This is a genomic window from Phenylobacterium sp., assembly GCF_035309685.1.
Classification (GTDB): Bacteria; Pseudomonadota; Alphaproteobacteria; order Caulobacterales; family Caulobacteraceae; genus Phenylobacterium.
On sequence record NZ_DATGEX010000031.1, the window covers coordinates 53,004 to 106,993 of the forward strand.

At 69.7% G+C, this 53,990-nt stretch carries 59 protein-coding genes and 1 tRNA gene (2 of these 60 cut by a window edge); 39 read left to right on the top strand and 21 right to left on the bottom strand.

Annotation, left to right across the window (positions count from 1 at the left end; all coding sequences use genetic code 11):
• Positions 1-208, top strand: partial view of a lytic murein transglycosylase gene (locus VKQ35_RS09755; RefSeq protein WP_324360984.1) — the 3' end only. It extends 1,181 nt beyond the left edge of the window; 208 of the gene's 1,389 nt are visible here — the last part of the coding sequence; its start codon lies beyond the left edge, outside the window; its stop codon occupies positions 206-208.
• 19 nt (positions 209-227) lie between these two features.
• On the opposite strand, the gene VKQ35_RS09760 is transcribed toward VKQ35_RS09755, so the two are convergent.
• Together VKQ35_RS09760 and VKQ35_RS09765 are read right to left on the bottom strand one after the other, a co-directional pair.
• Positions 228-1,409 (bottom strand): DUF3089 domain-containing protein, encoded by a 1,182-nt coding sequence (locus VKQ35_RS09760; RefSeq protein WP_324360986.1) that lies wholly within the window; start codon positions 1,407-1,409, stop codon positions 228-230.
• Between the two features lie 67 nt (positions 1,410-1,476).
• Entirely contained in the window at positions 1,477-2,796 is a 1,320-nt protein-coding gene (locus VKQ35_RS09765; RefSeq protein WP_324360988.1) for an MFS transporter, read from the bottom strand.
• 107 nt (positions 2,797-2,903) lie between these two features.
• Between VKQ35_RS09765 and motA the strand changes: the two genes are divergently transcribed.
• From motA to VKQ35_RS09785, 4 genes are all read left to right on the top strand, one after another.
• Complete coding sequence (gene motA, locus VKQ35_RS09770; RefSeq protein WP_324360990.1) at positions 2,904-3,779, top strand: flagellar motor stator protein MotA; 876 nt, start codon at positions 2,904-2,906, stop codon at positions 3,777-3,779.
• Positions 3,780-3,793: 14 nt separating this feature from the next.
• Positions 3,794-4,084 (top strand): hypothetical protein, encoded by a 291-nt coding sequence (locus tag VKQ35_RS09775; protein ID WP_324360991.1) that lies wholly within the window; start codon positions 3,794-3,796, stop codon positions 4,082-4,084.
• Between the two features lie 48 nt (positions 4,085-4,132).
• Positions 4,133-5,944: a tRNA (5-methylaminomethyl-2-thiouridine)(34)-methyltransferase MnmD gene (mnmD, locus tag VKQ35_RS09780; RefSeq protein ID WP_324360993.1), complete on the top strand. Its 1,812-nt coding sequence runs from the start codon at positions 4,133-4,135 to the stop codon at positions 5,942-5,944.
• Positions 5,945-6,006: 62 nt separating this feature from the next.
• Positions 6,007-6,402, top strand: a complete 396-nt coding sequence (locus tag VKQ35_RS09785; RefSeq protein ID WP_324360995.1) for a DUF6491 family protein — start codon at positions 6,007-6,009, stop codon at positions 6,400-6,402.
• A gap of 265 nt (positions 6,403-6,667) precedes the next feature.
• Here the strand turns inward: VKQ35_RS09785 and VKQ35_RS09790 are convergent.
• Positions 6,668-6,742 (bottom strand) — tRNA-Val (locus VKQ35_RS09790).
• Positions 6,743-6,803: 61 nt separating this feature from the next.
• Complete coding sequence (gene cpdR / locus VKQ35_RS09795; protein ID WP_324360997.1) at positions 6,804-7,160, bottom strand: cell cycle two-component system response regulator CpdR; 357 nt, start codon at positions 7,158-7,160, stop codon at positions 6,804-6,806.
• A gap of 153 nt (positions 7,161-7,313) precedes the next feature.
• On the opposite strand from cpdR, the gene VKQ35_RS09800 reads away from it, so the two are divergent.
• The 3 genes from VKQ35_RS09800 to typA all read left to right on the top strand — a co-directional run bounded on the left by VKQ35_RS09800 (position 7,314) and on the right by typA (position 12,419).
• A complete protein-coding gene (locus tag VKQ35_RS09800) occupies positions 7,314-8,234 on the top strand; it encodes an N-formylglutamate amidohydrolase (protein ID WP_324360999.1) in 921 nt (306 codons plus the stop codon).
• Between the two features lie 25 nt (positions 8,235-8,259).
• Entirely contained in the window at positions 8,260-10,236 is a 1,977-nt protein-coding gene (locus VKQ35_RS09805; RefSeq protein ID WP_324361001.1) for a tetratricopeptide repeat protein, read from the top strand.
• 350 nt (positions 10,237-10,586) lie between these two features.
• Positions 10,587-12,419 (top strand): translational GTPase TypA, encoded by a 1,833-nt coding sequence (gene typA / locus VKQ35_RS09810; protein ID WP_324361003.1) that lies wholly within the window; start codon positions 10,587-10,589, stop codon positions 12,417-12,419.
• 3 nt (positions 12,420-12,422) lie between these two features.
• Here the strand turns inward: typA and VKQ35_RS09815 are convergent, their stop codons facing one another.
• The gene (locus tag VKQ35_RS09815; RefSeq protein ID WP_324361005.1) at positions 12,423-12,950 is read right to left on the bottom strand and encodes a CHRD domain-containing protein; all 528 of its coding nucleotides are present in this window, start codon (positions 12,948-12,950) and stop codon (positions 12,423-12,425) included.
• 132 nt (positions 12,951-13,082) lie between these two features.
• Between VKQ35_RS09815 and trhA the strand changes: the two genes are divergently transcribed.
• Entirely contained in the window at positions 13,083-13,775 is a 693-nt protein-coding gene (trhA, locus tag VKQ35_RS09820) for a PAQR family membrane homeostasis protein TrhA (RefSeq protein ID WP_324361007.1), read from the top strand.
• Here trhA and VKQ35_RS09825 read toward each other — a convergent pair.
• A complete protein-coding gene (locus VKQ35_RS09825) occupies positions 13,772-14,227 on the bottom strand; it encodes a GNAT family N-acetyltransferase (RefSeq protein WP_324361009.1) in 456 nt (151 codons plus the stop codon). The two genes, trhA and VKQ35_RS09825, sit on opposite strands and share 4 nt — an antisense overlap.
• A gap of 60 nt (positions 14,228-14,287) precedes the next feature.
• Here VKQ35_RS09825 and VKQ35_RS09830 point away from each other — a divergent pair, with 60 nt between their 5' ends.
• Positions 14,288-15,463, top strand: coding sequence for an aminotransferase (locus tag VKQ35_RS09830; RefSeq protein ID WP_324361010.1), 1,176 nt, complete (start codon positions 14,288-14,290; stop codon positions 15,461-15,463).
• Here the strand turns inward: VKQ35_RS09830 and VKQ35_RS09835 are convergent.
• Both VKQ35_RS09835 and VKQ35_RS09840 read right to left on the bottom strand, forming a co-directional pair.
• Positions 15,438-16,109, bottom strand: a complete 672-nt coding sequence (locus VKQ35_RS09835; RefSeq protein WP_324361011.1) for a spermidine synthase — start codon at positions 16,107-16,109, stop codon at positions 15,438-15,440. The genes VKQ35_RS09830 and VKQ35_RS09835 overlap by 26 nt on opposite strands.
• Positions 16,110-16,147: 38 nt before the next feature.
• Positions 16,148-16,906, bottom strand: a complete 759-nt coding sequence (locus tag VKQ35_RS09840) for a helix-turn-helix transcriptional regulator (RefSeq protein ID WP_324361012.1) — start codon at positions 16,904-16,906, stop codon at positions 16,148-16,150.
• Between the two features lie 78 nt (positions 16,907-16,984).
• On the opposite strand from VKQ35_RS09840, the gene VKQ35_RS09845 reads away from it, so the two are divergent.
• Positions 16,985-17,374, top strand: coding sequence for a VOC family protein (locus VKQ35_RS09845; protein WP_324361013.1), 390 nt, complete (start codon positions 16,985-16,987; stop codon positions 17,372-17,374).
• Between the two features lie 67 nt (positions 17,375-17,441).
• A complete protein-coding gene (locus VKQ35_RS09850; RefSeq protein WP_324361015.1) occupies positions 17,442-17,939 on the top strand; it encodes a cupin domain-containing protein in 498 nt (165 codons plus the stop codon).
• Positions 17,940-17,952: 13 nt separating this feature from the next.
• Here VKQ35_RS09850 and VKQ35_RS09855 read toward each other — a convergent pair whose 3' ends face one another.
• Positions 17,953-18,750, bottom strand: a complete 798-nt coding sequence (locus VKQ35_RS09855) for an SDR family oxidoreductase (RefSeq protein WP_324361017.1) — start codon at positions 18,748-18,750, stop codon at positions 17,953-17,955.
• A gap of 100 nt (positions 18,751-18,850) precedes the next feature.
• Here VKQ35_RS09855 and VKQ35_RS09860 point away from each other — a divergent pair, with 100 nt between their 5' ends.
• Positions 18,851-20,326 (top strand): M20 family peptidase, encoded by a 1,476-nt coding sequence (locus VKQ35_RS09860; protein WP_324361018.1) that lies wholly within the window; start codon positions 18,851-18,853, stop codon positions 20,324-20,326.
• Here the strand turns inward: VKQ35_RS09860 and VKQ35_RS09865 are convergent.
• Complete coding sequence (locus VKQ35_RS09865; RefSeq protein WP_324361021.1) at positions 20,323-20,847, bottom strand: DUF1993 domain-containing protein; 525 nt, start codon at positions 20,845-20,847, stop codon at positions 20,323-20,325. The genes VKQ35_RS09860 and VKQ35_RS09865 overlap by 4 nt on opposite strands.
• Positions 20,848-21,016: 169 nt before the next feature.
• Here VKQ35_RS09865 and VKQ35_RS09870 point away from each other — a divergent pair, with 169 nt between their 5' ends.
• Positions 21,017-21,640, top strand: a complete 624-nt coding sequence (locus VKQ35_RS09870; RefSeq protein WP_324361023.1) for an ATP-dependent Clp protease proteolytic subunit — start codon at positions 21,017-21,019, stop codon at positions 21,638-21,640.
• A 5-nt stretch (positions 21,641-21,645) separates the two neighbouring features.
• Complete coding sequence (locus tag VKQ35_RS09875; protein ID WP_324361025.1) at positions 21,646-23,250, top strand: alpha-amylase family glycosyl hydrolase; 1,605 nt, start codon at positions 21,646-21,648, stop codon at positions 23,248-23,250.
• On the opposite strand, the gene VKQ35_RS09880 is transcribed toward VKQ35_RS09875, so the two are convergent.
• Entirely contained in the window at positions 23,247-23,633 is a 387-nt protein-coding gene (locus VKQ35_RS09880; protein WP_324361027.1) for a hypothetical protein, read from the bottom strand. The genes VKQ35_RS09875 and VKQ35_RS09880 overlap by 4 nt on opposite strands.
• 146 nt (positions 23,634-23,779) lie before the next feature.
• Here VKQ35_RS09880 and VKQ35_RS09885 point away from each other — a divergent pair, with 146 nt between their 5' ends.
• Complete coding sequence (locus tag VKQ35_RS09885; RefSeq protein ID WP_324361029.1) at positions 23,780-24,877, top strand: aromatic ring-hydroxylating dioxygenase subunit alpha; 1,098 nt, start codon at positions 23,780-23,782, stop codon at positions 24,875-24,877.
• 1 nt (position 24,878) lies between these two features.
• On the opposite strand, the gene VKQ35_RS09890 is transcribed toward VKQ35_RS09885, so the two are convergent.
• Positions 24,879-26,066 (bottom strand): L,D-transpeptidase, encoded by a 1,188-nt coding sequence (locus tag VKQ35_RS09890; RefSeq protein ID WP_324361031.1) that lies wholly within the window; start codon positions 26,064-26,066, stop codon positions 24,879-24,881.
• A 208-nt stretch (positions 26,067-26,274) separates the two neighbouring features.
• Between VKQ35_RS09890 and VKQ35_RS09895 the strand changes: the two genes are divergently transcribed.
• The 4 genes from VKQ35_RS09895 to VKQ35_RS09910 all read left to right on the top strand — a co-directional run bounded on the left by VKQ35_RS09895 (position 26,275) and on the right by VKQ35_RS09910 (position 30,098).
• Entirely contained in the window at positions 26,275-27,102 is an 828-nt protein-coding gene (locus VKQ35_RS09895) for a M15 family metallopeptidase (RefSeq protein WP_324361033.1), read from the top strand.
• Between the two features lie 33 nt (positions 27,103-27,135).
• On the top strand, positions 27,136-27,930 hold the full coding sequence (locus VKQ35_RS09900; protein ID WP_324361035.1) for an alpha/beta hydrolase: 795 nt from the start codon (positions 27,136-27,138) through the stop codon (positions 27,928-27,930).
• Positions 27,931-27,933: 3 nt separating this feature from the next.
• The gene (locus VKQ35_RS09905; RefSeq protein ID WP_324361037.1) at positions 27,934-28,371 is read left to right on the top strand and encodes a hypothetical protein; all 438 of its coding nucleotides are present in this window, start codon (positions 27,934-27,936) and stop codon (positions 28,369-28,371) included.
• A gap of 101 nt (positions 28,372-28,472) precedes the next feature.
• Positions 28,473-30,098, top strand: coding sequence for an MHYT domain-containing protein (locus VKQ35_RS09910; protein ID WP_324361039.1), 1,626 nt, complete (start codon positions 28,473-28,475; stop codon positions 30,096-30,098).
• A 39-nt stretch (positions 30,099-30,137) separates the two neighbouring features.
• Here VKQ35_RS09910 and VKQ35_RS09915 read toward each other — a convergent pair whose 3' ends face one another.
• On the bottom strand, positions 30,138-30,767 hold the full coding sequence (locus tag VKQ35_RS09915; protein WP_324361041.1) for a glutathione S-transferase: 630 nt from the start codon (positions 30,765-30,767) through the stop codon (positions 30,138-30,140).
• Positions 30,768-30,849: 82 nt separating this feature from the next.
• On the opposite strand from VKQ35_RS09915, the gene VKQ35_RS09920 reads away from it, so the two are divergent.
• Positions 30,850-32,508, top strand: a complete 1,659-nt coding sequence (locus tag VKQ35_RS09920; RefSeq protein ID WP_324361043.1) for an acyl-CoA dehydrogenase family protein — start codon at positions 30,850-30,852, stop codon at positions 32,506-32,508.
• A 79-nt stretch (positions 32,509-32,587) separates the two neighbouring features.
• On the top strand, positions 32,588-33,829 hold the full coding sequence (locus VKQ35_RS09925; RefSeq protein ID WP_324361045.1) for a PQQ-dependent sugar dehydrogenase: 1,242 nt from the start codon (positions 32,588-32,590) through the stop codon (positions 33,827-33,829).
• Positions 33,830-33,981: 152 nt separating this feature from the next.
• Here the strand turns inward: VKQ35_RS09925 and VKQ35_RS09930 are convergent, their stop codons facing one another.
• Together VKQ35_RS09930 and VKQ35_RS09935 are read right to left on the bottom strand one after the other, a co-directional pair.
• Positions 33,982-34,674 carry a TetR/AcrR family transcriptional regulator gene (locus VKQ35_RS09930; RefSeq protein WP_324361047.1) on the bottom strand — a complete coding sequence of 231 codons (693 nt, stop codon included), beginning with the start codon at positions 34,672-34,674 and terminating at the stop codon, positions 33,982-33,984.
• Between the two features lie 49 nt (positions 34,675-34,723).
• Positions 34,724-35,374 carry a TetR/AcrR family transcriptional regulator gene (locus VKQ35_RS09935; protein WP_324361049.1) on the bottom strand — a complete coding sequence of 217 codons (651 nt, stop codon included), beginning with the start codon at positions 35,372-35,374 and terminating at the stop codon, positions 34,724-34,726.
• A 314-nt stretch (positions 35,375-35,688) separates the two neighbouring features.
• Between VKQ35_RS09935 and VKQ35_RS09940 the strand changes: the two genes are divergently transcribed.
• The gene (locus VKQ35_RS09940) at positions 35,689-35,886 is read left to right on the top strand and encodes a twin transmembrane helix small protein (protein ID WP_324361051.1); all 198 of its coding nucleotides are present in this window, start codon (positions 35,689-35,691) and stop codon (positions 35,884-35,886) included.
• Positions 35,887-35,889: 3 nt separating this feature from the next.
• Positions 35,890-36,459, top strand: a complete 570-nt coding sequence (locus VKQ35_RS09945) for a cob(I)yrinic acid a,c-diamide adenosyltransferase (RefSeq protein ID WP_324361053.1) — start codon at positions 35,890-35,892, stop codon at positions 36,457-36,459.
• On the opposite strand, the gene VKQ35_RS09950 is transcribed toward VKQ35_RS09945, so the two are convergent.
• On the bottom strand, positions 36,456-36,755 hold the full coding sequence (locus VKQ35_RS09950; protein WP_324361055.1) for a hypothetical protein: 300 nt from the start codon (positions 36,753-36,755) through the stop codon (positions 36,456-36,458). The two genes, VKQ35_RS09945 and VKQ35_RS09950, sit on opposite strands and share 4 nt — an antisense overlap.
• Before the next feature lie 120 nt (positions 36,756-36,875).
• Between VKQ35_RS09950 and VKQ35_RS09955 the strand changes: the two genes are divergently transcribed.
• Both VKQ35_RS09955 and VKQ35_RS09960 read left to right on the top strand, forming a co-directional pair.
• Positions 36,876-37,625, top strand: coding sequence for an electron transfer flavoprotein subunit beta/FixA family protein (locus tag VKQ35_RS09955; RefSeq protein ID WP_324361057.1), 750 nt, complete (start codon positions 36,876-36,878; stop codon positions 37,623-37,625).
• Complete coding sequence (locus VKQ35_RS09960) at positions 37,625-38,569, top strand: electron transfer flavoprotein subunit alpha/FixB family protein (RefSeq protein WP_324361058.1); 945 nt, start codon at positions 37,625-37,627, stop codon at positions 38,567-38,569. Before VKQ35_RS09955 ends, VKQ35_RS09960 begins: the two co-directional genes overlap by 1 nt.
• Before the next feature lie 95 nt (positions 38,570-38,664).
• Here the strand turns inward: VKQ35_RS09960 and VKQ35_RS09965 are convergent, their stop codons facing one another.
• The gene (locus VKQ35_RS09965) at positions 38,665-39,039 is read right to left on the bottom strand and encodes a TonB family protein (RefSeq protein ID WP_324361060.1); all 375 of its coding nucleotides are present in this window, start codon (positions 39,037-39,039) and stop codon (positions 38,665-38,667) included.
• A 146-nt stretch (positions 39,040-39,185) separates the two neighbouring features.
• Here VKQ35_RS09965 and VKQ35_RS09970 point away from each other — a divergent pair, with 146 nt between their 5' ends.
• From VKQ35_RS09970 to VKQ35_RS09990, 5 genes are all read left to right on the top strand, one after another.
• Positions 39,186-40,193, top strand: a complete 1,008-nt coding sequence (locus tag VKQ35_RS09970) for a LysR substrate-binding domain-containing protein (RefSeq protein WP_324361062.1) — start codon at positions 39,186-39,188, stop codon at positions 40,191-40,193.
• A 76-nt stretch (positions 40,194-40,269) separates the two neighbouring features.
• Positions 40,270-41,148 carry a 3-hydroxybutyryl-CoA dehydrogenase gene (locus tag VKQ35_RS09975; RefSeq protein ID WP_324361064.1) on the top strand — a complete coding sequence of 293 codons (879 nt, stop codon included), beginning with the start codon at positions 40,270-40,272 and terminating at the stop codon, positions 41,146-41,148.
• Positions 41,149-41,169: 21 nt separating this feature from the next.
• Positions 41,170-41,502 carry a hypothetical protein gene (locus VKQ35_RS09980; protein WP_324361066.1) on the top strand — a complete coding sequence of 111 codons (333 nt, stop codon included), beginning with the start codon at positions 41,170-41,172 and terminating at the stop codon, positions 41,500-41,502.
• 413 nt (positions 41,503-41,915) lie between these two features.
• On the top strand, positions 41,916-42,638 hold the full coding sequence (locus VKQ35_RS09985) for a glyoxalase superfamily protein (RefSeq protein WP_324361068.1): 723 nt from the start codon (positions 41,916-41,918) through the stop codon (positions 42,636-42,638).
• A gap of 115 nt (positions 42,639-42,753) precedes the next feature.
• The gene (locus VKQ35_RS09990) at positions 42,754-43,323 is read left to right on the top strand and encodes a nitroreductase family protein (RefSeq protein WP_324361070.1); all 570 of its coding nucleotides are present in this window, start codon (positions 42,754-42,756) and stop codon (positions 43,321-43,323) included.
• On the opposite strand, the gene VKQ35_RS09995 is transcribed toward VKQ35_RS09990, so the two are convergent.
• On the bottom strand, positions 43,320-44,180 hold the full coding sequence (locus VKQ35_RS09995) for a GDSL-type esterase/lipase family protein (RefSeq protein WP_324361072.1): 861 nt from the start codon (positions 44,178-44,180) through the stop codon (positions 43,320-43,322). The two genes, VKQ35_RS09990 and VKQ35_RS09995, sit on opposite strands and share 4 nt — an antisense overlap.
• 122 nt (positions 44,181-44,302) lie before the next feature.
• Between VKQ35_RS09995 and VKQ35_RS10000 the strand changes: the two genes are divergently transcribed.
• The 3 genes from VKQ35_RS10000 (at position 44,303) to VKQ35_RS10010 (ending at position 47,086) form a co-directional block, all read left to right on the top strand.
• Positions 44,303-45,193, top strand: coding sequence for an AraC family transcriptional regulator (locus tag VKQ35_RS10000; protein WP_324361074.1), 891 nt, complete (start codon positions 44,303-44,305; stop codon positions 45,191-45,193).
• 96 nt (positions 45,194-45,289) lie between these two features.
• Positions 45,290-45,715, top strand: a complete 426-nt coding sequence (locus tag VKQ35_RS10005) for a YciI family protein (protein ID WP_324361076.1) — start codon at positions 45,290-45,292, stop codon at positions 45,713-45,715.
• A 66-nt stretch (positions 45,716-45,781) separates the two neighbouring features.
• A complete protein-coding gene (locus VKQ35_RS10010; protein ID WP_324361078.1) occupies positions 45,782-47,086 on the top strand; it encodes an RNA polymerase sigma factor in 1,305 nt (434 codons plus the stop codon).
• On the opposite strand, the gene rpiB is transcribed toward VKQ35_RS10010, so the two are convergent.
• Positions 47,083-47,532, bottom strand: coding sequence for a ribose 5-phosphate isomerase B (rpiB, locus tag VKQ35_RS10015; protein WP_324361080.1), 450 nt, complete (start codon positions 47,530-47,532; stop codon positions 47,083-47,085). The genes VKQ35_RS10010 and rpiB overlap by 4 nt on opposite strands.
• Positions 47,533-47,579: 47 nt before the next feature.
• Complete coding sequence (locus VKQ35_RS10020; protein WP_324361082.1) at positions 47,580-49,085, bottom strand: NAD(P)/FAD-dependent oxidoreductase; 1,506 nt, start codon at positions 49,083-49,085, stop codon at positions 47,580-47,582.
• A gap of 415 nt (positions 49,086-49,500) precedes the next feature.
• On the opposite strand from VKQ35_RS10020, the gene VKQ35_RS10025 reads away from it, so the two are divergent.
• A complete protein-coding gene (locus tag VKQ35_RS10025; RefSeq protein ID WP_324361084.1) occupies positions 49,501-50,766 on the top strand; it encodes an EAL domain-containing protein in 1,266 nt (421 codons plus the stop codon).
• On the opposite strand, the gene VKQ35_RS10030 is transcribed toward VKQ35_RS10025, so the two are convergent.
• Positions 50,763-50,903 carry a hypothetical protein gene (locus VKQ35_RS10030; protein ID WP_324361086.1) on the bottom strand — a complete coding sequence of 47 codons (141 nt, stop codon included), beginning with the start codon at positions 50,901-50,903 and terminating at the stop codon, positions 50,763-50,765. The two genes, VKQ35_RS10025 and VKQ35_RS10030, sit on opposite strands and share 4 nt — an antisense overlap.
• A 391-nt stretch (positions 50,904-51,294) precedes the next feature.
• On the opposite strand from VKQ35_RS10030, the gene VKQ35_RS10035 reads away from it, so the two are divergent.
• The 4 genes from VKQ35_RS10035 to VKQ35_RS10050 all read left to right on the top strand — a co-directional run.
• Positions 51,295-52,161, top strand: a complete 867-nt coding sequence (locus tag VKQ35_RS10035; protein WP_324361089.1) for a TIGR01459 family HAD-type hydrolase — start codon at positions 51,295-51,297, stop codon at positions 52,159-52,161.
• Between the two features lie 50 nt (positions 52,162-52,211).
• Positions 52,212-52,634: a MaoC family dehydratase gene (locus tag VKQ35_RS10040; RefSeq protein WP_324361091.1), complete on the top strand. Its 423-nt coding sequence runs from the start codon at positions 52,212-52,214 to the stop codon at positions 52,632-52,634.
• Entirely contained in the window at positions 52,631-53,581 is a 951-nt protein-coding gene (locus VKQ35_RS10045) for a bifunctional riboflavin kinase/FAD synthetase (RefSeq protein ID WP_324361093.1), read from the top strand. The genes VKQ35_RS10040 and VKQ35_RS10045 overlap by 4 nt, the downstream gene beginning before the upstream one ends.
• A 105-nt stretch (positions 53,582-53,686) precedes the next feature.
• On the top strand, positions 53,687-53,990 hold the 5' end (the start) of the coding sequence (locus VKQ35_RS10050) for an amidohydrolase family protein (RefSeq protein WP_324361095.1). The gene runs 818 nt beyond the window's last position; the window shows 304 of its 1,122 coding nt (coding positions 1-304); its start codon is at positions 53,687-53,689; its stop codon lies off the right edge, out of view.

The window sequence follows — 53,990 nt, forward strand, 5'->3', positions numbered from 1 at the left end:
CTTCAGCCCCGGCACGCCGGACGGAATCGTCGGCGCCGGCACGCGCACGCAGCTGCGCGCCTGGCAGAAGGCCCGCGGCCTCACCGCCGACGGCTATCTGTCGCCGGACATGGTGGCGCGGCTGAAGGCCGAGGCCGGCGGCGCGACCGCGGCGCCCCCGATCGCCCCGGCGACCGCCCAGTCCGCAGCCGATACGCCGCCGACCTGACAGGCTTCAGTGGGCCGCCTCAGTGTTTTTGGGCGTAGGCGGCCGCCTGCTTGCCGACGATCCGCACCAGGTCCCCCATCGAATGGTCAACGTCGATCAGGTGCAGGCCCCACGACCAGTCCGGCCCGGTCGGGCGGATGATCTCGCCGCCCAGCTCATGGGTGCGCGCGCCCTTGATGTCGCCGTTCACATGCATGGCCAGATAGGTGAAGTCGCCGTTCGAGACGCACTCGGTGGTGATCAGGCCGGGGACCTTGACGAAGGGCGTCTTGATCTCCGCCGCGGGAGTCGTCCAGGGCGGCTGGGTCGCGCCGCCTGAGCCGTTCAGGAAACCCTGGGTGAGGAAATAGCCGTCCGGCTGGCCCTTGCCGCCCTTCAGGTCCGCCGGGTTGGTGCAGGCCGCGCGCATCCCGTCGCGGCCGCGCCCGAACCGCGAATTGGCCGGCGGCGGATTGGTGTCGCGGAAGGTCGAGTAGTTGATTGCGCAGCCGATCTGGCTCTCGTCATGGCAGAGCGGGATGGTCTTGAACGAGCCGCCGACGTCCTTGCCCGGCGGCACCATCACCGGCGCGCCCAGGATGAGCGCCGAAATTAACTGCTTCTGGGCCGGCTTGCCCTCGATCTCGGCGGCGATGAGGCGGGCGATGACCCCGGCGCCCTGGCTGTGGCCGATCAGCACGACGCCCCGGCCATGGTTGTCGTGGGCGAGGTAGTAGTTCCAGGCGTCGACCACGTCGTTGTAGCCGCCGAAGCCCGGCGCGGGGCGCGGGCCCACGGGAGGCGCACCGCCGCTGGCCACCCGAAGTCCGGTGAGCGTGCCCTGGCGGTAGAGCGGCGCGAAGGTGCGGCAGACCGACCCGAAGCGTGCGAACTGCAGCTTGATGTCATCGAACTCCATGTGGTCGGGCGAGAAATCCGACTGCCAGCCCGGATCCATCGAGACCGTCGGATAGACGAAGAAGCAGTCGATCTTTGGGTCCTTGGCCGGGACGAACTTCTCCACCGTCAGCTTGCCGCTCGCCGCGATCGAGGTCGCGTCCAGGTCGACCTTGCATTTGTTGTCCTTGAGGTCCGGCCGGCAGAGCCAGAGCGCCGGGTTGGCGTAGTCGGCATGCGCCACGGTCGGGTCCGGCGCCTGAGCCGCCGCCGAAGTCGCCACCAAAAGGCTCAGCGCGGCGCCTGCCAGCACATTGCGGATCATACGGCCCTCCCAGCCTTGCTTTTGCGACAGCTAGGGCCTTGTCGCGCCTTGCGGCAAGGGCTGGCAGCTAGGCGCCCTCGTCGCTGCGCTCGATGGTGGCCATGGTGGCCTCCTCGCGGGTCACCGCGGCGGGATCGGCGTTGGCCAGCGGCTTCGAAACGAAGGCGTAGACCAAGAGGCACAGCATCAGGGCGGCGTTCAGGTAGAACGGGGCCGAGTGGCTGGCGTGATAGAGCGCCATGAAGGCCGGCGCGAAGACCGCGTTGATGCCGTTGACCGCGGCGATGGCGCCGGCCACCCGCGCCTGGTCCTTCCACCCCACCGCCAGCGACGCGCCCGCCGTGAACCCCGGCCGGGCGAAACCGAACCCCATGCTGGCCAGGGCATAGCCCGCCACCACCATGTTGAAGTCCGGCGCGATGGCCACCAGCAGGTTGCCGGCCACGCCGCAGACCACGCCCCAGCGCAGGAGCTGCTTGGGCGTCATCTGGAACATGCGGATGATGCCCCACTGGGCGAACAGGCCGGCCAGCGCCCCCATCATCATGGCGATGGCGATCTGTCCCTTGGCCTCCAGCGGGGTGACGCCCAGCTTGTCGATCACCAGGAAGCCGAGCGTCTGCTGCTGCGCCGTCTGGCACGTGGCGACGACGAAGCCGTAGAGGGCGAAGGGGACCACCCGGGGATCGCGCCACATCGGCCGCTGCTTTTCGGTGACGGCCTCTTCCGCCTCCTCTTCCGCCGCCTCCGGCCGCCGGCGGCTTTCCGGCAGCAGGCGCCAAACGACGACGAACATCGCCGCCACGATGCCCGCGAAGGTGAACAGCGGCCCGGCCACGCCCACCACCGGATAGATGAAGTAGGGCGCGATGAACGGCCCCACCAGCGTGCCGATGCCAAAGGCGCCGGCCAGCATGGCCATCGACTGGGTGCGCTCCTCGCGCGGCGTGTGGTCGGCGATATAGGCCTGGTAGGCGGGGTTCGAGGCGGCGCCGAACAGGCCGAACAGCGCGCGCCCCAGGAGCAGGGCGCCGAAGATCACCATGGGAGCCGCCAGCCCCTTCAGTCCGGCGCTGACCACCGCCCCGCAGACGGTCATCGAGACCATGAAGCCGGTGAGGCCCACCAGCATCAGGGGCTTGCGGCCATAGCGGTCCGACGCGCGCGCCCAGAAGGGCGAGGACGAGGCCCACAGGATCGCCGACAGCGAGAAGATGGCCACCACCATCTCGTCGGGGATTTTCAGCGAGCGGCCGATCAGCGGCAGGACCGAGATCAGGCCGTTGTTGCCGATCGCCGTCGCCACTGAGGAGAAGAAGATGATCGCGAACGCCCGCTTCGGCAGCGTGCTCTGAAGTGCAGACGAAGGAACGGCGTCGACGGGCATGACTGCGGGATTAGGCCGCAAGGCGCTGCGGTGCAAACTGAGGCCCGCTAATCATCGCCTATTAAGCAATAACGGCGATGTTCTCCGCTGCGTCGCGGGAGAATCCCTTGTTCCAGATTATCGGCATCGTTGTGCTGTTCGCCCTGGTGTTCGGCAGCTTCATCATGACCGGTGGCAACATCGCCGTGATCCTGGGCGCGTTGCCGTCCGAGATGATGACCATCGGCGGCGCCGGCATCGCCAGCGTCCTGATCGCCAATTCGCTGGGCGTGCTGAAGGGCCTGGGCGGCGGCATGGGCAAGGTCTTCAAGGGCCCGTCCTGGAAGGCGTCGGACTACCGCGACCTCCTGAGCCTACTGTTCCTGCTGACCAAGACCATGAAATCCAAGGGCGTGATCGCGCTGGAAAGCCACATCGAGACACCCAAGGAGAGCTCGATCTTCTCGCGCTACCCGAGGATCATGAAGGACCACTTCGCCGTCGACTTCATCTGCGACACGCTGCGGATGATGACCATGAACCTGGAAGACCCGCACCAAGTCGAAGATGCGATGGAGAAGCAGCTCGAAAAGCACCACCACGAGGCGCTGGCCCCGCCGCACGCGCTCACCACGCTGGCCGACGGCCTGCCGGCGCTCGGCATCGTCGCCGCCGTGCTGGGCGTCATCAAGACCATGGGCGCGATCACCGAACCGCCGGCGGTGCTGGGCGAGATGATCGGCTCGGCTCTGGTCGGCACGTTCCTGGGCGTGTTCCTGGCCTATGGCCTGGTCGGCCCGATGGCCACCCGCATGGCGGCGGTGATCGAGGAGGACTCCTCCTTCTATAAGATCATCCAGTGCGTGCTGGTCGCCCACCTGCATGGCAACGCCGCCCAGATCTCCGTCGAGATTGGCCGCGGCAGCGTGCCGACGCCGAACCAGCCAAGCTTCCTGGAGCTGGAAGAGGCGCTGAACACCATTCCGGCCGAGGGCGCGGCCTAGACGGAGTCGGAGCGATGAGCCTCGATCTTCCCCGCAAGCTGCTGATCGCCGCCGTCGCCGCCCTTGCGCTTGCGGCCTGCTCGAAGGCCGCCGACAAGGCCGACGCCGCCAGCACGGCGGGCTCGCCCTCCAACAGCGCCGAGGCCGACACCGCCAAGGCCCAGGCGGCCCTCACCGCCGCCGCCGACGCCGCCACTGACGACAGCCGGGCCGAGGAGGCCGCCACGCCCTCCGCCGGTCCCGCGCCGGCCACGACGCCGCCACCAGCCGCCGCCGCGCCTGGCGCCACGCCGCCGAAGAAATAGGCCGCCGCAAGCCCGCAAAGCCCCGCGACGCGCTATACCGGCGCCCCGATGAGCGCCGACAACCCGCCAAGCCCTCCGACCGGAAGTCCCCTGACCTGGACGGACGACGGCCAGCCGCGCTCGCGGCTCTATGACGACGTCTATTTCTCCGCCGAGGACGGCCTGGCCGAAGCTCGCGCCGTCTTCCTGCAGGGCTGCGGCCTGCCAGACGCCTGGGCGGCGCGCGACCGCTTCACAGTGGCTGAACTGGGGTTCGGGACCAGCCTCAACGTGCTGGCGCTCATCGAGCTTTGGTCGAGGACCCGCCCGCCGGGCGGCCGGCTGCACATCTTCTCCGTCGAGGCCCATCCCATCACCGCCGACGAGGCCCGCCGCGCGCTGACCGGCTGGCCCGAGCTTTCGGTCCTGGCCGCGCGGCTGACCGCCCAATGGCCCGGCCAGGCGAAGGGACCGCACCGCATCGAGTTCCCGGACCTTGGCGTCATCCTCGACGTGGCGGTGGGCGAGGTCGAAGACGCGCTCGCCGGCTGGTCCGGCCGCGCCGACGCCTGGTTCCTCGACGGCTTCGCGCCGGCCCGCAACCCGGCCATGTGGCGCGACGAGGTGCTCAGCCTGGTCGCCGCCCGCTCGCACGCCGGCGCGGTGGCCGCCACCTTCACCGTCGCGGGCCAGGTGCGCCGGGGCCTAGCCGCCGCCGGTTTCGAGGTCGCCAGGGCCCCAGGCTTCGGCCGCAAGCGGGAGCGGCTGACCGCGCGGCTTCCCGGTGAAGCCGCCCAACCGGCCGGCCGCAAGCGGATCGCGATCGTCGGCGCGGGCATCGGGGGCGCCTCAGCCGCCCGCGCCGTGCGCGCCCTGGGCGCCGAGGCCATGGTCTTCGACGCGCAGGGGCGCGGCTCCGGCGCGTCGGGCAATCCCGCCGCCCTGGTGACGCCGCGGCTCGACGCTGGCCTCGCCGAACCCGCCCAGGTCTTCGCCCAAAGCTTCCGCCGGGCCGTGGCTCTGTATGGCGCCGAACCCGGCCTGATCGTCAGCCGCGGCGCCCTGCAGCTGGCCGTGGACGCGCGCGACCTCGCCCGCTTCGACAAGGTCGCCGGCTCCGACCTCTTCGAACCCGGCTCGGTGCAGCGCCTGGCGGCGGACGCGACCAGCGCGCGGCTCGGCGAAGACGCCCCTGAAGGCCTGATCCTGCACGACGGGCTGGTGATCGAGCCCGGCGTTCTGCTGGCCGCCTGGGCGCCGCAGGTCCGCGAGGCGGCGGTCGCCAGGCTGGAGCTGGCCGACGACGGCTGGCGGCTGCTGGACGCCGAGGGCGAGGTTCTGGACACCGCCGACGCGGTGATCGTGGCCGCGGGCCTGGCGACCGGCGACCTGGCGCCCGGCCTGCCGCTCAGCGCTGTGCGCGGCCAGGCAAGCTTCACGCCGCTCGACGATCCGCCGCCGGCCGCGGCCTTCGGCGGCTATGCCATCCCGACGCGCGACGGCGTCCTCTTCGGCGCCACCAACGACCGCGACGACACCGCGCGCGACCTGCGGCCGCAGGACCACGCGCGCAACCTGGGCTTCCTGGCGCAGGGCCTGCCGATGCTCGCCGCGCGGCTGGGCGGGCGGCCTCTGGAGGGCCGCGCCTCGATCCGCGTCACCACGCCGGACTATCTGCCCGTCGCCGGCCCCGCACACGCAAGCCCGCCGGGCCTCTTCGTCCTCACCGGCTTCGGCGCCCGAGGCTTTTGCCTCGCGCCGCTGCTGGCCGAGCATGTGGCGGCGCTGGCGCTCGGCGCGCCCTCGCCCCTACCGCAGCCGCTGGCCGCCTTCGTCGACCCGGCCCGCTTCGCCCGCCGCGCCGCCAGACGCGGTTCCTAGGCAACCTTGGCCGCGGGATGTAGGTTGACGCTGGGGGACGGAGTTTCACGAGGATCCGATCGATGAAGACCCCATTCGTCATCGCCGCCACCGCCCTGCTGCTGGCGCTGGGCGCGGCCTCCGCGGCCAGCGCCGCCGACAAGGCCTCCAACGACCAGTGCTTCTGGGCGCGTAATGTCACCAGCTTCGCCGCGCCCGACGACCACACGGTCTATGTGAAGGTGAACATGCACGACGTTTACCGCCTGGACCTGATGATCGCCTGCCCGGACGTCGACTGGAACCAGCGCGTCGCCCTGCAGTCGAGTCACGGCGCCGGCGGAAGCATCTGCAGCCCGCTCGACGCCGAGATCATCAGCCACGCCCAGGGGATCGGCCGCCAGCGCTGCCCGGTGAAGGCGATGCACAAGCTGAGCGCCGACGAGATCGCCGCCCTGCCGAAGAGGGCGAAGCCCTGAGGTTGGAGGCTTAGTGGTGCAGGCTGACCACGAACAGCAGGGCCGGCATGACGATCGCGCCGAGCGCGACCGCAACGCAAAGGCCCCAGCGCTCGTAGAGTTCGTTGTCGTGCTTACTGTACTGCACCCGATCGTCTCCATGATCATGTGAGGCCCGGAGCGATACGCCGCCGGGACCTCAAGCCCTCGAGGGCAGGCAACGGATTTGGCAGGTGGCGGTTCCCGCGCCCCGGCCGCCGCACAAGGCGCAGTCGGCGGGAAGGGATGGTGGACGTGACAGGGATCGAACCTGTGACCCCCTCGATGTCAACGAGGTGCTCTCCCGCTGAGCTACACGTCCAAACCGTCGTCTCGGGAAGGCGGGGATATACCGATGCGCCCCTCAAGGCGCAAGCGTCAGCCTAGGCGGCGATCATCCGCTCTACCTCGGAGACGATCTCGCGCAGGTGGATAGGCTTGCTGAGCACCTTGGCGCCGGCCGGGGCCTGGCTGCCGGCGGCGAGCGCCACGGCGGCGAAGCCGGTGATGAACATGATCCGCAGGTCCGGATGCAGGGCGGCGGCCTGGCGCGCCACCTCGATGCCGTCCATGCCCGGCATGACGATGTCGGTGAGCAGCAGGTCCCACTCCTGGTCCAGCACGGCCACGGCCTCCTCGCCGTCGGCGCAGGCGGTGACCTCATAGCCGGCCCGTTCCAGCGCGCGCGCCAGGAAGCCGCGGAGGCTGTCGTCGTCTTCGGCCAGGAGAATTCGGGGCATGGGAACTCGAGGAATACGGGGCGGACGCGGGATCGACAGGAAACACCCTAGATAGCTTCGGATCGGTAAAGGCGCGATGAACCTTTGCCCTCAATGAACCTTTGCCCAACGAACCTTTGACCGAACCTGAGGCGCAGCGTTCTATGTCGGGTGATGAACGCCTGGGAGCCCATCGCCGCCAAGGAGACGCTGGCCAAGGATAGCTTGGCGCGCGGCGCCTTTGGCCTGTGGCGCGCCGCCGCAGACGGCCAAGCTCCGCCGACGCCCCTGGTGTTCGCCTCGCCCCATTCCGGCCGCGACTATCCCGACGACATGATGGCCGCCGCGGCCCTCGACGCCCAGACCATCCGCCGCTCCGAGGACGCCTTCGTCGACGACCTGATCTGCGAAGCCCCAAAGCTGGGCGCCAGCGTGATCGCCGCCCGCTACGCGCGGGCCTATATCGACCTCAACCGCGAGGCCTTCGAACTCGACGCTGGCATGTTCGAGGACGAGCTGCCCGAGTTTGCGCGGTCGCGCACCGCCCGCGTCGCCGCGGGGCTGGGGGCCATCGCCCGCGTGGTCTCCGAGGGCCAGGAGATCTACGCGCGCAAGCTCACCTTCTCCGAAGCGCGCGGCCGGATCGACGGCGCGCACCGGCCCTATCACGCAGCTCTTGAGCGGCTGCTCGCCGAAACGCAGCGGGCGCACGGCGTCGCGATCCTGATCGACTGGCACTCGATGCCCGCCGCCGCGGCGCGGGCCGGCGGGCGCGACCGGCCCTGCGACTTCGTGCTGGGCGACCGGTTCGGCGCGGCCTGCGCCGGTGTGCTGACGCAGCGGGTGGAGCGCGAGCTGGAGGCCATGGGCTACCGCGTGGCGCGCAACAACCCCTACGCGGGCGGTTACACCACCGAGCACTATGGCCGGCCGGCCCGGCGCACCCACGCCCTGCAGATCGAGATCAACCGCGGCCTCTACCTGGACGAGGCGACGCTCACGCCCACCGCGGGCTTCGAGGCGCTGAAGGCCAACCTGGAGCGGTTGACCCGGGCGCTGGCGGGCGCCGACTGGGCTGGGCTAAAGGCATCCTGACGCCGCCGAACAGGACCGCCGGGACTTGACCGAAACCCCACCGCAGACGGCCGGCGAGTGGCGGCGCGCCGGCGCCCTCCACTACCGCGCCGGCAGGTTGGCGCAGGCGGAGGCGGCGACGCGGGAGTCGGTGCGCCTGGAGCCCCGCGACAGCGCGACGCTCGCCAACCTGGGCGCCATTCTTCGTGCGCAGCGCCGCACGGCCGAAGCCCTGGAGGTGCTGGACCAAGCCCTGGCCATCGCCCCCGCCGACGCCTCGGTCTTGCTGAACCGGGCTAACGTGCTCAACGAGTTGCAGCGGTTCCAAGGCGCTTTGGAGAGCGCCGACCGCGCCTTGGCGCTCGCGCCCGGCAACGCTTTCGCCCACACCGCGCGCGGCAATGCGCTGGCGGGCCTTGGCCGCCGCGGCGAGGCCATCGAACGCTTCCGCGCCGCCCTCGAGCTGACGCCGGACAACGCCACCGCCCGCTTCAATCTGGCCACCGCGCTCGCCGCCGACGGCCAGGGCGAGGCGGCGCTGGTGGTCTATGACGCGGCCCTCGCCTCGGGCGCGGCGACGGCTGGCGTCCACGCCGAACGCGGCCATCTGCTGGCCCGGCTGAACCGCTGGGGGGAGGCCGCGGCGGCCTATGACGCGGCCCACGCCATCGACCCCGGCCTGCGCTACCTGGCCGGCCAGCGGCTGCATGCGCGGATGCGGACCTGCGACTGGCGGGATTTCGACGGCCTGGTCGGCGAACTGCGGGCGCGGATCGACGCCGGCGAACTCGCCGCCATTCCGTTTCCGACCGTGGCCATGCCGCTCTCGCCGGCCGAGCAGCTGCGCTGCGCCACCGCCTACTGCGCCGCGACCCTGCCCCCGGCCCCGCGCCGCGCGCCGCCGCCGCCTGGCCAGTGCCTGCGCATCGGCTACTTCTCGGCCGACTTCCACGAGCACGCCACCGCGCACCTGCTGGTCGAGGCCCTGGAGCTGCACGACCGGGCCGCCTTCGAGATCAGCGCCTTTTCGTTCGGGCGGGCGGACGAGAGTCCGGTCCGCCGCCGCCTGCGAGCGGCCTGCGAGCACTTCGACGACGTGGCGGCCCTCGAGCCCGCCGCCATCGCCGACCTTGCGGTCCGGCGCGGGCTCGACATCGCCGTCGACCTGAAGGGTTTCACCGCCGAGTCGCGGCCCGGTATCTTTGTCGCCGGCGCCGCGCCGATCCAGGTGAGCTTCCTGGGTTATCCGATGACCACCGGCGCGCCCTCCATCGACTATCTGATCGCCGACGCCACGCTGATCGGGCCTGACGAGACGGCCGGCTACTCCGAGAAGATCGCCTGGCTGCCGGGCTGCTACCAGCCGAACGACCGCCGGCGGCCGGTGGATGCGCGGACCACGACGCGGGCCGACCACGGCCTGCCGGAGCAGGCTTTCGTTTTCGCGAGCTTCAACGGTTCCTACAAGATCACGCCCCAGGTGTTCGCCGTCTGGATGGACCTCCTGCGGGCGGTCCCGGGCGCCGTGCTCTGGCTGCTGCAGGACGCGGCGGCCGACAACCTGACGCGCGCGGCGGCGCAGGCGGGCGTCGATCCGGCCCGGCTGGTGTTCGCCCCAAAGCTCCCCGCGCCCCAGCACCGGGGCCGAATCGGCCACGCCGACCTCTTCGTCGACAGCCTGCCCTGCTGCGCCCACACCACCGCCAGCGACGCGCTCTGGGCCGGCCTGCCGCTGATCACCTGCCGGGGCGAGACCTTTGCGGGCCGCGTGGCCGCGAGCCTGCTCACCGCCGCCGGCCTGCCGGACCTGATCGCCGAGAACCTGGAGGACTATCGGGCGCTCGCCCTGGCCCTTTCGCGCGATCCCCAACGTCTGGCTGAGGTGCGGGCGCGGGTGGCCGATGTCAGGACCTCGGCGCTCTTCGACACGCCGGCCTATGTCCGCAACCTGGAGGCGCTCTACCGGCGCATGCACGAACAGCGTCTCGCCGGCCTGGCGCCGGATCACCTGCCGCCAGCCTGAGGCCCAAAAAAAAGCCGCGGCCGAAGCCGCGGCAGTTCATAGGGAGGAAACGCCCAGGAAGGGCAGAGGCGACAAGGCCGCCTCACAAATCCAATGTATGGTGCAAAGCACAACGACGCAAGCGCCTGCGACAAAAAACCTGCAATTTCATGACGGTGACATGGGAAAGCCTAGGTTTTTCCGGGTCTTGCGCGCAGCCCCGGGCTCCCCATTTAGGTTGCACCGCACAACAGCTTGGCCGTGCGGGGCCTGCCGCAGGGTCACAGGCGCCAACTCGAAGCTGGCGGTTGTGGCTTCTCTCCCCTACAAGCGCGCCTTCCTCGCTCCCGAGACACGCCTTTAAGAATCCCATGTCGCTCCGCAACATCGCCATCATCGCCCACGTCGACCACGGCAAGACCACGCTGGTGGACCAGCTGCTCGCCCAGTCCGGGGTCTTCCGCGCCAACGAGGCGCACGCCGAACGCGCCATGGACTCCAACGATCAGGAGCGCGAGCGCGGGATCACCATCCTAGCCAAGTGCACCTCCGTCCTCTGGCACGGCGAGGCGGGCGACACCCGCATCAACATCATCGACACCCCCGGCCACGCCGACTTCGGCGGCGAGGTCGAGCGGATCCTGGGCATGGTGGACGGCTGCGTCATCCTGGTGGACGCCGAAGAAGGCGTCATGCCGCAGACCAAGTTCGTGCTCGGCAAGGCGCTGAAGATGGGCCTGCGCCCGATCCTCTGCCTCAACAAGGTCGACCGGCCGCACGCCGATCCCGACCGCGTCCTGAACGACGTCTTCGACCTGTTCGCCGCCATGGGCGCCACCGACGAGCAGCTGGACTTCCCGCACATCTATGCGTCGGGCAAGAACGGCTGGGCGACGCTGGACATGGCCAAGCCCAATGACAACCTGGCGCCGCTGTTCGACCTGATCGTGCGCCACGTACCTGAACCGGCCGTGGTCGCCAACAAGGACAAGCCCTTCCAGATCCTCGCGGTGCTGATCGAGAACGATCCGTTCCTGGGCCGCCTGCTGACCGGCCGCATCCAGTCGGGCAAGGCGACGCCCGGCATGGCCATTCACGCGCTCCACCTGGACGGCAAGGAGATCGAGCGTGGCCGGATCACCAAGGTGCTGGCCTTCCGCGGGCTGAAGCGCCAGCCGATCGAGGACGCCGAGGCCGGCGACATCGTCGCCATCGCGGGCCTCTCCAAGGCGACCGTCGCCGACACGCTCTGCGCCATGGACGTCACCGAGGCGCTGCCCGCGCAACCCATCGACCCGCCGACCATCTCCATGACCGTCAGCGTCAACGACAGCCCGCTCGCCGGCCGCGAAGGCGACAAGGTGCAGAGCCGGGTGATCGCCGCGCGCCTCCTGAAGGAAGCCGAGTCCAACGTCGCTATCCGGGTGAGCGAGACTTCGGAAAAGGACGCCTACGAGGTGGCCGGCCGCGGCGAACTGCAGCTGGGCGTCTTGATCGAAAGCATGCGCCGCGAAGGCTTCGAGCTTTCCATCAGCCGCCCGCGCGTGGTGTTCCAGGCCGATCCCGAGACCGGCGAGCGCCTGGAGCCCTTCGAGGACGTGATGATCGACGTGGACGACGAGTTCACCGGCATCGTCATCGAGAAGCTCTCGGCCCGCAAAGCCGAGCTGAAGGACATGGGCCCGTCGGGCGCCGGCAAGACCCGCCTCAGCCTGATGAGCCCCTCGCGCTCGCTGATCGGCTACCAGGGCGAGTTCCTGACCGACACCCGCGGCTCCGGCGTGCTGAACCGGGTGTTCAGCCACTACGAGCCCTACAAGGGCGCCATCGACGCGGGCCGCAAGGGCGTGCTGGTCTCCAATTCCGACGGGGAGACCACCGACTTCGCCCTGTGGAACCTGGAAGACCGCGGCACGATGTTCGTCGGCGGCGGCGAAAAGACCTACCAGGGCATGATCATCGGCGAGAACTCGCGGGCGGACGACCTGGACGTCAACCCGATGAAGTCCAAGCAGCTGACCAACATCCGCTCGGCCGGCAAGGACGAAGCCGTGCGCCTGATTCCGCCGCGCCGCCCGACCCTCGAACAGGCCATCGCCTATATCGAGGAAGACGAGCTGGTGGAGGTGACGCCCAAGTCCATCCGTCTGCGCAAGAAGGTCCTGAACCCCTCCTTCCGCAAGAAGCGCGTCAAGGAAGACTAGAGCTTAGGCGGGGCTAACATCCCCGCTGATCTCACCGTCGGTCTTGGCGTTGGTGTGGATGTTGACGACGATCCGGCCATTGGCGAGCGCGGCGACGAACTCGTCGAAGCTGGCCTTGGAGTTCACCAGCTTGGCGCCCTCGGCATAGGGCTCGGCCTTCATCTCGACCTTGAAGCCCTTGGGCGTCGACACATAGTTGGGCCCATAGGGCAGCGGGAACATCAGGGCCGAATCCGCCCCGCCGCCGTGATCCTTCGAGCCGTAGACGTGCAGGTGGATCGCGCCCATCGGCGAATGCAGCAGGTTGGTCCAGAGATCCTCTATTCCCAGACCCTCGACGTTCAGCGCCACATCGACCGTCTGGGTGTCGGTGTTGACCTTGATCTTCGCCTCGCCCGTGGCCTTCGAGCCGGTCGTGGTCGACGGCGTCGCGCCGCTGAGGTTCGCCTTGAACGCCAGCTCCTTGGCCGCCGCGGGGCCGGCAAGCGCCAGGGTTATGGCCGCTGAGATGGCCGCGATCGGTCCGAACATGCGGGTTTCCCTGAAGGTCAAGCTGCCTGCGATTCATGGCGGCGCGCGCGAAGATTGCAAAGCGATAACTGGACGAACCCCCGCCAAGATGAGACCGCTGATAGAGACCTCCGCGGGAGCCCGGATATCCCCATGACCCTGATCGCGCCCACGCCGGCTCCGGCGCCAGCCGCCAAGCCGCCCCGCCACTATCCGACTTCGGCCGCCAAATGCGCCGACCTAGTGGTGCACATCGTCGGCCTGACGCTGGCCCTGATCGGCGGGATCGTGCTCCTGGCGTTCGCGGTCCGCGCCGGCTCGATCAGCGCGGTCGTCGGGGTGTCGATCTACGGCGCGGGGCTGCTGGCCATGCTGGCCTTCTCCACCGCCTATAATTTCGCCAAGGCGCACTACCGGCCCAGGCTGCGCAACCTCGACCACGCCGGCATCTTCCTGATGATCGCCGGCTCTTACACCCCTTTCACCATCCACAATCTCGAGGGCGGCTGGGCCTGGGGCATGACCATCGCGGTCTGGAGCATCGCGGGCCTGGGCGTGGCGATGAAGCTGACCCTGCCGAAGATGGACCGGCGGCTGTCGCTGGCGCTGTACCTGGCGCTCGGCTGGCTGGTGGTGGTGGCGCTCAAGCCGATGATCGACCACGTCTATTGGGTGGCCCTGCTGCTGCTGCTGGCCGGCGGCGTGCTCTATTCCACCGGCGTCATCTTCTATGTGAACAAGCGCCTGAAGTTCGCCCGCGCCATCTGGCACGGCCACGTGGTCGCCGCCGCGGCGGCCCACTGGACGGCCGTCCTGCTGGGCGTGGTGCTGGTCAGCCGGAGCTAGTAGCGCCGCTCCATCCAGGTGTCGCCACGCGCGTAGTCGTTGCGCGCGGGCCGCGCGGTGTCGACAAAGCCCATGGTCCGGTAGAGGCCAAGCGCTGGCGCCAGGCTCGAATTGGTCTCCAGGTAGAGCCGTGGCGCGCCGGCCTCCGCGCCCGCGTCGATGCAGCGCTGCATCAGGAGCTTGCCCAGACCGGAGCCGCGCAGGGTTTCGGCGACCGTCATCTTGGCCACCTCATAGCCGCCGTCATCCATGCGGATCAGCGCCACGCAGCCCACGGGTTCCGCATCCTTGAAGGCCATGAAGATACGACCGCCGGCGTCGACGATCTTGCCCTTCGGATCGTCCAGCACCTCGCGGTCCTTGGCCTCGATGGCGAAGTATTTGGTGATCCACGCCTCGTTCAGCGCCTTGAAGGCGCCCGCGTGCTCCGGCGTGAACTCGACGATCTCCATGGACGGGCAGGCTCCGCTCAGGCGAAGCTCCGCCGCCCCGCAATCGACTCGAATGATTTAATGCCCAACCCGATCTTCTCAAGCCTGCCGATGACCGTCTTCGAGGAGATGTCGGGGCTCGCCCGCACGCTGGGCGCCATCAACCTGGGCCAGGGGTTTCCGGACGACCCGGGCCCCGAGGCGGTCCGCGCGAAGGCGGCCGACGCTGTCCTGAACGGCTACAACCAGTATCCGCCGATGGCCGGCCTGCCGGAGCTGCGCGCCGCGGTCGCCGGGCACTATGCGCGCACCCAGGGCCTGGACCTCGATCCCACGTCCGAGATCACCATCACGTCCGGCGCCACCGAGGCGCTCGCCGCCGCCTTCCTGGGCCTGATCCAGCCCGGCGACGAGGTGATCGTCTTTCAGCCGCTCTACGACAGCTACCTGCCGGTGATCCGCCTGGCCGGCGGGGTCCCAAAGCTCATCAGCCTGCAGCCGCCGCGCTGGCGCTTCGACCGGGCGATGCTGGAGGCCGCCTTCAGCGACGCGACGAAGTTCGTGGTGCTGAACAACCCCAACAATCCCGCCGGCACGGTGCTGCCCGACGAGGACCTGGCCCTGCTGGCCGAGCTCTGCGTGAAGCACGACGTCATCGCCATCTGTGACGAGGTCTGGGAGCAGGTGGTGTTCGGCGCCGCCAAGCACCGGCCGCTGATCAACCTGCCCGGCATGCGCGAGCGCTGCGTGAAGATCGGCTCGGCGGGCAAGATGTTCGGCCTGACCGGCTGGAAAGTCGGCTTCCTCTGCGCCGCGCCGGCGCTCTCCTACAGCCTGGCCCGCGCCCACCAGTTCCTGACCTTCACCACCGCGCCCAACCTGCAGGCCGCCGTCGCCTGGGGCCTGGAGAATTCCGAGGACTGGTTCGCGACCATGCCGCGCGACCTCGAACGTTCCCGCGACCGGCTGAGCGAGGGCCTGAGGCGCGAAGGGTTTGCGGTCCTGCCCGCCCAGGGGACCTATTTCGTCAACATCGACCTCACCGCCTCCGGCGTCGCCGAGGACGACCGCGCGTTCTGCCTGCGCGCGGTGCATGAGGCGGGCGTCGCCGCCATCCCCGTCTCCGCACTCTATGAGGCGGACCACGTCCGCAACATCGTGCGCCTCTGCTTCTCCAAGCGCGACGCGACGCTGGACGCCGGCGTCGAGCGCCTGGCCAAGGCCCGCGAGCTCAGCGTGGCGTCGCCAGCCAGATGACGTGCCGCGCGCCGCGCTTGCCGCCGGTGGCCCTGACCGGGATTTCCTGCGCCAGATAGCCGGCGCTCTCCAGCCGCCGCGTGAACCCGTCGTCGCGGCCGCCCGACCAGACCGCCAGCACGCCGCCCGGCCGCAGCGCCCGCTTCGCCGCGTTCAGCCCGCCGATCGAATAGAGCCGGTCGTTGGCGTCGCGGTTCAGGCCGCCCGGGCCGTTGTCCACATCCAGCAGGATGGCGTCGAAGGCCGCCCTCGCGCTCCCGATCAGATCGGCGACATCGGCCTCGCGGACCGTGACCCGCGGGTCGTCCAGGCAGCCGGCGAACAGCTCCGCCATCGGCCCGCGCGCCCAGGCCACCACCGCCGGGATCAACTCGGCGACCACCACGCCCGCGTCCTTCGAAAGCTCGGCCAGCGCCGCGCGCAGGGTGAACCCCATGCCCAGGCCGCCGATCAGCACCTGCGGCCGCGCCCGGCCCGCCAGCCGTTCGATGGCCAGCGTCGCCAACGCCTGCTCCGAGCCGCTGAGCCGGCTGTTCATAAGCTCGGTCGACCCCGACATGATCGACAGCTCCGCGCCCCGCCGCATCAAGCGCAGGTCGCCGCCGCCGGGGATCTTCGCGCTGTCGAGGTGCTCCCAGGGGATCATCGCCCTCCTTCGCACCGCACGGGCGCCGGCGCCATGCCTCAGGCCGGGCGGTAGCGGCCGGGCGTCACCCCGAAGGCGCGCTTGAAGGCGGCGATGAAGGCGCTGGGGCTCTGATAGCCGCTTTCCAGCGCGGCGGCCGTCACCGAGGCGCCGGCGCTCAAGGCGACCACGCCCTGCTGCATCCGCGCCCGGCAGCGCCAGGGCTCCAGCGGCAGGCCGGTCTCGGCGAGGAACAGCCGCTGCAGGGTGCGCAGGCTCGCGCCCGAGCCCCGCGCCAGGTCGGCGAGCGTCGCCTCGTCGCCGGGACTCGCCAGGATCCGTTCGGCGAGGCCCCGCGCGCGGCGATCCCTGGGCAGCGGCAGCTCAAGCGGCAATGTCCGGTCCCGCACCAGCAGGTCGATCAGCAGCCCACCCAGCCGCTCGTGCTCGGCGTCGCCCTCGCGCAGCATCCCCAACCGCACGATGTGCAGGATCAGCTCGCGCAGCAGCGGCGCCACCTCCAGCGCCCGGCAGTGGGCCAGGCGTCCCTCCGGATCGACCGGCGTCAGATAGAGCGTCCGCATCGCCACGACGCCGCGCATCTCGATGGCGTGCGGCATGTTCGGCGGCAGCCAGATCGCCCGTGTCGGCGGCGCCAGCCAGGCGGCGTGCGGCGTCTCCACCTGCATCACCCCGCTCACCGCATAGACCAGCTGCGCCCAGGGGTGCGTGTGCAGGTCCAGCCGATGGCCGGTTCGATAGGTGGTGGCCAGGCCCCGCACCGGATAGCCGTCAGGATCGGGCTCGATTTGGCGCATCGGCGACATTGTTCGGCAGACTAGCGCAAGCACGCCGCCCCGCGAAAGGTCTAGCTTGGCCGCGAAGGAGCCTCCGCCATGCCCGCCGCCCAGCCCGCCATCTTGCGCCACTTCGCGATCAACGCCGATGACGTGCCCCGCGCCAAGGCCTTCTACGAACAGGTCTTCGGCTGGACCTTCACCCCCTGGGGCCCGCCCGGCTTCTACCAGACCCGCGACTCCGGCGGCGGCCACGTGGCCGCCCTGCAAGGCCGGCGCGACCTCGGCGGGGTGAAGATGCCCGGCATGGAGATCACCTTCGGCGTCGAAGACATCGAAGCCGCCATGGCGGCCATCGAGGCGGCGGGCGGCAAGGTGCTGATGCCGCCCTTCCACATCGAGACCGTCGGCCACCTGATCTTCTTCCAGGACACCGAGGGCAACATCGCCGGCGCCATGCAGTACGAGAGCGCGCAGTGGCCGGAATGAGCGAGCCGGTCGCGAAATCCGCCGCGGGCGCCTAAGTTCAGGGCCTCCGAGGATCGAGGCGACACCCATGGAACGGCCGGACTTCATCGCCCACTGGCGCGACCTCGAGGGTCCTGACGACAGCCACTATCCCGGCGACACCGAGCTGCAGTCGATCGGCGCGCCGCTTGGCCGCAAGCTCGGCCTGACGAAGATGGGCATCCACCACGAGCGGCTGCTCCCCGGCCGCCGCACGTCGTACCCGCACGCCGAAAGCGCCGAGGAGGAGTTCGCCTTCGTGCTGGAAGGCCGCCCCGATGTCTGGATCGACGGGGTGCTGCATCCCCTGGAGCCGGGCGACTTCATCGCCTTCCCGGCGGGGACGGGGATTTGCCACACCTTCCTCAACAACACGTCGGAAGAGGTCCGCCTGCTGGTCGGCGGCGAGAAGTCCAAGCCCGAGAACCGCATCCACTACCCGCTGAACGAGGTCTACGAAGCCACCCGCGAAGACCGCTGGGCCGACGTCCCGCCGCGGACGCTGGGCGGCCACGACGGCATGGCGCGGGCGGGGTCGAAGACCTAGTCGCAGCGCGGGCTCAGCAGGTCGAGCCGCCATCCACCACAAACGTCTGCCCCGTCGTCCAGGCGCCCGCCCGGCTCGCCAGATAGACCGCGGCGCCGGCCAGGTCGTCGGGCTCGCCCAAGCGCCGCAGCGGGGTGCCGGAACTGGCGCGTTCCTCGCCGGCCGGGGTGTCCCAGAGCGCCTTGGCGAAGTCGGTCTTCACCAGGCCCGGCGCCACGCAATTGACCCGGATGTTGTGCGGCCCAAGCTCCTTGGCGAGGTTGCGGGCCAGCTGCATGTCGGCGGCCTTGGAGATGCAGTAGGCGCCGATCACCTCGCTGCCGCGCAGGCCGCCGATCGAGGAGACGATGATGATGGAGCCGTCGCGGCGTTCCTTCATCTCCGGCGCGACCATGCCGATCATCCAGTTGTTGGCCACGATGTTGTTGGTCAAGATCTTGCCGAAGGCGTCGTCGCTGATGTCGAGCTGGCTGCCGTAGAACGGGTTCGAGGCGGCGTTGCAGACCAGGATGTCGATCTTGCCGAACGCCTTGCGGGTCTCGTCCATCAGCCGCTGCAGGTCGTCCTTCGAGGAGATGTTGGCCGGGACCGCGATGGCGTGGCCGGCGGAGCGGGCGTTGATCGCCGCGGCCACCTCCTCACAAGGGCCCGCCTTGCGCGACGAGATCACCACCTTGGCGCCATGCGCCGCCATCTGCTCGGCGATCGCCTTGCCGATGCCGCGCGAGGAGCCGGTGATCACCGCGACCTTGCCGGTCAGGTCGAACAGGGTGCCCGCGAGGCTGCCGGCCTTTGTCATCGTGTCGCTCATCCCTGGGCTCCCTCAAAACGCCTGTTTGATTTGCCGGCCATTTGCGATGCCGTCCCGACAGGCGTCAAGGTAAGCTCGCGTCGAATTGGGGAGCCTGCGCATGCGGACGATCGGACGGCTGTTGCTGGGCCTAGTGCTGATCCTGGGCGTTCTGGTGGCGGTGGTGCTGGTCAGAACCTTCAGCTTCAAGCCGCCGGCCGCCGCCGACCTGGCGTCGGTGAAGGTCGCCCCGGCGGTGGCGGTCGACGTCGACGCCGCCGCCCAGCACCTGTCACAGGCGGTGCAGATTCAGACCGTCAGCCACCAGAGCCTGGCCGACGACCAGCCGGCCGAATGGGCCCGGCTGCACGATTTCCTCAGCACGACCTATCCCGCCGCGCACGCCGCCATGAGCCGCGAGATCGTGGGTAAGAACACACTGGTCTACACCTGGAAAGGCTCAGACCCGTCGCTCAGCCCCATCATACTGATGGCCCACCAGGACGTGGTGCCGGTGACCGCGGGCTCGGAGGGCGACTGGAAGCATCCGCCGTTCTCCGGCGCCATCGCCGAGGGCGCGGTCTGGGGCCGCGGGTCCATCGACGACAAGGGCAGCCTGATCACCCTGTTCGAAGGCCTGGAGACCCTGGCCAAGGGCGGCTTCAAGCCCAGGCGCACCGTCATCGTGGTCTCCGGCGAGGACGAGGAGACCCACGGGACCGGCGCGCGGGCCGCCGCGGCGCTGCTGAAATCGCGCGGGGTGAAGGCGCAGTTCGTGGTCGACGAGGGCCTGGCGGTGATCACCGAGAATCCGATCACCGGCGGCCGCCTGGCCCTGATCGGCACGGCGGAGAAGGGCTACGCGACGCTCAAGGTCACCGCCAAGGCCGAAGGTGGCCACTCCTCGGCCCCGCCCGCCGACGGCGGCGGCGTGGTGACGCTGGCCCACGCGGTCAGCGCCATCGCCGCCCACGGCTTTCCGATGGCCTTCCGGGGCCCGGGCGCGGCGATGCTGCAGACGCTGGCGCCCACCGCGCCGTTCCCGGTCAGGATGGCCGTCGCCAACGCCTGGCTCTTCAAGCCGCTGCTGATCAAGCAGATCGGCGCGGCCCCGGCTGGCGCCGCGCTCCTGCACACCACCATCGCGCCCACCATGCTGCAGGGCAGCCCCAAGGAGAATGTCCTGCCGCAGGACGCCGCCGCCTGGATCAACTACCGCATCGCGCCCGGCGACAGCTCGGCGGGCGTCATGGCCAAGGCGAAGGCGGCCGTCGCCAGCCTGCCGGTCACGCTGGGTTGGGTCGATCCGCCCTTCGAGCCCTCGCCGGTTTCATCGACCAGCTCCGAGGGCTGGAAGGTGTTGGCCGCCGTGGCGCATCGGGTGACCGACGCGCCGGTCGCGCCCAGCCTGGTCACCGCCGCCACCGACAGCCGTCACCTGCAGTCGGTGGCAGTCGATGTCTACCGTTTCCAGCCCATGGACTTCGGCGCGAGCGAGATCGAGGCGATCCATGGGACCAACGAACACCTGACGCTCGCCAACCTGAAGCAGTGCGTCGAGTTCTACGCCCGCCTGATCGCGACGGCGGCGGGCTAGGCGGCCCTCACCCGCAGCTGGCCCTCGTAGTCCCGTTTGCCGAGCGGTACGCCGTTGCTGCGCAGGATCGCGTAGGCCGTGGTGGCGTGGAAATGGAAGTTGGGGACCGAGAAAGAAAGGATCAGGGTCTCCGAGGTGAAGGCCAGGCGCCTGGGGCCGATCTGCAGGTCCAAATCCCGGCCCGCCCAGCCGTTGACCTCGTCGGGGACATAGGCCCGCAGCGCCGCCTCCGCCTGCGCGACCATCGCCTGCAGACCGGCGAAGGGCTGCGCGCCGATCAGGCCCGGCGGATCGAACACCCCGGTCCGCGCCGCCTCGATCCCATAGACAGCGTGGTGCGACAGGGCCTCGACCTGGAAATGGAAGGGCGCCATGTCCTCGTAGAGGCGCGCGCCCACGAAGTCGTCGGGGTTGCGGCCCGCCTGAGCGCAGTACTGGACCGTCCGATTGAGGAAGCCGCCGACAGCGGTCACCGTCTGCAGGAAGCTCGCCACGCTGATGTCGTAGAACGACGACGCCATCGAAAAATCTCCGCCGAAGATGCCTTGGGCTTCAGACCCTGTTACTGCCATTTGGCCTAAGGCTTGTCAGGCCGCTCGCGCCAATAAGCCGAGGGGAATCGGCGGGCGCCCCCTTGCGGTGGCGGCTCCGGCGACGCACGTTCCGGGCACACCTTTCCACGAGGACTACATGCGCGAGATCTACACCAGCTGGCTCGACGACGAAGACGGCGACGACGAGGACAAGGGCCGCCAGCCCGACATGCCGATGACCGCCGGGCCGGTGCAGAACGCGCTCTTCAAGTCGCGCACGGTGCTGATCTTCGGTGAGATCGACATGCGGCTGGCCGAGCGGGTCACCGCCCAGATCACTGCTTTTTCGGCGGACAACGACAAGCCGATCCGGGTGATCATCAACTCGCCGGGCGGCCATGTCGAAAGCGGCGACACCATCCACGACATGATCCGCTTCTGCGGCGTCGAAGTGAAGGTGATCGGCACCGGCTGGGTGGCCAGCGCCGGCGCGCACATCTTCCTGGGCGCCAAGAAGGAAAACCGCCTCTGCCTGCCCAACACCCGCTTCCTGCTGCACCAGCCGGCGGGCGGCATGCGCGGCCAGGCCAGCGACATCCAGATCGAGGCCGAGCAGATCATCAAGATGCGCGACCGTGTGAACCGGATGATCGCCAAGGAGACCGGCCAGACCGTCGAACGGATCGTCAAGGACACCCAGCGGAACTTCTGGATGAGCGCGGAGGAGGCCGTCGACTACGGCCTGGTCTCGCGGATCATCAACGACACATCCGAGGTCTGACCTAGGTGGCGAAGCCGTGGTGGCAGGGCGCGGTCCTCTACCACGTCTACGTCCGCAGCTTCTTCGACAGCAATGGCGACGGGCAGGGCGACCTGCCGGGCGTGGAGGCCAAGCTGGACTACATCCAGAGCCTCGGCGTCGACGGGATCTGGCTCTCGCCCATCCACCCCTCGCCCAACCGCGACTGGGGCTACGACATCGCCGACTATGACGGCGTGCAGGCCGACTATGGCGCGGCCGACGACTTCCAACGGCTGCTCGACGCCGCCCACGCCCGCGGCCTGAAGGTGCTGCTGGACGAGGTGCTGAGCCACACCTCCGACGTCCATCCCTGGTACGTCGAAAGCCTGACCGGCGGCGCCGACGGGCCCAAGGCCGACTGGTATGTCTGGGCCGACCCGCAGGCCGACGGCACGGCGCCCAACAACTGGCTATCGGTATTCGGCGGCCCGGCCTGGGCCTACCAGCCGGCGCGCCGGCAGCACTACCACCACAAGTTCCTGCGCCAGCAGCCGAAACTCAATTGGCTGAGCGACGGCGCGCGCGAGGCGGCGCTGACCGTCCTCGACACGTGGCTCGCCAGGGGCGTCGACGGCTTCCGCCTCGACGTGGCGGGCACCTTCCTGCACGACGCGGCGCTGACGCCCAATCCGCCGGTGCCGATGGCCGAGCGCACCCGGTACGACTGGTCCCACGCCGGCAACCTGCAAAAGCACCTGTTCGACTCCAACCTTCCTGAGAACAAGCCGCTGCTCGACGTGGTCCGGCGACGGGTGGAGGCGCACGGCGACAGGTTCGTGTTCGGCGAATTTTCCGAAGAAGAGGAACGCTGCGGCGCCTATCTCTCGCCCGCCGAGGGCCTGCACTCGGCCTACACCTTCGTCCTCTTGCTGGCCCGCAAGCTGGAGCCCCAGTTCATCAAGGACCACTACGCGACGCTCGCGCGCTTCCCGGCGCATTGGCCGACCATCAGCTTCTCCAACCACGACGTGCCGCGCACGGTCAGCCGCTTCGGAGGCGAGCGCACCTCTCCCGAGTTGGCGAAGCTGCTGTTCGCGCTGCTGCTCAGCCTGAAGGGCACGACGCTGATCTATCAGGGCGAGGAGCTGGGCCTGCCGCAGGCGTCGCTGCGGCGCGACCAGCTGCGCGATCCGGTCGGCGATCTCTACTATCCCTACACCGGCGGCCGCGATGGCTGCCGCACGCCCATGCCCTGGGCGGCGGGACCGAACCTCGGCTTCAGCGCCGGGACGCCCTGGCTGCCGGCCGCCGCCGAGCACGCCGACCTGACCGTCGCGGCCCAGGACGCCGACCCGGACTCCACGCTCAATTTCGCCCGCGCGATAATCGAGTTCCGCCGGGACTCCGCGGCCATGACCGCGGGCGAGCTGACCTTCCTCGACGTCCCCGATCCCATTCTGGCCTTTGTCCGGCGAGACGGCGACGAGGCTATCGCCTGCCTGTTCAACCTGAGCGGCGAGCCCCGGTTCGTCGACGCCCCGGAACTCGCCGGCGCGACCCTGCTGGAGGTCCGCGCCGGCGACGCCGACCTGCGCGGCGGCTCCATCGGCCTGTCGGAATGGGCCGCGGCCTTCCTGCGGCTCGCCTAGCGCCCCGCCTTCAGGGTGAAGAAGACCGTGTTGCCCGTCACCGGGTCGGCGTCGGTCCACTGCTCGCCCGCATGCTTGCCGACCCCCTTGTTGCAGTAGGTCTTGATGCGGTCGGGGGCCACCAGATGGTCGGCGGTCGTGCAGAGCTTGCCGTCCTTCAGTTCCCAGGTCCCACGCACCTCGCCGTCCGAGCCGGTCTCGCGGAAAGTGTGGTCGGCGGCCAGGTAGTATTTGGCGCTCCAGTCTCCGGCCGGCACATCGATCTCCCAGGTGCCGGAGAGGAAGTCGCGCACGGCGGCGGCCTCATCCGTCCCGGCCGTCTGGGCGCGAGCCGGGCTGGTCAGCAGCAGGGCCGTGGCGGCGCAAATAGCAATCTTCAGCATCAGCAATTCTCCATCGCTGGCTGTTGACTAGACCGCGGTCGTTCGCCGGAAAAACGAATTTGCTTCACCTGTGAATTCGATCTCATTGAATACCTGGACTCGCGCCGAGGCTTCCGCCCCGCGCCGAGCCAGCCTAGAACCGCACTATGGCCGAGGGCGACAGCAAACCAGGCAGGGCGGACAGCAAGTTCGGCCAGGGCTTCCTGACCGACATCTGGTATTTCGCCGCGCTTTCCAGCGACCTGCCGCGCGGCCGGATGAAACGCCATGAGCTGCTGGGAGAGCCGGTGCTGCTCGGCCGCTCGAACGGCGGCGAGCTCTTCGCGCTGCGCGACATCTGCCCGCATCGCGCGTCGCCCCTGTCGGCGGGTCACTTCCACCGCGAAGCCGACGGCGCCGAGACCGTCGAGTGCCCCTATCACGGCTGGCGGTTCCGGGCCGACGGCGCCTGCGCGGCGATCCCGTCGCTGGTGGACGACCAGGCGATGGACGTCAGCCGGATCCGCGTGCGCCGCTATCCGGTGGCCGAAAGCCAGGGCCTGGTCTTCGTCTGGGTGGCCGGCGACGCCCGCGCCGCCGCCGAGCCCAGCGAGCCGCCGCCCACCTTCCCGGGCGTGGTCGGCGGCGGGCCCAAGCTGGTCGACCGCATGGACTTCGCCGCCCACATCGACCACGCCGTCGTCGGCCTGATGGATCCCGCGCACGGCCCCTACGTCCATCAGCAGTGGTGGTGGCGCTCCAAGGCCAGCCAGCACGAGAAGGCCAAGAGGTTCGAACCGCGCGAGGCCGGCTTCGCCATGGTCCGCCACGAGCCCTCGAAGAATTCCCGCGCCTACGCCATCCTGGGCGGCGAGCCCTTGACCGAGATCACCTTCCGCATCCCGGGGCTGCGCTGGGAGCACGTGACCGTCGGCAAGCGCCAGGTGCTGTCGCTGACCTGCCTGACCCCGGTGAACGACAGGACCACCCGGATCACCCAGATCGTCTGGTCCGACCATCCGGCCTTCCTGTTCCTGCGGCCGTTCATCAAGGCCGGCGCGCGCGCCTTCCTGCGCCAGGACGGCGACATGGTGAACCTGCAGAACGAAGGGCTGAAGTACGACCCCAGCCTGCTCTGGATCGACGACGCCGACCGCCAGGCCAAGTGGTACCAGCAGCTCAAGCGCGAATGGACCGCGAGCCGCCGGGAGGGCCGCCCCTTCGCGAACCCCGTGGAGCCCGTGACGCTGCGCTGGCGCAGTTAGGCTAGTCGGCGGCCTTGCGCGGCTTGTCCTGTTCGACGCCCACGAAGTCGACCTTGGTCCCCTTCTTCACCGCCTGACTGAGCTGGCGCGCGTCCCAGTTGGTCAGGCGCACGCAGCCGTGGCTGGCGGCGTTGCCGACCATCCTGGGGTCGGGTGTCCCGTGGATGCCGTAGGTGTCCTTGGTCAGGTCGATCCAGGTCGAGCCGACCGGATTGTTCGGCCCCGGCGGGATGGTGAGCTTGCCGTTCGACGCCTTGCCGAAGGTCAAGCGGCTGGGGTCATAGGTGTAGGTCGGGTTGGGCGCGACCGTGCGGACCGCCCACTCGCCGTCCGGCGCCGGCCGGTCGGTCGAGCCCACCGTCGCCGGATAGACGGCCAGCAGGAGGTCGGCCTGGCCGTAGGCGCGCACCTGGCGCTTGGTCTTGTCGACCTCGATGCGGCTGACCGGAACCTTCAGCCTGTCCGACCCGAGCGCGGCGACGACGATCTGCGTGCCGGCGACGCTGAAGTCAGCGTTGGGATTGAGGCTCTTCAGCAGGGCCTCGTCCATGTGGAAGCGCTCGGCCAGCTCCTGCACCGGGCCGGTGAAGCTCATGGCCGGCAGCTTGGCCATCTCCGCCATATCCGTGGGGACCTTGGCCAGGAACGGCCCTTTCACGTCGTCGGCGGTGATCGTGTAGTCGGTGAGCGCCGGCTGGGCGTCCTTGGAAAGCGCCGTCCAGACCGCCGGACTCATCTTGCCGTCGACGGGCAGCTGGTGGGCGTTCTCGAAGGCGCCGATGGCGTTCTTCAGGTTGTCGCCGTCCTGGCCGTCGATGACGCCGGGCGAGAACTTGGCGCGGGCCAGCAGCACTTCGGCGCGGATCAGGGCGTTCTTCTTCGCCTGCGGCGTCACCGGCTCGGCCTTCCAGTCGGCGACGTCGATGGGCAGGGCCAGCCGCGAGGCCGACTGCACGATGGCCGGATCGGGCGCGTCGGGGCGGATGTCGCCGTCCGGCGCGGGCTGCACCGAGGTGAGGTCGGCCGCCGTCGGCGTCGGCGCCAGTTGGGCCACCACCATGGGCGAGCCGCCCTGGCTGTTGCTCGCCTGGCTGCTTGCGCCCTGCGACTTGGAGCTCGGGTCGGAGCAGGCCGCCGCCAGAAGCAGGAGGGGAACGCCGCCGCAGAGCGACAGCTTGGCGAACTTCATCATGGACCTCGCGCGGGCGCCATGCGTTGTCGGGCGCGTGAGGTTCAAGCCTTCAGAAGCGCTACGGTTCCTGGCGGGCCTTGCCGTGGCGGTCCTCGTGCTGGGTTTCGTCGTCCTGCGCGTGACCAGTTGCACCCCCGCGCCGCCGCCCAAACCGGCCCCTTTGGCGGCTAAACCGGCCAGCCCTAGCCCCCCGACCCCCAGTCCCTTGGCCCCCAGTCCCGCGGCCCCGCCGCCCGCCCCGCCGCCGCCGGCCCACACCCCGGCTCTGGCCGCGGCCATCTGCTCGGACGGCCCGGCGGCGGCGGCCCGGTCCAACGCCGCCTCGTTGCCGACCCTGGCCTGGAGCCCGTTCGGGCGCAGCGAAACGGGCTGGGCGACCTACGCTCCCTTGGTCGGCCGCGAGGTCCACACCGCCTGCGCCCCCAGCACGCCCGGCTTCGCGCTGGCGCTCAGCCAGTGGGCCAGGGCCCGCAACCTGCCGAGCGATGGCGTCTTCAGCGCCGCCATCTTCACGCCCCTGAAGACCACGATCCAGCTGCGCCGGCCCTTCGTCCAGCTCAGCGCCAGGGGCGTTTGCCCCAATCCGCCGGCGGCGGCCGCGCTCGCCACGGCCACGCCGGCCGAAGGCTATGGCGGCAAGCTTGTCCAGCTTCGCCCCGGCGCGCTGGCGGCCTACCGCCGGATGGCCGCCGCCGCCCGGCGCGCGGACCCGGCCATCGCCGCCGATCCCAGGAACCTGACCCTGTTCTCGGGCTTCCGCAGCCCGGCCGACGACGCCGCCCGCTGCGCCCGCGAGCACAATTGCAACAATGTGGTGCGCGCGACCTGCTCGGCGCACCGCACGGGCCTGGCCATGGACCTCTACGTCGGCCAGGCGCCGGGCTTTTCCCCCGACTCCAGCGCCGACCCCAACCGCGCCTTCATGAGCGCCACGCCCGCCTACCGCTGGCTGGTGGCCAACGCCGACCGCTTCGGCTTCGTCCCCTATCCGTTTGAGCCCTGGCACTGGGAGTGGACCGGCGAGGCGCCTTGAGGCCGACGCCAACGGACCCTAGGGTCCCAGTCCATGGCCAGCTTCCTCTCCGACGGCGTGCAGATCGCCTATGACGACATCACTCCGGCAGGCGGCGCTGACAGCGCCGTCGTCCTGATCCACGGCTTCGCCTCCAACCGCGTCGAGGGCTGGAAACGCACCGGCTGGTATGCCGCTTTTGAACGCCGCCGCACGCGGGTGATCGCGCTCGACCAACGCGGACACGGCGAGAGCGCCAAGCTCTATGACCCGCAGGCCTACGAGCGCGAGCGGCTGGCCGCCGACGTGCTCAACCTGATGGACGAGCTGGGCGTCGAGCGGGCCGACATGTTCGGCTACTCCATGGGCACGCGCACCGCGCTCGAACTGGCTGTCGCCCAGCCGAGCCGCCTGTCGCACCTGATCCTGGGCGGGGTCGGCGGCAAGCTGCTGGAAAAGGCGCCGGACGTGGCGGGCGAGCCCATGGCCGACGCCATGCTGGCCGACGACCCCTCGACCATCACCCAGCCGATGCTGCAGTCCTTCCGCCAGTTCGCCGACGAGCAGGGCGAGGACCGCAAGGCGCTCGCCGCGGTCACCAGGGTCCGCAACATGCCCTTCAACCACGACGCGCTTCGCGACATGCCCGTGCCGACGCTGGTCGTGGCGGGCGCCGGCGACACCGGCGCGGGCGACACCGCGGACCTGGCGCGGATCTTTCCGCATGGCCGCAGCGTGACCATCCCCGGCTGCGACCACTTCTCGGCCATCCCCCACGCACTCACCAAGGCCGCCGTCTTCGACTTCCTCGACGGCGTCATGGACGACGACTTCCCGCCGTTCGAGTAGACCTTGAGCAATCCCGCGAAGGACATGGCCGAGCAGGTGCTGGCGGGCTCCGGCCTGAGCGCCGCCAAGCTCGGCCTGCGGTTCGACCGGGTGGTCGTTCGGGCGCTGGGCGATCTTCGGGCGTGGGCGGACAACGCGGTCCCGGAGGGGGCGGCCGTTATCGTCACCATCTCTGCGCCCATCCGGCTGCCAGCGAAGACGGTCGAGGCCCTGCGGGAGAGGATCGCAGCCTTGCTCTCTTCCGCCGATCCCGCGCGCGATTGGAGCGGCGCCGCGCACGGCAATCAGGTGGGTCTGCGATTGGTGCGCCGGGCTGCGGACCAACGCCTCAAGCTCGTGGGATTCGTGCACAATCCCTCGACCGGCGCAGGCGATCTACTGGACCTTGCGGAGCGTTGGCTTCGTCATCGACAGGACGACGACTTCCGGCCTCTCGAGTAGCGCCGACCAAGTATTTCTACGGGCTTGCGGGCGGCGCCCACCGCCCTAGGTTGGCCGACCTTCACGCATCGGCAGGCGCGAGCCCAGGGGGGCAAGACGAAATGAGCTGGCCATTCGCCGGACCCATGACGGTTCTCGGTCTGTGTTTTGACGGATCGGCGCACGGCATCGCCGTCCACCACGATCGGGTCCTGGTATTCGTCTCCTTCCTGATCGCAGTCCTGGCCTCGTTCACGGCGCTGGAGATGGCGGAGCGCCTGCGCGGAGCCGCGGGCCCGAGCCGCTGGCTCTGGCATGGAGCCGGCGCTGTCGCGCTCGGGGGCGGCATCTGGTCGATGCACTTCGTCGCCATGCTGGCCTACGAAATCCCGGTGTCGCATGGCTATGACGCGACCTCGACCGTGCTCTCGGGCCTGGTGGCCATCGTCGCCGTCGCGCTTGGCCTGCGGGCCTTCGAGAAGGACATCACCCTGCCCCGCATCCTCGGGGCGGGCCTGCTCGTCGGCCTCGGCATCGTGATCATGCACTATTGCGGCATGAGCGCGTTGCGCCTGCCGGGCGCGATCTACTACCGCCCGGATTTGTTCGCCCTATCGGCGGTCATCGCCGTCGGCGCGGCGACCGTCGCCCTATGGCTGGCTCACATCCTGCGTTCGACGCTGCAGCGAGCCGGGGCCGCGCTGGTGATGGCCCTGGCTGTCTGCGGCATGCACTACACCGGCATGGCGGCGACCATCCTTGTCGCGGCCGGACCCGTCGTGGAGGCGCCAGCCGGCGTCGTCCGCGCCGAGACCCTCGGGGCCGCGGTCACCCTCAGCGTGATGGTCATCCTTGGCCTGGGCCTGGTCTGCACCCTCGTCGACCGGCGCTTCGAGGCGCGAGCCGCCCGCGAAGCCGAACGGCTGCGGGACTTGAACACCGCGCTCGCGGAACAGACCGAGCGCCTCACCTCGGCCCTGGCGGAAGTCGATGACGCGCGCCGCGCGGAGGCGGCGACGAAGGCCAGGACCGAATTGCTGTCCTCCATGAGTCATGAGCTGCGGACACCGCTCAATGCGGTCCTGGGGTTTGCCCAGGTGATGCGGCTCAACCAGGCGCGCGAGCCCCTGACGCCGCGCCAGCAGGACGCCGTCGACCGGATCATCAGCAACGCCGACGACCTGTTGGCGCTCATCGTCGCCATGCTCGATCTGGCGCGCCTCGACCGCGGCGAAGGATCGTTTTCCCGTGGCGGCCTCGACGTCGCTGATCTGCTGGCCGATCTGACCGACGAGTTCATCCCGGCCGCCGACCAGGCGCAGGTCAGCCTGAAGCTCGAGATGGACGCCGCCGTGCCCTGCGTCGCCTTCGCCGACCGCACCCGCCTGCGCCAGGCGCTGTCCAGCATCATCTCCAACGCCATCAAGTACAATCGCCCGGGCGGCGACGTCAGGATCGTGGCGCGGGCTCGCCAAGGCCAAATCGAGGTGGCGGTCCGCGACACGGGCGACGGCATTCCGGCCGCCCTGCTGCCCCGGTTATTCGACGCCTTCGATCGCCTGGGCCGCGAAGGCGGCTCGATCCTGGGCGGCGGCATCGGCCTGGCCGTCAGCAAGCGTGTGATCGAGGCGATGGAAGGCGAGCTCTGGGTCGAGTCGGCAGAGGGACTGGGCTCGACCTTCACGGTGACCGTGCCGGCATCGCCGCGCGCGCCGCGGGCGGATACGGCCGAGATCTGCGCCGCCTGACCCCGCTCGGGATTTGTGTGACCGAACTCGCCGCGCGCTCTAGGTTCGCGGACCCAGATTATACGCCCCGCCCTTCTCCAGCGCCCGCACATACGCCGGCCGCGCCTGGAAGCGCTCCACCCAGGCCGCGATGTTCGGGTGCTTGTCCATCTGGCCCATGGCGCGGCCGACTTCGCCCACAAAGCTCATCTGCACGTCGGCGGCGGTGAAGTCGCCCATCAGCCAGTCGCGGCCTTCGAGGGCTGAGTTCAGATAGCCCAGGTGGTTGTCCATCTCGCTCTGGATGCGCGGCCGCAGCGGCGCGGCGGCGTCGCCCAGGCGGCCGGTATAGAGGTTCAGCATCAGGGGCAGCATGGCCGAGCCCTCGGAATAGTGCAGCCACTCGCGGTACTTCTCGCCCGCGACATCGCCCGCCGGCGCGCCGAGCTTGCCGGCCCCGTGCTTGCGCTGGATGTAGTCCACGATGGCGCCGGACTCGGCGATGGTGATGTCGCCATCGGTGATCACCGGGCTCTTGCCCAGCGGATTGACCGCCACCAGCTCCGGCGGCGCCAGGTTGGTGGTCGCATCGCGCTGATAGAACTTGATCTCATAGGGCGCGCCGAGTTCTTCCAGCAGCCACAGGATGCGCTGCGAGCGCGAGTTGTTCAGGTGGTGGACGACGAGCATGGGGCGGCCTCTTCCTTTTTTGTGGCGCACAGCAAAGCCGTGTGGCGCGACGGAGCGCAAGCATCGCCTATAGTCGGCGGTGATGACGCTGATCCTGCCCGATCTCCTGGACCTCCTCGACCGCGCCGGCCGCGAGGCCGAGGTGCTGGTCGCCGAGCTGCAGGACGCGGTCGCCGAGCGGGTGCGCCCAAATGGCAAAGGCGACGGCCGCCTCGACCGCGCCGCGCTGGACGCCGAGCAGCACGCCGCCCACGGCCTGGCCTGGAGCGCGGCCTATGCCGAGACCCTGCGCCAGACCGCCCACTGGGCCCGCGCGCTCGACGCCGACGAAAAGTTCGGCGAGGCCGAGGCCCTGCCGGCCCAGCTGCTGGCGCATGAATATCTGAGCCAGCTCGCCGGCGGACTGCCGATGAACCAGGGCGAGATGTTCCGCCCCGCCGACCTGGGCGTCTCGGCGCATCGCCTGGCGCCGGTGATCGCAGCCCTCGCGCCCGGCGCGTCGCAGGCGGTGAAGGACCGCGTCGTCGCGCTGCTCGATCAGGCGCGCGGCCAAGCCTCCCTGGAGGCCAGCGGCCTGGACGAGACCCTGGACGCGATCCGCGACCAGTTCACCGCCTTCACCGCCGAAAGGATCGCGCCCTTCGCCCACGGCTGGCATCTGCGCGACGAGCTTATCCCGCTCGACCTGCTGGAGGAGATGGGCCGCCTGGGCGTCTTCGGCCTGACCGCGCCAGAGGTCTGGGGCGGCTCGGGCCTGGGCAAGGTCGCCATGTGCGTGGTGACCGAGGCGCTGTCGCGGGGCTTCATCGGGACCGGCTCGCTCGGCACCCGCTCGGAGATCGCCGCCGAACTGTTGCTGGCTCACGGCACGTCGGACCAGAAGGCCCGCTTCCTGCCCGGCATCGTCTCCGGCGCGATCGTGCCCACCGCCGTCTTCACCGAGCCGGAGGCCGGTTCCGACCTAGGCTCGCTCAGGACCCGCGCCGTCCGCGACGGCGATGTCTGGCGGGTGACCGGCGCCAAGACCTGGATCACCCACGCCGCCCGCGCCGACCTGATGACGCTCTTGGTCCGCACCGACGGGGCGTCGAAGGACCACCGGGGGCTTTCGATGTTCCTGGCCGAAAAGCCGCGCGGCACGGCCGCCGACCCCTTCCCCGCGCCCGGCATGGGCGGCGGCGAGATCGGCGTGATCGGCTACCGCGGCATGAAGGAATACGAGATCGCCTTCGACGGCTTCGAGGTCGCCGACGCCAACCTGCTGGGCGGCGCGGCGGGCCAGGGCTTCGCCCAGCTGATGGCGACTTTCGAGAGCGCCCGCATCCAGACCGCGGCGCGCGCCATCGGCGTCGCCCAGAACGCGCTGGATCTGGCGCTCGACTATGCCCTGCAGCGCCGCCAGTTCGGCGAGCCGCTGGCCGCCTTTCCCCGCGTGGCCAACAAGCTCGCGATGATGGCCGCCGAGATCCTGGGCGCGCGCCGCCTCGCCTGGTTCGCCGCCCAGGCCAAGGACGCCGGGCGCCGCTGCGATTTGGAGGCCGGCATGGCCAAGCTGACCGCCGCCCGCATCGCCTGGGCGGCCGCCGACAACGCCGTGCAGATCCACGGCGGGACCGGTTTTGCGGTGGAGCAGCCGGTCAGCCGGGTGCTGGCCGACGCGCGCATCCTCAACATCTTTGAGGGCGCCGGCGAGATCCAGGCGCAGGTGATCGCGCGCCGGCTGTTGGAGGGCGCCAATTAGCCCTCCAAAAGAACCCCGCGCGCCGTGGCGCATTCGTGGATATGAACACCCTGTGCCGGACGCCTCAGGAGGATTGCGCATGACCTTTGCAAAGACAGCCGTCGCGGCGGCCCTGGTCGGGCCAGTCCTGGCGGCGGCCGGCGCCTACGCCCAGACCAACATCGGAACCCAGGCGCCCGAGGCCGCCCCGCCGTTCAACATGACCCAGGTGGCGACCTTCAGCCTGCCCTGGCGCATCGCCTTCCTGCCTGACGGCCGAATGCTGATCACCGAGAAGACGGGGTCGATCCAGCTGGTCACCCAGGCGGGCGAGAAGACCGCCGTCGCCAATGTTCCGAAGGTGCTGGCGCAGGGCCAGGGCGGCATGCTGGGCGTCTTCCTCTCGCCGCACTACGCCGCCGACCACTTCGTCTACCTGACCTATTCCGAGCCCGATCCGGCCGGAAAGCTGGATGGCTCCAGCCTGGCGCTCGCCCGCGCCAAGCTCGGCCTCAAGCCGGGTGCGCCCAGCCTGGACGACCTGAAGGTGATCTGGCGTGACGGCGGCCGCGGCAAGGGCGGCCAGTTCGGCGCCCAGGTGGCCTTTGCGCCGGACAGCAAGTCCCTGTTCTTGTCCTCTGGCGACCGTCAACGGATGACCCCGGCCCAGGACCCCAACAGCCCGCTGGGCAAGATCCTGCACCTCACACTCGACGGCAAGCCGGCCCCCGGCAACCCGATGGCCGGCCAGACCGGCGCGGCCAGCATCCCGATCATCGATCCGCCAGTCGACACCGAGAAGGCCAAGACCGCGGCTGTGATCCGCGACTACGCCTTCCCCGGCCCGAACCTGACGCCGTCAGAGACCTGGTCCAAGGGCCACCGCACGCCCTATGGCCTGGCCTTCGCACCCGACGGCCGGCTGTGGGAGGCCGAGATGGGCCCGCGCGGCGGCGACGCTCTGAACCTGATCGAGCCCGGCAAGAACTACGGCTGGCCGCTGGCCCGCTACGCGGTCAACTACAACGGCGTGCCGATCCCCAGCCCCGACGCCGTGCCCGGCGTCACCAAGCCGGTGCTCTACTGGACCCCGGTCATCGATGTGGGGAACCTGATGTTCTACTCAGGGTCCATGTTCCCGCAGTGGAAGGGCTCGGCCTTCGTCAGCGGCCTGGGGACCCGGACGCTGAACCGCATCGTCATCACCGGCGCCACGGCCAAGTCCGCCGAGCGCTGGTCCATGGGCCACCGCATCCGCGACGTGGAGCAGGGCCCGGACGGGGCGCTCTGGGTGATCGAGGACGCCGCGCCCGGCGGCCTCTTCAAGCTGACGCCGAAGTAGCGTCCCCGCCCCGTTCCGGGGAGGGTGGCGAGGCGAAGCCGAGACGGGTGGGGAAGTATGGGCCGGCGTGCCGAGCCCACAGATGACCCGCCCTTCCCTACCCTGATGGCTTGGCAATCTGTCCCTCCCCCGAACGGGGAAGGGAGTGGCCCCTACCGCGGTCCCAAGCCGTCGGTGATCAGGCCGATCTGGCGGTCCATGGCGGCGGTCATCTCCTGCGCGTCGGCGCCGTCCAGCGCCGCCATGCGGTAGATCCACACATAGGCCGCCATCAACAGGTCGACGGCCTCCTGCGGCTCGACCGCGGGGCAGACGTCGCCGTCGGCGATGCCCTTGGCGATGCATTCACGGATGATGCCGATCAGCCGGGGATTGCGGCCCATCGGCCGGGCCGAGGGCGGGAGCGTCCAGTCGTAGGCCGCGGCGATGTGGGCCAGGAACAGGCGCGTCCGCCGGGCCTCGAACGAGAAATGAATCGCAAAGATCGAGCGCAGCCGGTCGCTGGTCGAGCCGCGCAGGTTGGGCACCACCCGGTCGAGCTCGGCGTAGAGTCCGTCCAGCCGGTCTTCCATCACCTGGCTGAGGATCTCGCCCTTGGAGGCGAAGGTCGTGAAGACGCTGCCCACCGAGACGCCGGCATGGCGGGCGATCTCGCGGATCGTGGTGCCCTGGTAACCCTGGGTGTCGAACAGCTCGCGCGCCGCGTCGATCACCCGGTTGCGGGTGGCCTCTTTCTGCGTCTGGCGGGAGCTGGGCGCCGTCACCGGATCGGCCCCGGCGACGGGCGCGACGGCCGGATTTGCGGGCGGCTCCTGATTGGCGCCGCCCGCGAGATCTTCAGCCATGGAGACGTCGTTGGGCGATGTCATGTCTACACAAGACGGCGCCGCTCGCCTACTTCCTCCGAGCGCCCGCCAGCAGGATGCGGATCTGCTCGCGCGCCCGGCCTTCCAGGGCGTCGATCGACCAGCCTTGGAAGATCGCCTGGTCGTAGTTCGACAGGTAGGCGTCGAACAGCATCTGGGTGCGGAGCGGCTCGGCGGCGCCGACGGTCAGTTCGCCGTTCTGCTCGCCGCGGGCCAACTGCTCGGAGATCAGGCCCAGCAGGGTCTGCACCGGCGGGGCGTTGCGCAGCGCCGGGCCGTCTTCCGGCGACCAGCCGACGCTGAACGCCGCGCGGGCCAGCGGCAGCTGGGTTTGATAGAAGCGGTAGCCGGCGCCGAAGATCTTCAGCAGCGTGTCTTCGCAGCCGTCGCCGTGGCTCGCGGCCTCGGCCATGGCTTCGGCGAGCGCCACCATGTCGGTGAGCATGATCTCGCGGAACAGGTCGGACTTGTCGGTGAAGTTGGCGAAGACCGCGCCGGTGGACATGCCCGCCTCGGCGGCGATGTCGCGGATGGTGGCGCCTTCATAGCCCTGTTCGCTGAACAGGCTACGGGCGGCGGCGAGGACCTTGGCGCGGGTCTGTTGCTTGGCGAGCGCCCGGCGGGTCGGGGCCTTGGTCACATTGTCGTCGGCGACGGCTTTGATCTGGGAGTGAATCATGGGGGATTTTTCGACGGCGGAGCCGTCCTCTCTTAAAGGTTCAACCCGAGCCATGCGTCCAGACACGCTCGGTGAACATGTTCAAGTATCATGTTACCCGATTTCTCAGCGCAATTCTACGCAGTATTCGGACAACTTTAGGTCGGCTGGGCGTTGCGGGGGGACGCAGGCTTCCCGTATGCACCCGGAGTAGGGCCAAAATTCGACCCGTCAACGAATTCGGCTCGTTGAACATGCTCACCAACGGTTGGGGGAGGCGCCGCTTAGCCTGCTTGGCTGTGGTTCGCAAGCCCAAGCTGCCCTAAAGTGATCGAATGGATATTTTCAGTTTCCTGATCCCGGCGGCCCTGATCGCGGTGGCGACCGTGCTGGCGATCGGCATCTACGCCCTGTTCCGCGGCGGCGATTTCGGCCGCTCCTATTCCAACAAGCTGATGCGCCTGCGGGTGGTGATGCAGGCGCTGGCGATCGCGGTCCTGGTCGGCGCGGTCTGGTGGCGCGGCAGGCACTAGGCGGTGGTCACGCTCAATCGCATCTACACTCGCACCGGCGACGCCGGGACCACCCGGCTCGCCACCGGCCTGAGCGTCAGCAAGGCCGATTTGCGCGTCGAGGCCTATGGTGCGGTGGACGAGACCAACGCCTGCCTGGGCCTGGCGCGCGTCCACACGGCCGGCGACTTCGACGCCCTGCTGGCGCGCGTCCAGAACGAGCTTTTCGACCTGGGCGCGGACCTGGCCACGCCGGCCGCCCCCGACGAGGCGGAAGGCGCGAAGCTGCGCATCCTCGACCGCCAGGTGGCGCGGCTGGAGAGCGAGATCGATGCGCTCAACGCCGAACTGCCGCCGCTCGCCTCCTTCGTGCTGCCGGGCGGGACCCCGGCGGCGGCGGCCCTGCACCTGGCCCGCACCGTCTGCCGCCGCGCCGAGCGCGAGGCCGTGCGCCTGACCGAGGCCGGCGAGAGCGTGAGCCCACCCGCCCTGCGCTACCTCAACCGCCTCTCCGACCTGCTCTTCGTCGCCGCCCGCTACGCCAACGACAAGGGCGCGGCCGAGGTTTTCTGGCAGTCCGGCGCGACGCGTTAGGGCTTGGGAACCGCGACCGGCGCGGGCGGCGGGGCGCGGCCGATGGCTTGCAGGGCCTCGGCGCGCGCCTTGGGATCGGTGATCAGGCGGCCGGTGATGTCGGAGGTCAGGATCGGGGTCGCGCAGACGCGAGCGCCGCCGTCCCACCATTTGTGGGTGCCGACGCACTGCTCCTCGGGCCGCGCCCAGCCGAACGTCCACACCAGGATGCCGACGTTGGCGACGGCGAAGATGCCGATGAAGATCCACTTCAGGCGGTCGTAGGTCCTGCGGATGCGGCTGTAGCTGTTGTTCATGGATGTAATATTAGCGGATCGGGGCCGCCGCTGGCTAGCCATGCGGTTTGCAAACTGCGCCGGAACCGCTATTGCCCGCAGACCCTATTTCCCGAAGCAATTTTGAGGCGCTAGCAACCCATGAAGGTGTTGGTCCCGGTCAAGCGGGTGATCGATTACAACGTCAAGGCCCGGGTGAAGCCCGACCAGACGGGTGTCGACCTCGCGAACGTCAAGATGTCGATGAACCCCTTCTGCGAGATCGCGGTCGAAGAGGCCGTGCGCCTGAAGGAAAAGGGCGTCGCCAGCGAAATCGTCGCCGTCTCCATCGGCCCGCAACAGGCGCAGGAGACCCTGCGCACGGCGCTGGCCATGGGCGCCGACCGCGCCATCCTGGTGCAGACGACCGAGGACCTGGAGCCGCTGGCCGTCGCCAAGGTTCTGGCCGCCATCATCGGCAAGGAAAGCCCTGACCTGGTGGTCATGGGCAAGCAGGCCATCGACGGCGACAACAACGCGGTCGGCCAGATGCTGGCGACCATCCTCGACTGGCCCCAGGCGACCTTCGCTTCCGCGCTGGAGGTCTCGGGCAAGAAGGCCAAGGTGACCCGCGAGGTCGACGGCGGCCTGCAGACTCTGGAAATCGACCTGCCGGGCGTCGTCACCGCCGACCTGCGCCTGAACGAGCCGCGCTACGCGAGCCTGCCCAACATCATGAAGGCCAAGAAGAAGGAGCTCGCCATCGAAGAGCTCGCCTCGTTCGGCGTCGACACAAAGCCGCGCCTGAAGGTCCTGAAGGTCACCGAGCCGCCGAAGCGCTCCGGCGGGATCAAGGTGGAGACCGCCGCCGACCTCGTCTCCAAGCTCAAGACCGAAGCGGGGGTGCTCTGATGGCCGTTCTCGTCATCGCCGACCACGACAACGCCCACCTGCGGGACACCACCGAAAAGACGGTGACCGCGGCGCTGAAGCTGTCGTCCGACGTCGACATCCTGGTGGCCGGCAAGGGCGCCAAGGGCGTCGCCGACGCCGCCGCCAAGATCACCGGCGTGCGCAAGGTGCTGCTGGCCGAAAGCGACGAGCTGGGCGAAGGCCTGGCCGAGAGCATGGAAGCCCTCGTGGTGCCGCTGATGAGCGGCTACGACGCGGTGCTGACGCCCGCCACCAGCCAGGGCAAGAACTTCAGCCCGCGCATCGCCGCCAAGCTGGACGTCGCCCAGATCTCCGAGATCGTCGATGTCGTCGACGCCAACACTTTCGTGCGCCCGATCTACGCCGGCAACGCGCTGGAGACCGTGCAGTCCTCCGACGCCAAGAAGGTGATCACCGTGCGCCCGACCGTGTTCAAGGCGGCGGCGGACGGCGGCTCGGCCAAGGTCGAGACGATTCCCGCGCCGGCCAAGCCCGCCAAGACCCATTTCGTGGATCAGAAGCTGGTGAAATCGGCGAGGCCCGAGCTCTCCGGCGCCAAGATCGTGGTCTCCGGGGGCCGCGCCATGGGCTCGGCGGAAGAGTTCCAGAAGGTGATCGAGCCGCTGGCCGATAAGCTCGGGGCCGCCGTCGGCGCCTCCCGCGCGGCGGTCGACGCGGGCTACGCGCCCAATGACTACCAGGTCGGCCAGACCGGCAAGGTCGTCGCGCCCGAGCTCTATATCGCCATCGGCATCTCCGGCGCCATCCAGCACCTGGCCGGCATGAAGGACTCCAAGGTGATCGTGGCGATCAACAAGGACGCCGACGCGCCGATCTTCCAGGTCGCCGACTACGGCCTGGTCGCCGACTACAAGACCGCCGTGCCGGAGTTGATGGCCGCCCTCACCGCCGCCGGAAAGTAGGCGCCGGCGCCGCGACGAAAAAGCCGGCGTCGCGACGAAACAGAAGGGGCGGCCCCGTCAGGGACCGCCCCTTTTTCTTGGCCCGGATGGCCGGCTCAGCGGCCGGCGACCTCGGCGGCCCGGCCGCCGCCGACATTGAGGGTCACCGCGCCATCCAGCAGCCCCACCGGCGGATTGGCCAGGAGAACGCGCTGCAGCACGGTGGCGACCTTGCGGTCGATCTCCGGAGCGCCGGAGCTTTGCAGCACGGCGACGCCGGTCACATGGCCGTCCGGCGCCACGGTGGCGCGCACCGAGATCGGCCGCGAAGCGGAGTCGACGCCGACCGCGCTCAGCCTTCGGTCGACCTGGGTCTGCACCTGGGCTGACATCAGCAGTTGTTGGCTGGGCGTGGCGAGGGCCGCGGAGGGGGCCGCCGAGGCAGCCAGCAGAAGGCCAGCCGCGCTCAGCATGAGAAGCTGGGCTTTCATGGTGTTCGTTCCTTGGGTTTGCGTTTCAGGTCTGCGGCGCCGCTGGATCGGATGTGGGGTCGCGACCGGTGTCTTGCGAACGATAGATTCTGGTCCGGGTTGTTATTGCCGCTAACAACCCCACCTCTCGAGTCCAGAGCTTGAGCTTGCCGTCCAGACCCCGGTTCCCGCCCGCCATGGCCCGCCTGCCGCCCTTCTTCTCGCTCCGCGCGCTCGAGGCCGCCGCCCGGCACGGCAGCTACAGCCGCGCCGCCAGGGAACTGTCGGTCACCCACGGCGCGGTCAGCCAGCAGATCCGCCGCCTGGAGGCCGAGCTCGGCGCACGGCTGTTTCAGCGGCGCGGCAACACCATGGTCGCGACTCCGGCCGCCGCACGCCTGGCGCGCCGGGTCGGCGAGGGCATGGACATCCTGCAGAACGCCGTGGCCGAGTTCGCCGCCGCCGCCGAGCGCGATCCCCTGGTGCTGAGCCTCGACACCCAGTTCGCCAGCCGCTGGCTGCCGCCCAGGCTCGCCCGCCTGCTGGGCGATCCCGCCGGCGCCAACCTGGAAATCCGCGTCGACGACCGGCTGGCCGACTTCACCACCGACGGGGTCGACGTCGCGGTGCGCTATGGCGCCGGCCGCTGGCCGGGTGTCGAGGTCCGCCCGCTGTTCGCAGACGCCCTGTTCCCGGTGTGCACTCCGGCTTTCGCTCAGGCCCATCCCATGCGCCGGCCGCAGGACGTGCTTTCCGTGCCGCTGATCCACCACCTGCACCGCCCCTGGGAGCTGTGGTTCACCGCGTTTGGCCTCACGCCGCCGCCGCGGAGCGGGCTGGTGATGGAGGACTCTGTGATGGTGATTGAGGCCGCGGCGCAGGGCCTGGGCGTCGCGCTCGGGCGCAGCGGCCTGGTCGAGGCGGACCTGGCCAACGGGCGGCTGGTGCGCCCGGTGGAGGGCGACGTCGCCTCCGACCTCGGCTTCTTCGTCGTCTGGCGCGCCGACAACCGCAAGGCCGCCCGCATCGCCGCACTGCAAGATTGGCTGGCGGCCGAGACGGCGCTCGCCGCCGTCGGCGGGATGGTCCGATCGGCTCTTTACGATTCGCCAACCGACGACGGCCACGCTGCGCCGCAGCAAAACGCTTGCGGCAGTACGGCGCCGCCATGTTAGAAAGTCGCCATAAAAAGAAACGCGGCGCCAAATCTTCCCGGGTTTGTCCGGCGCCCGTTCATCGAGGCTCATTTGAATGGTTCAGATTAAGTCGGTCGGCGTCATCGGCGCGGGCCAGATGGGGACGGGTATCGCCCATGTGGTGGCGTTGGGCGGCTACGAGGTGCTGCTGCATGACGTGAGCGCGGAACGGCTGGAGGCGGGCATGGGCCTGATCCACCGCAACCTCACCCGCCAGGTCGGCCGCGGCATCGTCACCCAGGACGAGATGGACGCGGCGCTGAGCCACATCAAGCCCGCGCCCGAGCTGCAGGCCATCGGCCAGACGGACCTGGCCATCGAGGCCGCCACCGAGAACGAAGAGACCAAGAAGACCATCTTCAAGGCGCTGGGCCCGCACCTGGGGGCGACCACGCTCCTCGCTTCCAACACCTCGTCGATCTCGATCACCCGGCTGGCGGCCGCCACCGACCGGCCCGACCGGTTCATCGGCCTGCACTTCATGAACCCGGCGCCCTTGATGAAGCTGGTGGAGATCATCCGCGGCATCGCCACCGGCCCGGAGACCTACGAGACCGCCGTGCAGTTCGCCCAGAGTCTGGGCAAGACCACCGCCAACGCCGAGGACTTCCCGGCCTTCATCGTCAACCGCGTGCTGGTGCCGATGATCAACGAGGCGATCTACACCCTCTACGAAGGCGTCGGCACGGTGGAAGCCATCGACACCGCCATGAAGCTGGGCGCCAACCACCCGATGGGGCCCCTGGAACTCGGCGACTTCATCGGCTTGGACACGGTCCTGTCGATCATGAACGTGCTCTACGAAGGCCTGGCGGACTCCAAGTACCGCCCCTGCCCGCTGCTGGTGAAATACGTCGAGGCCGGCTGGCTCGGCCGCAAGGCCGGGCGCGGCTTCTACGACTACCGCGGCGATGTGCCCGTCCCGACGCGGTAGGGGCTAGGTCAGGAGGCATCCTTGAAAGGGCTGTCATTTTTCGCGGCCATTACAATGGTTGGATTGCAAGCCGTAGCGACGGCGGCAGGCGCCAGAGAGTGTCGCGTCGTGCAGGGGCGGTACGCAATTTACGCGAACCATGACCGGCTGTGGGTCGTCGGCAGCAAACATCTTCTCGATGTCAGCATCGACAAGCTCGACGATGAGCTGGACACGCGCGGCTGGGAGAAAACTGCCGCCTATGGGACCTTCACGATCTGCGCCGACCACATCGGAGACCCCCGAGCCCTAAGCGTGCGAGATCGTGTGCAGGTCACCGACCATGGTCACCTTGAGTTTCGACCGCACCGCTAAGTGATGGCCTCGGCCAAACGGAAGTCCATCGTCGTCCGTCGGGACGGACTGAGCCATAGATCTTATGGCGGCCAGTTTGCCTTCCGGTCTCGGCAACTCAAGGACGCGCCAAAGGCGCGCCGCCGCGCGGGCGGCCAGGGGCCGCTCCTTGACTTGCCGAGACCGGAAGGCTCGCATCTGCCGTGAGATTTAAGGCGGGGAAGCGCCACGAAGGACGCGCCTCCGACCCGGTTGACGATCCTTCCCGGCAAGGCCAGGTTTCCCGTCTCGGTCGATGCAACCGGCCGCCTGCGCCCGTCCGGGCATGGTGAATGCATCTCTTGAAGCGCGGTTAGCTCCCTTTTCTGGGCGGACCGATCAGGAACGCAGGCGCTGATCTCTGTGGTTCGCCCCAGAACAAGGGGTTCACATATATGCGCAACTATCGCGACGCGAAGATCATGGCCAAGGCGCTCCGCCAGGAGTTGGCCGAAAAGGGCGTCTCGCTCACCCACAGCGAGTGCCTGGAACTGGTGGCCCGCCAACTCGGCGTGGACAATTGGAACATCCTGGCCGCGCGCCTCGCCGAGGAGCCGGCGCCGCCCGCAAAGACAGGGCTCACCCTGCCTGCCGGCTGGATCGTGGGAGGCTCTAAGCCGGGTCTCTACGACGTCGGCGTCGATCCGCAGGTCCGGCGCGGCTCGGCCCCCGTCGCGGTCATCAGGACGCGCTATCCCGAAGACGATCCACGATACGCCGAGACGGGTTTCGCGACCCTGATGCAAAGCGTCGTCGCCGATCCGTTCCGAGGCCGGCGGATGCGCCTGACGGCCGACCTCAGGACCCGGGATGTGGTGGGCGCGGCGACCCTGTGGCTGCGGGTGGACGGCACGCCCAGGGGAACACTCGCGTTTGACAATATGGAGCAGCGCACCGTCGATGGCCCGCTCGACGGAACCCGGGATTGGACGCCGAGGAAGGTCGTCCTCGACGTGCCGGAGGAAGCCGGAAGCCTGCACTTCGGTTTCTATCTCCGCGGGCTCGGCTGCGCCTGGGCGACCGGGTTCGATCTTCACGAAGCGCCGTCGGAGGAGGTGACCGGCGGGACGAACTATCGCCAGCGGCCGACCAACCTCGACTTCCGGGAGCCGGGCTAGCCGCGCGCCGGCCCGCAGCCCTCCGACACCCCCTGGAACCGCCCTCAGAATTCCTGCGTTCTAATATCTACTGAATTGGTAGGAATATGCGGCCGAACCCTAGAGGAGCAGGCGCATGGCGGCGATTGGCGAGCTCTACAACGTACCCACCGGACCGGCGCCGCAGGGGGTGCTCGGCCTGGAGCGGCTGTTGCGGCCGCCGGCGGAGGGGCGCGGCTTCTCCGCCCGGCCGGTCTCGCTGGAGGTGCTCGAGGAACTGCAGGCGCTGATGGCGGTCAGTCCCGGCATGACCGGCGCCTCGCCGACCCGCATGCTGTTCATCTCCACCCCGTCGGCCAAGGCGAGGCTGGCCCAGCGGCTGGCGCCCCGCACCCGCGACGCCGCGGTGCTTGCGCCGGTCTGCGCTGTGGTCGGCTATGACCGCGAGTTCGCCGAGCAGCTGATCGCCTTCGTGGGCGACGGCCCTGCCGGGGAGTCCTGCTTCGACCGCCCCGCGACGCTCCGCGCCACCGCCCTGCGCAACAGCGTGCTGCAGGGCGCCTACCTGACGCTTTCCGCCCGGAGCCTGGGCCTGGAGGCGGCCTTCCTGCACGGCTTCGACGGCGCAGCGGTCGCCCAGGAGTTCTTCCGCGACCCCGCCGTCAGCGCGATCTTCGTGGCGGCGCTGGGCTATCCGCGGCCCTAGTTCACCGCCGCCTGAGCGATCGGCCGCATCAGGTCGTAGCCGGCCTTCAGCGGGTGCACCCCGTCGCGACTGAGCGCGGGCTTCATGCCGCCCTCGGGCGTGGCGAGCACCGGCCCGTAGTCCACGAAGCCCTCGCCCTCAGCCTTCGCGAAGGCGGCGATCCAGGCGTTGAGCTCGCGGATCTGCCCCGCCGGGTGGATGGCGGGCCGCCACGAAATCACCGCCGCCGGCGGGATCGCGCCCAACACCACGCGGATGCGATGCGCCTTGGCGACGGCGACCATGGCGCGCAGGTTGTTCTTCAGGTCCTCCGGCCGCTCGGGGCCGTTGTTGCCGGCCACATCGTTGGTGCCGATCAGGATGTGGACGGTCTTCGGCTTCAGGGCCACCACGTCCTGCTCGAAGCGCAGCAGCAGCTGGCTCGAGGTCTGGCCGCTGATGCCGCGGTTCACGATCCTGTCGCTGAAGAAGCCCGGGTCGGCGGCGCCCCAGAGCTCGGTGATCGAATCGCCCAAGAACACCACCCGCACCCCGCCCTGCTTTTCCAGCCGCGCGTCGTCGGCGCGGAAACGGCAGAGGTCGGCGAAATCGTTCTTGGCGCTCCAGGCGGCCAGCCGGTCGCGCTCCGGCCCCTCCTTGGCGTAGGCCGCCATGACCTCGGGGCTCGCCGGCACGCCCGTGCTCAACGCCTGGGCGAGCGCCTTCATCGCCGCCGAACGCCCGAAGCTGCCCGGCGGACAGGGCTGGTCGACCATGCCGACGGCGCCGGCGATCGGCGGCAGGGGCGGCGGCGTCTGGGCCTGGGCGACCCCCGCCAGCAGACCCGCCGCCAACAGGCCGGTCATCGCCAGTCTCACGGCGTGTCCAAGATGTCCGGTCATCGTCTCGATCCCTCGCTTGGGCGCCTATCAGGGGGCGAACCGAACCCGAGAGCAACCGCGGTCAAGACAGGCCTGCGCCGCCGCGCGATGATGCGGCCATGAACGCGGCCCCTCAGCCCTCGACGCTTACCGACCCCATGGAGCGGGCGCGGCGGCATATCGAGGCCAACCTCGACGGGGCGCTCAGCCTCGGCGACCTCGCCGACGCCGCCCGGCTCTCGCCCTACCACTTCACCCGCCTGTTCACCGGCCGCTATGGCCTGAGCCCCATGGCCTATGTCCGGGTGCGGCGGCTGGAGGGCGCCGCCGAGCGGTTGCGCGCCGAGTCGCTTGGGGGCGCGCGCCTCACCATCATCGACCTGGCCTTCGACTGCGGCTTCGACAGCCAGGAAGGCTTCACCCGCGCCTTCATCCGCGAATTCGGCATCTCGCCCGGCCGCTACCGCGACGGCGAACGCCCGCACCGACCGGAGACCCTCGCCATGCCGACCGCCGACCTCCACGCCAGCAACCTCACCCAGGCGCCCTCGCCGGCCCGAAAGCCGGCCTTGCGGATCGCCGGGATCGGGGCCGACTTCGACGAGGCCAATGTCTCCGGCATCCCGCTGCTCTGGGGCCAGTTCGCGCCGCGCCTGCCGTTGCCGGGCCAGGTCGGCGGCGGGACCTTCGGGGTCTGCTGCGCCGGCCCCGGCGGCAAGGGGGTCCACTACATCGCCGGCGCGGCCCTCGCCGAAGGCGCGCCCGCGCCGCCGGGCATGAAGGTCATCGAGATTCCGCCCCATGCCTATCTGGTGTTCCGCCAGGTGCTGAGCGGCGGCCCGCTGCACCCGCAGATGCAGTCGGCGGTGCGCGAGATCTGGGGCGAGCGGGTCCCTGCCTCGGGCCACACCCTCGCCCGGGGCGTCCCCGACCTGGAAGTCTACCCCGACGACTTCGCGCCGGACCGCGCCGGCGGCTGGGTGGAATGGTGGATCCCGGTGGAGGCCTAGGCGAAAAATCGCCGACCGGCGTCGATTCCCCACGAGCTCGTTCGACGTCTTGATGAGGCGGCGAAAACGGACCGGCTCGATCGAGGGAGACAGACGATGCGGGTCATGGTGATCGGGAAAGCCACCGAGGCGAGCGAAGCGGGGACGCCGCCCACGATGGAGGCGTTCGAGGCGATGGAGCGGTTCATCGAGGAGCTGGCCCAGGCCGGCGTCCTGGTGGCCGGCGCGGGCCTCAAGAACTCCGCCCAGGCCAAGCGCATCGTCATCGACGGCGACAGCCGCACGGTCATCGACGGGCCGTTCGCCGAGGCGCGCGAACTGGTCGCCGGCTTCCAGATCTGGGAGGTCAAGGACATGGACGAGGCCATGGCCTGGGCGATGCGCAGCCCCAATCCCATGCCGGGCCGCTCCGAAATGGAGATCCGGCCGTTCATCGAGGCCGAGGACATGGCGCAGGCCCTGAACCTCGAGGGGACCCACGAGCCGCCCAGCGGGGAGCGCGGACGGCTCGGTGTCGCCTGATATCGCGGACGGTCGGCGGCCGGAGCGCCGTCTTGTCTCCCCTGCGGCCATGGCCGAAAAAGCCTCGTGACCGCAGGCGAGACCCCAATTCCAGGCGACACACACCGGGCGATCGAGGCGACCTTCCGCATCGAGCGGGCGAGGCTGATCGCCGGCCTCGCCCGCCTCGTGCGCGACGTCGGCCTCGCCGAGGAGCTGGCGCAGGACGCGCTGGTTATGGCGCTGGCCGAGTGGCCGAGGAGCGGCGTCCCCGCCAGGCCCGGCGCCTGGCTGATGACCGTCGCCAAGCGCCGCGCCATCGACGCGGTGCGCCGCGACCGGATGCGCGAGCGCAAGCACCAGGAGATCGCCCGGACGCTGGACGAGGTCTCCGACGACGCGGTCGAGGCGATCGATGCGGCCATGGACGACGATCTCGGCGACGAACTCCTGGGCCTGATCTTCACCGCCTGCCACCCGATGCTGTCGCCCGATGCGCGGGCGGCGCTCACGCTCAGGGTGGTCGGCGGCCTGACGACCGACGAGATCGCCCGCGCCTTCCTGGCGAGCGAGGCCACGATCGCCCAGCGCATCGTCAGGGCGAAGAAGGCGATCGCCAAGGCCGGGCTCGCCTTCGAGACGCCGCGGGGCGCGGAGCGGGCGGCCCGGCTGCCCTCGGTGCTGGAGGTCATCTACCTGATCTTCAACGAAGGCTATGCGGCCACCGCCGGCGACGACCTCGTCCGCCCGGGCCTCTGCCTGGAGGCGCGGCGTCTGGGCCGGATGCTGGCCGCGCGGATGCCCAAGGATTCCGAAACGCTCGGCCTCTTGGCGCTCATGGAGATCCAGGCGTCGCGCCTCAGAGCCCGCACCGGGCCGGACGGCGCCTTCGTGCCGCTGACCGAGCAGGACCGCGCCCGCTGGGACCGGCTCTCCATTCGCCAAGGCCTCGACGCGCTCGCCCGCGCCGAGGCCCTGGCCGGTCCCCAGGCGAGCGATTGGGGACCCTATGTGCTGCAGGCCGCGCTCGCCGCCTGCCACGCCCGCGCCCGCCGGGCCGCCGACACCGACTGGCCGCGGATCGCCGCGTTGTACGACCAACTGCGCGCCGTGGCGCCCTCGCCGGTCGTCGATCTCAACCGCGCGATCGCCCACAGCATGGCGTTCGGGCCCGACGCGGGCCTGCGCCTGCTGGACGCGCTCGCCGACGTCACCGTCCTGCGAGGCTATGCGCCCTTGCCGGCGGCGCGGGGCGACTTCCTGTTCCGGGCCGGCCGGCGGGCCGAGGCGCGTTCGGAGTTCCAGGCCGCCGCCGCCCTCGCCCGCAACCTGCGCGAACGCGATTTTCTGCTCGCCCGCGCCGAGGCCTGCGGCGACGCCGCTCGATCCTAGCCCTCCAGCGCCCCGATCATCGCCACCCGCGCCACATGCCAGCCGCCGTCGAACGACGCGGCCAGGAACGCATCCACGATGTCGAGCGCCAGGCCCTCGCCCACCACCCGCGCGCCGAGCGCCAGCATGTTGGCGTCGTTGTGCTGGCGGATCATCCGGGCGGAGTAGGTGTCGGCGCAGACGCCGCAGCGGATGCCCTTGACCTTGTTGGCCGCCATCATGATCCCCTGGCCCGTGCCGCACAGGATGACGCCGAACCGGCAATCGCCGGACGCCACCAGCCGCGCCGCCGCGGCGCCCTGCTCAGGATAGGGCGTGCTCTCCGGCGCCGTCGGCCCGATGTCGACCGCCACCCAGCCTTGAGCCGCGATGTGGGCGGCGATGGCCTGGCGCAGCGCAATGGCCGTGTGGTCGCTGGAGAGGACGATGCGGTTGTCGGCGGTCATGGCGGCGGCGTCCGTCCCGTTTCGCAAGACAGCTTAGCGGCTCCGCCCTAAGCCGCCACCTTCGCCCGCGCCGGCGTGGGATTGCTGAACTCCAGCGTCCCGTCCTCAAGCTTCGCGTACCGCAGGCTCATCAGGTCGAGCGCATAGTTCTGGTGCAGTTTCCAGGGCGCCTTGGACCCCTGCTTGGGGAACTTCGCCATGGCCCGCTGGACGTAGCCGGAGGAGAAATCCAGCCACGGCTGGCGCTCGATATCGGGATCGTCGTTGCGCGGCGTCACCTGGCGCAGGCCGGTCCTGGCCATGTGGTTCAGGAGGCGGCAGATGTATTCGCAGGTCAGGTCGCACTTCAGCGTCCAGGACGCATTGGTGTAGCCGAACGACGACGCCAGGTTGGGCGTGTCCTCGTACATCATGCCCTTGTAGGAGAGCGTCGCGCCGGGATCGACCGCGCGCCCGTCGACGCTGATCGAAAGGCCGTTCATCACCTGCAGCGTCAGGCCGGTGGCGCTGACGATGATGTCGGCCTTCAGCTGCGCGCCGCTCCTGAGCTTGATCCCGTCCTCGGTGAAGCTCTCGATGTGGTCGGTGACCACGCTGGCGCGGCCCGCCTTGATCGCCTCGAAGAGGTCGGCGTCGGGGACCAGGCACAGGCGCTGATCCCAGGGATTGTAGGTGGGCGTGAAGTGCTTGCCGACATCGTAGTCGGGACCGAGCTGGGCGCGGACCATGTCGATGATGTTCTTCTTCACCGCGTCGGGCTTGTTGCGGGCGAGGCGAAAGAACCACATGCCGAACAGCACGTTGCGCCAGCGGATCAGGTGGTAGGCGAGCTTGGCCGGGAGCGCCTTGCGCAGCCGGTTGGCCATCGCGTCCTCGGCGGGCCGCGAGACCACATAGGTCGGCGAGCGCTGCAGCATGGTCACGTGGCCGGCCGTCCCCGCCATGGCCGGGACCACGGTCACCGCCGTCGCGCCGGACCCGATCACCACCACCTGCTTGCCGGCGTAGTCGAGACCCTCCGGCCATTTCTGCGGATGGATGAGCGTCCCCTTGAACCGCTCGACGCCCGGGAACTCCGGCGTGTAGCCGCCCTCGTAGCTGTAGTAGCCGCCGCAGAGGAAGACGAAGCCCGCGGTGAGCGTCACCGCCGCGCCATCGCTGCGTTGGGCCTCGACCGTCCAGCAGGCGTCGGCGCTCGACCAGGCGGCCGAAGTCACCTTGTGGCCATAGCGGATGTTCCGGTCGATGCCGTTTTCGGCCGCCGTGTCGCGCACATATTTTAGGATCGAGGGGCCGTCGGCGATGGCCTTGGCCTGCGTCCACGGCTTGAAGGCGTAACCCAGCGTGTACATGTCGCTGTCCGACCGGATGCCCGGATAGCGGAACAGGTCCCAGGTCCCGCCGATCGCGTCCCGCCCCTCCAGGATCACGTAGGAGCGGTCGGGGCATTTGTCCTGCAGGTGCCAGCCGGCGCCGACGCCGCTCAAGCCCGCGCCCACGATCAGCACATCGAAGTGCTCGGGCCCCGCCTTGCCCGCCGATCCGTCCGCCATCTGAAGCTCGCTCCGGGTTAGGTGAACACCGATCACATATTTTCATCGGAGAGGCCAGCGCGGCGGCGGCCGCCCAGATTTGGAACCCCGGAAACACGGAAAGAGCACGGAAGAAGAAAGAAACCACGGACCCACACAGACGCACACCGACCCGCCTTGCCCGTCGCGAGCGCAGCTCGCCTTCTGATCCTTAGCTAGAACCTATCGGAAGATGGCCTTCGGCCTTTCAAGCGGCAGGACAGGTCCGTGTGCGTCTGTGTCCGTCCGTGGTTGAATCCTCCTTCCGTGTTTTCCGGGGTTCAAAACAGCTGAGCCTCCGCCGCTCGGCGCGCCATCGCCGCACCCGGCGTTAATCCATTCGACTTGCCGCCAAGCTGCGTCGGATACTCACCCAAGTGATTCGGATGGCGGGACCATGCGTCGCCTGACCCTTGGCCTTCTCTGCGCGACCTACCTCTGCCTGTCGCTGATCGTCTCGCTGACGCTGTGGCGGAACGGCGGCGGCTGGGGCGCTGGCGTGGCCGCCCTGGTGGGCGGGCTTGGCCTCTGCTTCGCCTTCCACGGCCTGATCGAACGCGCGCTGGAGACCGGCGCCATCAAGGGCGATGTGGAGAACCTGCGCGAGGCGCACCAGATCCTCATCTCCCAGGTCGAGGCCCTGGACACCCGGGTCAGCGAGATCTTCGAGGCCGCGGTGCAGGACGCCACCCGCTCCGACGCGCTGATCGACGAGGTCCACATGCTGGAGGACCTGGTCGAGCAGATGCGCCGGCGGCTCGATGAGCAGGGCGACGCGCCGGCCTTCCCGGCCCACCTGGGCGGCGACGCGCGCCACACGCCGGCCCTGCTGGACACCGTGCGCGAGGCGCTGACCGAGAACCGTGTCGACCTCTATCTGCAGCCGATCGTCAATCTCCCGCAGCGGCGCACCCAGTTCTACGAGAGCTTCTCGCGCCTGCGTGACGAGAGCGGCCGGGTGATGATGCCGGCGGAGTACCTGACCGTCGCCGAGCCCGGCGGCCTGGTCACCGCCATCGACAACCTTCTGCTGTTCCGCTGCGTGCAGATCGTGCGGCGCCTGGCCAAGCAGGACCGCAAGATCGGCATCTTCTGCAACGTCTCCATGGCCAGCCTCGCCGACGAGAGCTTCTTCCCGCAGTTCCTCGACCTCCTGACCGCCAACCGCGACCTGGCCGGCGCCCTGATCTTCGAGATCGGCCAGCAGGCCTTCGACGCCCGCGGCTCGGTGGAGGCGCGCAACATGGGCAAGCTCGCCGACCTCGGCTTCCGCTTCAGCCTGGACAAGGTCACCGACCTCGACCTCGATCTGCAGGACCTGTCGCGCGCCGACGTGAAGTTCCTGAAGATCGCCGCCCCGGTGCTGCTGGACGAGCTGACCGAGGTCGACGGGCGCCTGGTGCTGCGCGCGTTGCCCGACCTCGCCGCCGAGGACTTCACGGCGCTGACGCTGCGCTACGGCGTGCAGGTGATCGCCGAGAAGATCGAGGCCGAGCGCCAGGTGGTCGACGTGCTCGAGCTCAACATCGGCTTTGGCCAGGGCCACCTGTTCGGCGAGCCCCGCGCCATCAAGGAAGCCGTGCTCACCGAAGCCGGCCCGCCGCCCACCCTGGTCCGCCCGCAGTTCCGCGACACGCTGCAGAAGCGCGCGGCGTTCGGCTAGGGAGTTGCCTCCCGGCACATGCCGCCCAGAATCCGCCAGGTGTCGCCCCGCTGGACCCAGGTGTGGGTGAAGTTGCGCACCTGGGGTTTGCCCGAGCCGTCGGCCGCCGGCGTCGTCGCGCGATAGTAGACGACCACGAGGCCCGGCCCGCCGGTGGCGGCGCGCGCGTCGAGGACGGGGGGAGACCTTGTCAGGTTTGAGCGATATCGCGGCCTTGTCCGCGAGCGTATCGGCGCCGCAGGGCCAGCCTGTGAACCGCGCGTCGAACAGCTCGAGATAGCCCGCGCTGTCTCCCGCCGCCCGCATCGCCCAGTAGCGCGCCTCCCGGGCCCAGACCGCGGCGACGTCCTTGGGCGCGGGCTGGGCCAACACGCAGGTCGCTGGAATGAGCAGCATGGCCAAGGCCATCGCGAATGCCGCAGGTCGCATGTGTCGTCCCCCTGTCCCCGTCGAAGACCTAGCACACGTAGCCGCCGGCGCGACAAAGGCCGTTGACCGCGCCTGGGGCCCCCGCTACCCGCGACGCCCATGACCGCTCCCAAGCCTGCCGCCGGCCTTTCCCAGATCGCCCCGGCCTATGACGCCCTGCTCTGCGACGTCTGGGGTGTGATCCACAACGGCCGCGAAAGCTTCCCCGCCGCCTGCGCGGCGCTGGCGCGCTACCGCGAGACCCGCGGGCCGGTGATCCTGATCTCCAATTCGCCCAGGCCGCATGGACCGGTGATCGAACAGCTCGACGGCCTGGGCGTGCCGCGCGACGCCTACAGCGCCATCGTCACCTCCGGCGACGCCACCCGCCTGCTGTTGGCGCAGCGTGCGCCCGGCCCCGCCTGGAAGATCGGCCCCGACCGCGACGACGCGCTCTACGAAGGCCTCGGCGTCGAATTCTCGGGCCTCGCCGACGCCGCCTTCATCTCCGTCACCGGCCCCTACGACGACGAAAACGACGAGCCCGGCGACTATCGCGACCGGTTCATCGAGGCGGTGGGCCGCGATCTGGTCATGCTGTGCGCGAACCCGGATATCGTCGTGCAGCGCGGCGACAAGCTGATCTACTGCGGCGGCGCGCTCGCACAGCTCTACGAGAGCCTGGGCGGCCGGGTGCTGATGGCTGGCAAGCCCTATCCGATCATCTACGACCTCTCCTTGCAGAAGGCCGCCGAGGCGCTCGGCGCGCCCGTCGACCCGGCCCGTGTGCTGTGCATCGGCGACGGCCTGCCCACCGACATCCGCGGCGCCAATGCGCGGGGCCTGGACGTCCTGTTCGTCGCCAGCGGCATCCACGGCGGCGAGACCATCGGCCCTGACGGCGCGCTCAACGCGGCCGCCGTCGCCGACCTCCTGCGCCAGGATGGCCTCAACGCGACCTACGCCATCGCCGACCTGGTCTGGTGAGAGCGGTCAATCGTGGCTAAGTGAAACCGCGAACACTCGGGGAGCAGCCGTTGCAGGGTCTCTATTTCGACGAACTCGCCGTGGGCCAGACCGCCGAGGTCAGCCATGTGGTCGGCGCCGCCGACATCGAGGCCTTCGCCGCGGTCAGCGGCGACCACAATCCGGTGCACATGGACGAGGCCTTCGCCAAGACCACGCCGTTCGGCGGACGGATCGCGCATGGCATGCTGTCGGCGGCCTATATCTCGGCGGTGCTGGGCAATGACCTGCCGGGACCGGGCGCGATCTATCTGTCGCAATCCCTGCGCTTCCGCCGGCCGGTGAAGATCGGCGACCCGGTCACCGCGCGAGTCACCGTCAAGGCGCTGGACGCGGCCAAGGGCCACGCGACCTTCGAGACCGTCTGTCTGGTGGGCGGCAAGACCGTGGTCGACGGCGAGGCCCTGATCATGGTTCCGCGCAGGGACAAATGAGGCGCCTGCGTCTGATCAAGGGCTGGAAGGACCTGCCGCAGGGCGATCGCGGCGCGGCCGTGGCCATGGGCAATTTCGACGGCGTCCACCGGGGCCACCAGCAGGTGATCGCGCTGGCCGCCAAGGCCGCGGGCAAGCTTGGCGCGCCTCTGGGCGTCATCACGCTGGACCCGCATCCGCGCGTCTATTTCCGCCCCGACGAGCCCGCCTTCCTCTTGATGAAGGCCGATCAGCAGGCCCGCGCCCTTGAGGCGCTCGGCGTCGACATCCTCTACGTCCTGCCGCTCGGGCCCGAGCTCGCCCAGATGACCGACCGCGAGTTCGCGCAAATCGTGCTGCACGAGGGCCTGGGCGCGCGCCACGTGGCCGTCGGCTTCGACAACTCCTTCGGCAAGGACCGAACCGGCAGCCCCGCCACCATGCAGGCCTATGGCAAGGAGATGGGCTTCGGCGTCTCGGTGGCCGAGGCGGTCGAGGACGCCGACGGCGAGAAGTTCTCCTCGTCCGGCGTGCGCGAGGCTTTGCGCGGCGGCCATCCGGAAGTCGCCGCCCAGATCCTGGGACGCCCCTTCGCCATCGAGGGCGCCGTGCAGCGCGGCCGGCAGCTGGGCCGCAAACTCGGCTTCCCCACCGCCAACGTGGCGCTGGCCGACTATGTGATCCCGAAGTTCGGCGTCTACGCCACCCGCACCCGCCTGCCCGACGGCCGCGACATTCCGGGCGTCGCCAACATCGGCATCAATCCGACCATCGAGGGCACGCGTGCCCCCCTGCTGGAAGTCTGGCTCTTCGACTTCGACGAAGACATCTACGACCAGGTCATCGAGACCGATCTGATCAGCTTCCTGCGCCCCGAGTTGAAGTTCGACGGGCTGGAGACCATGACCGCCCAGGTCATGAAGGACGCCAAACAGGCCCGCGACCTCTTGATGCCGGACTTCGGCTAGGCCGCGACCGCGCCGAAGATTTCATTTGTGAGCAGGGCTGATCGCAGGAGATAGTGCGCCGGCGGGCCGCCAAGAGCCCCGGGAAGAGCCGCTGCGAGGAAGCCGATGCCTTACGCCCAGGGCCGCGTCTATCACGACGCCGACAGCCATCTGATGGAGCCCGCCGACTGGCTGGTGCCGTTCGCCGAGGGGGCCATGAAGGACCGCCTCCTGCGGCGCGATGCGCCCTCCACCCGCCCGCCGGTCGTGGCGCCCAAGGAGAAGGTCATCGAGGGCCTGATCGCCGGGCCCAAGGGCAGGCTGGCCTACGGCGCCTGCGATCCGGCCGAACGCACCCGGGCGCTGGACGAGCTGGGCTTTTCGAGCCAGCTGGTGTTTCCGACCTCGGCGCTGCGGCCCTTCCGCACCT

Excerpts from the sequence above, each read along its gene's own strand:
- VKQ35_RS09785 (WP_324360995.1), top strand. The coding sequence starts at position 6,007 with ATGAAGACCCCATTCGTCATCGCCGCCACCGCCCTGCTGCTGGCGCTG.
- VKQ35_RS09880 (WP_324361027.1), bottom strand. The coding sequence starts at position 23,633 with ATGCTGAAGATTGCTATTTGCGCCGCCACGGCCCTGCTGCTGACCAGC.
- VKQ35_RS09845 (WP_324361013.1), top strand. The coding sequence starts at position 16,985 with ATGCCCGCCGCCCAGCCCGCCATCTTGCGCCACTTCGCGATCAACGCC.
- VKQ35_RS10000 (WP_324361074.1), top strand. The coding sequence starts at position 44,303 with ATGAACGCGGCCCCTCAGCCCTCGACGCTTACCGACCCCATGGAGCGG.
- VKQ35_RS09835 (WP_324361011.1), bottom strand. The coding sequence starts at position 16,109 with ATGATCCCCTGGGAGCACCTCGACAGCGCGAAGATCCCCGGCGGCGGC.
- typA (WP_324361003.1), top strand. The coding sequence starts at position 10,587 with ATGTCGCTCCGCAACATCGCCATCATCGCCCACGTCGACCACGGCAAG.
- VKQ35_RS09765 (WP_324360988.1), bottom strand. The coding sequence starts at position 2,796 with ATGCCCGTCGACGCCGTTCCTTCGTCTGCACTTCAGAGCACGCTGCCG.
- VKQ35_RS09965 (WP_324361060.1), bottom strand. The coding sequence starts at position 39,039 with ATGAAAGCCCAGCTTCTCATGCTGAGCGCGGCTGGCCTTCTGCTGGCT.
- VKQ35_RS09850 (WP_324361015.1), top strand. The coding sequence starts at position 17,442 with ATGGAACGGCCGGACTTCATCGCCCACTGGCGCGACCTCGAGGGTCCT.
- VKQ35_RS10025 (WP_324361084.1), top strand. The coding sequence starts at position 49,501 with ATGCGTCGCCTGACCCTTGGCCTTCTCTGCGCGACCTACCTCTGCCTG.
- VKQ35_RS10005 (WP_324361076.1), top strand. The coding sequence starts at position 45,290 with ATGCGGGTCATGGTGATCGGGAAAGCCACCGAGGCGAGCGAAGCGGGG.
- VKQ35_RS09900 (WP_324361035.1), top strand. The coding sequence starts at position 27,136 with ATGGCCAGCTTCCTCTCCGACGGCGTGCAGATCGCCTATGACGACATC.
- VKQ35_RS09860 (WP_324361018.1), top strand. The coding sequence starts at position 18,851 with ATGCGGACGATCGGACGGCTGTTGCTGGGCCTAGTGCTGATCCTGGGC.
- VKQ35_RS09985 (WP_324361068.1), top strand. The coding sequence starts at position 41,916 with ATGCGCAACTATCGCGACGCGAAGATCATGGCCAAGGCGCTCCGCCAG.
- VKQ35_RS09990 (WP_324361070.1), top strand. The coding sequence starts at position 42,754 with ATGGCGGCGATTGGCGAGCTCTACAACGTACCCACCGGACCGGCGCCG.
- VKQ35_RS09855 (WP_324361017.1), bottom strand. The coding sequence starts at position 18,750 with ATGAGCGACACGATGACAAAGGCCGGCAGCCTCGCGGGCACCCTGTTC.
- VKQ35_RS09930 (WP_324361047.1), bottom strand. The coding sequence starts at position 34,674 with ATGGCTGAAGATCTCGCGGGCGGCGCCAATCAGGAGCCGCCCGCAAAT.
- VKQ35_RS09865 (WP_324361021.1), bottom strand. The coding sequence starts at position 20,847 with ATGGCGTCGTCGTTCTACGACATCAGCGTGGCGAGCTTCCTGCAGACG.
- VKQ35_RS09885 (WP_324361029.1), top strand. The coding sequence starts at position 23,780 with ATGGCCGAGGGCGACAGCAAACCAGGCAGGGCGGACAGCAAGTTCGGC.
- VKQ35_RS09800 (WP_324360999.1), top strand. The coding sequence starts at position 7,314 with ATGAACGCCTGGGAGCCCATCGCCGCCAAGGAGACGCTGGCCAAGGAT.
- VKQ35_RS10020 (WP_324361082.1), bottom strand. The coding sequence starts at position 49,085 with ATGGCGGACGGATCGGCGGGCAAGGCGGGGCCCGAGCACTTCGATGTG.
- VKQ35_RS09915 (WP_324361041.1), bottom strand. The coding sequence starts at position 30,767 with ATGCTCGTCGTCCACCACCTGAACAACTCGCGCTCGCAGCGCATCCTG.
- VKQ35_RS09760 (WP_324360986.1), bottom strand. The coding sequence starts at position 1,409 with ATGATCCGCAATGTGCTGGCAGGCGCCGCGCTGAGCCTTTTGGTGGCG.
- VKQ35_RS09975 (WP_324361064.1), top strand. The coding sequence starts at position 40,270 with ATGGTTCAGATTAAGTCGGTCGGCGTCATCGGCGCGGGCCAGATGGGG.
- VKQ35_RS09920 (WP_324361043.1), top strand. The coding sequence starts at position 30,850 with ATGACGCTGATCCTGCCCGATCTCCTGGACCTCCTCGACCGCGCCGGC.
- VKQ35_RS10035 (WP_324361089.1), top strand. The coding sequence starts at position 51,295 with ATGACCGCTCCCAAGCCTGCCGCCGGCCTTTCCCAGATCGCCCCGGCC.
- cpdR (WP_324360997.1), bottom strand. The coding sequence starts at position 7,160 with ATGCCCCGAATTCTCCTGGCCGAAGACGACGACAGCCTCCGCGGCTTC.
- VKQ35_RS09910 (WP_324361039.1), top strand. The coding sequence starts at position 28,473 with ATGAGCTGGCCATTCGCCGGACCCATGACGGTTCTCGGTCTGTGTTTT.
- VKQ35_RS09825 (WP_324361009.1), bottom strand. The coding sequence starts at position 14,227 with ATGGAGATCGTCGAGTTCACGCCGGAGCACGCGGGCGCCTTCAAGGCG.
- VKQ35_RS09870 (WP_324361023.1), top strand. The coding sequence starts at position 21,017 with ATGCGCGAGATCTACACCAGCTGGCTCGACGACGAAGACGGCGACGAC.
- VKQ35_RS09890 (WP_324361031.1), bottom strand. The coding sequence starts at position 26,066 with ATGAAGTTCGCCAAGCTGTCGCTCTGCGGCGGCGTTCCCCTCCTGCTT.
- VKQ35_RS09815 (WP_324361005.1), bottom strand. The coding sequence starts at position 12,950 with ATGTTCGGACCGATCGCGGCCATCTCAGCGGCCATAACCCTGGCGCTT.
- VKQ35_RS09935 (WP_324361049.1), bottom strand. The coding sequence starts at position 35,374 with ATGATTCACTCCCAGATCAAAGCCGTCGCCGACGACAATGTGACCAAG.
- VKQ35_RS09840 (WP_324361012.1), bottom strand. The coding sequence starts at position 16,906 with ATGCGCCAAATCGAGCCCGATCCTGACGGCTATCCGGTGCGGGGCCTG.
- VKQ35_RS09830 (WP_324361010.1), top strand. The coding sequence starts at position 14,288 with ATGCCCAACCCGATCTTCTCAAGCCTGCCGATGACCGTCTTCGAGGAG.
- VKQ35_RS09955 (WP_324361057.1), top strand. The coding sequence starts at position 36,876 with ATGAAGGTGTTGGTCCCGGTCAAGCGGGTGATCGATTACAACGTCAAG.
- VKQ35_RS09960 (WP_324361058.1), top strand. The coding sequence starts at position 37,625 with ATGGCCGTTCTCGTCATCGCCGACCACGACAACGCCCACCTGCGGGAC.
- rpiB (WP_324361080.1), bottom strand. The coding sequence starts at position 47,532 with ATGACCGCCGACAACCGCATCGTCCTCTCCAGCGACCACACGGCCATT.
- VKQ35_RS09950 (WP_324361055.1), bottom strand. The coding sequence starts at position 36,755 with ATGAACAACAGCTACAGCCGCATCCGCAGGACCTACGACCGCCTGAAG.
- trhA (WP_324361007.1), top strand. The coding sequence starts at position 13,083 with ATGACCCTGATCGCGCCCACGCCGGCTCCGGCGCCAGCCGCCAAGCCG.
- mnmD (WP_324360993.1), top strand. The coding sequence starts at position 4,133 with ATGAGCGCCGACAACCCGCCAAGCCCTCCGACCGGAAGTCCCCTGACC.
- VKQ35_RS09775 (WP_324360991.1), top strand. The coding sequence starts at position 3,794 with ATGAGCCTCGATCTTCCCCGCAAGCTGCTGATCGCCGCCGTCGCCGCC.
- VKQ35_RS10045 (WP_324361093.1), top strand. The coding sequence starts at position 52,631 with ATGAGGCGCCTGCGTCTGATCAAGGGCTGGAAGGACCTGCCGCAGGGC.
- VKQ35_RS09925 (WP_324361045.1), top strand. The coding sequence starts at position 32,588 with ATGACCTTTGCAAAGACAGCCGTCGCGGCGGCCCTGGTCGGGCCAGTC.
- VKQ35_RS09940 (WP_324361051.1), top strand. The coding sequence starts at position 35,689 with ATGGATATTTTCAGTTTCCTGATCCCGGCGGCCCTGATCGCGGTGGCG.